This is a genomic window from Haloferax sp. Atlit-109R (genome assembly GCF_003665865.1).
In the GTDB taxonomy this organism is placed as follows: domain Archaea; phylum Halobacteriota; class Halobacteria; order Halobacteriales; family Haloferacaceae; genus Haloferax; species Haloferax volcanii.
The window spans coordinates 1-54,322 of sequence record NZ_QPLO01000005.1; the positions used below are offsets into that span (position 1 = coordinate 1).

Sequence of the window (54,322 nt, forward strand, 5' to 3'; positions counted from 1 at the left end):
CAACTAGCGCCTCAGTAATCTGAGCAGTCACTCCACAATGAGAGAGAATACCCTAAGCACTTCGAACGATTCAGAGCTCGATAGAACGAGTCGGCGTAAACTGCTAGGGGCAGCTGCAGTGGCAGGAGGGGGCTTCCTTGCGGGATGTATACACCAGAGCGGGTCCGAGACGGAAGAGCAGAATACCCCCTCCCAAACTGCGGATGAGGACAGCGTACTGATCGTGTTTTTCTCTCGTACGGAAAACACCCAAGCTGTCGCTGAAATCATTCAACAAGAAGTGGGTGGAGAGCTGTTCGAAGTGTTGCCGGCAGACCCGTACCCCGTCGATTACGACACGCTCGTCTCACAGGTAGACCAAGAAAACGAAGAGGGCTACACCCCGTCTCTCCAATGTAACGTGGAGAATATTGAGGCGTATGACACCGTATTTTTCGGTGCCCCGACGTGGGATATGCAGTTGCCACCGCCGATGAAGACCTTTCTGAGTGAACACGATTTGGGCGGGAAGACTGTGGTCCCGTTCAATACGAATGGTGGGTATGGCGTCGGGAGTAGCTTTCAAACGATAGAAGACCGCTGTCCAGATGCCGACGTACGGGAGGGCTTCTCCACGAGGGGTGGGTTGGAGAGAGATGGTGTGTACCTGGCGATCAAGGATGATCGGAGAGCGGAGGTCAGGGCCGAAGTGACTGACTGGTTGCAGAGAATTCAGATGTAAGCTCAGTCTTGCCAGTGTTGCGGCCGCACCCTCTCAGGGATTCACCAAACAGGATGGCGTAGCGTTCGGCAACGTATTTGGCAGTTGCAACGTACTGTCCACATAATTGAGGATGGCTGTACTGGACGATCTCTCGGGGTTCGAGTTCGAGGACGTGATGGAGGACGTGTTCCGCAACCTCGGCTACGAGAACGTCCGCCAGGCCGACCGCACGGCTGACGAGGGTCGCGACGTCATTATGGAGGAGGTCGTCGACGGCACGCGGCGCGCGATCATCGTCGAGTGCAAGCACACGGGGACGGTCGGGCGGCCGGTCGTCCAGAAGCTCCACTCCGCCATCGCGACATTCGACTTCGACGGCCCGAAACGCGGAATGGTCGTCACGACCGGCCGGTTTACGAACCCTGCTCAGGAGTACGCAAACCGCCTCCAGCAGAACGACGACCCACACCCAATCGAGCTGCTCGATGGCGAGGACCTCCGGGAGATCGCCGACGAGATCGGCCTCGACCTCTACAACGGTCGCATCGAGATTCTCTGCGACGAGACGCTCCGCCCGTACGATCCGGCCGCCGACATCGACGCGCCAGTCACGGAGGCGTTCCGCGACATCGAGAACATCGAGGCCGCCGACCTCCCAGACCCACACTCATCGGTGACGTTCCGCCCGGTGGTCGCGGTCACCGCGGACACGAACGCTGTCTTCGAGACGTCGGTGGGCGTCGTCCACCGGATCAACGACCGGACCCGATTCGTCGCCCACGCCGAGCGGGGGCAGCCGCAGGTCGTCGACGAGGACGTCGCGACGCTGGTCACCGAGAACCTTCACGCGACGGTCGACCTCGATACCGAGCAGTTCGCGGAGGTGTTCGATGACGTCGAGGAGCGCCGGTTCGGGCAGACCCAAACCGAGTACAAGGAGTGGGCCGTCGAGCGGCTCCAGCAGCACCACACGACGACGGTGACCTACACCGGTGACAACAACGTCACGTACAACAAGACCTGCGAGCCGAACCGCTCGGACATCTCCGTCCAGTCGATCGAACCAGTGTACCTCCCGGAAGTTCGGCACACTACCGACATCCAGGAGTACACCTACCCCTACGAGTACTACGCGGCAGGCCCGTCGAGAGTGACCGCCGAGGACGGCATCCATCAGTGCGTCCACTGTGACACGAGTGGCGTAACCGAGACGTACACCTACTGTCCGAACTGCGGGGCCATCGCCTGCTCCAGCCACACCAAAACGGAGCGGCTGGAAGGCGAGCCGATCTGTACGGGGTGTGCGGTGACGGAACGGTTCGCGCTGAAGACGAAGTACTTCTACGACGAACAGAATCTCGAGGCGTTCCGCGAGGAGTACGCCGCGATGCCGCTTCACGAGAAGGCGATGGAGAACAAGTGGCTGGCTGGGGGGAGCGTGGTCGCGACGCTGCTGCTCGTCGTCGGACTACTCGTCATCGGCGGCATCATCTGAGCGGGCTAAGCGTTCACGCCGGCTCAGCGACCACCTCTTCGAGCGCGTGCTCAAGCGGGCCGTGGAACTGCCAGCTGGCCCGCTCGAAGGCTCCCTCGGTCGGACCATCCCAGCGCGGGAAGGCGGAGTGACCACTCACCTTGACGGTCCACTCGGACGGCTCCTCGAACGGGTTCCGGGTCGGGAGCTCGACGACGTAGAGGTACTCCTCGTCGCCGTGAATGCCGTCGGCTGGGTTCTCGACGCCGTGTCCGAGCAGGAACATCGGCTGGTCGAGGTGCTCCATATTGTCCGGCTCGAGGAGATCCGCTGGCTGTGTTGCGTCGATTGTTCGATCTGGGTCACCATCCAGATACAGGTCGATCGTCGAGAGCTTGTCGAGGAACACGAACGACGCTGCCGTGTAACCCGGTCCTCGCTCGGCACGGGTCGCGTCGAGAAGTTCCTTCAACTGCGCAAGATCGCGAAGCACGCTCTCCGGGTAGCCATCCGAATGTCGGTACACTTGCGCGACGCGGTCGTTATCGGTTGGTTCGCCGTCCTGGTCCACTCGTTCGACGAATCTGAGTTGACTCCGTGTCGACATCGATCATCGCCGGCACGTGTGCGCCGGCACCCCTCACCGGCGCAAAAACAACTCGCTCCGTTCATTCGGGCGGTGGAAGAGGTTGAATCGGGAGCTGTTCGAGTTGTCTGTGACAGCCCGCACAGACTGTCAGTAAGTTCTGCCGCACGTCGGCATCCTCGAGTCCTTGATCGGAAGCTCCGACAAACTCTGACCGCGGGATTCGATGATGGACGTGAAGATCCATCCCGTATTCGTCCTGATGCCGTTCGCGAGCCATTCCACACCAAACGCACTGTTCATTGTCCCGGCGGATGACCTCTTCGCGCTTGATGTGCCAATTCTCGCCGAACCGCTGCGTGGGTCGGAGGGTCTTTCGCAGCAGGTACTCCTCCAGTATTTGTTGATCACTTGCCCGGAGTGCCGCTTCCCACGATGAGAAGATTCGCCGGATTGGAACAGGCGAACAGGACCCATATTTTCGAACGTCTGTTGTCGTCGGTGGGCGACCCAACCGCTTGTAGAGGGTCCGTAGCTCCTTACAGGCTTCCTCCTCGGTGAAGGGATCCGGTTGGTTTAGCGAGGCTCCAACCGATTGAAGCGCAGCATTCCACGACCCAAATCTCCGCCTGTAGGGTTCGGGGCTGTATTCCCCATGCTCGATCATATCCCGCTTGCGAGGGGTTCGATCCAACTCATCAATCAGGCGTTCGAGTTCCGTCTGAAGTTCGGCTCGGGACAGCGCATCCGGCTGGTTTGAGCCATATCCCGCGGCCTCCAGCGCCTCGTTCCAGCTACCGAACTCCGATAGGTACACCCAGCTACTGAACGTCCCTTCCTCATCCATTTCGGCAGCGGTCGGCGACGAACCAAGTCGGCTTCCGAGACGCCGTAACTCGGCAAGGAGTTCGTCACAGTTCACTTTCCACTGTTTTGTAGGCTGATGACCCGCTTTTCGCAGAGCATCGTTCCAGCTGCCGAATCGATTCTGATACGTCGTTACGCTGTACCTCCCTTGCTGCTTCATATCCTGCTGGCGCGGTGTCCTATCTAGTTTTTCAGTTAGTCGATCAAGTTCCTCCAGTAGCTCTCGGTCTTCGATATTCGCTGTGCTACTGTGCATCGGTTCCAGCCCTGCTTCCTCTACTGCGTCGTTCCAGCTCCCGAACCGGTCTTGATATGTTGATCTCGAATAGGAGCTCAATTCGTCTATTTCACGGAGTGAGGGCGGCCGACCGAGTTGATCCGCAATGGATTGGAGTTCCTCTATGAGTTTCTCAGCGGGAATACGACTCGGACTCATGTTCTCACCGGTGGCGTCACCAATCGCGGACGGATTCACCCATCTTGGTATATGAATATTCAGGACCCGCACTGGCTCGCCGGCACCCCTCACCGGCGCAGAAACGACATCACGAGTTGTCGATATTCGAACTTCGCTATGCGAGATGCGCCACCTCGTTTGGTTCCTCGACGTCATCGAACTCGCCGCGCTTGACAGGGTCCCAGTCCTCACCCGGCTCTGGACTCCACCAGTCGACCTTGTAGGCGCCCGGTGCGCCGAAGATTTTCACGCGGGCCGACCCATCAGGCAGGTCGCGCCGCAGTTTCTCGTCGACGTGGAGGTTCCAGGTCGTGGTTGAATCGAAGCAGGCGAGCACGGCCTCCTCGTAGCCGCGCGTCTCTCGGGATTCCTGGAGTTCGACCTGGGTGTTGCAGTTCTTGCAGAACACCCCCTCGAACGGGATGTGGGTGAAGACCTCCTGCCCGCAGACGGGACACCAGAGGAACTCGAACAGTGCCTCGCTGTGTCGGTCAAGTACTTCGAGACTCATTGGTTGACTCACCCGGTCGTACCGGGCCACCACCTCGTGCCCGGCCGAAAAACAGCGCCCACCGCTCACTCACTCACCGTTCGGCGCCGTAGACGATGCGTGAGGGGGCTTCGTACCCACAGTCGGGGCAGTCGTACCATCGCTGGATTTTCGCCCCGTCTGCTGCCTTCTCGCCGACGCGAACGTCGTTGTTCGGACACTCCGGGCAGCTGAGGTCCGGGGCCGGCCGCTCCCGGAGTTCGTCACGGAACGACGTCGCGTCCTTCGTCTCGTACCCCCGCGACCACACCGGGTAGCCGTCGACGAGAATCACCCCGCGCCACTTGTACCGGTAGGAATCCGGGGCTCGATGCAGGACGGCTCGCGCACCGGTCTCGGTGTTCCGATACGCAAGCGTCGGCGAGCGGCTCTCGCGTCGCCAGTTGGTGATCCTGGGCATTATTCAGAAGTGGACGTCAGCGGGTACGATCCAGAGCTCCTCACTCTCCTCGAGGAGTCGATCCAGCTGTCCACGGTGACGAATGCCGGTTCCGTGTTCGGTGTACAGGAAGATCGTCGGGCCGTCGTACGCACCGACCTGGTGGAAGGCGTGCCGGGCGAGGTCCTCGTCGCGCATGATCTCCTCGTCGGAGAGCTCGTCGATGGCCTCTTTCACCCGGTCGAGATTACGCTCGAATTCCTCCTTCGTCGCCTCCCAGCCACGCTCGAGCAGGTCCTCGCCGTCATCAGAGTCGACGGGGGCTGCCGTCGGCAACTCCCCCCATCGTGCCTTCCCCGCAACGGACGTGTCCTCTTCGTCGAAGGTCACAAAATAGTCGAATCTTGCGCAAGAATGCGGCTCAGAGCCGACTAACCGATCGAACACCGCTTTGCCTGTTGCCAATGCTTCGTTTTCTGTCGATGCCTCTACGAGCGCATAGATGACCATATGCATCTGAACCACTCCAACGCCCGTCGGTACAGTCACCGACGCGCGCCACTCTCCCGCTGGCGCGAATAGACAGCTACCAGAGGAGACGATGAGTCAGGGGACCGTACGAAACAGGCCTCACTCAGTAGATAGATTCGTTCAGTACAGGGTGTTCAGTGACCAGTTGTTTCTGACTGAAATATACCTGAAAAAGAGGATTTCATCAGAGCCGGTCATGGTGAATTGCCGCTGGTCTGAGCAAACTTTATTAATTTCTTGAGGCTAAATAGTTTCATTCCAACATCAAGACGATTGACGTTGAGCAGGCGATGGATCGCTTTGACAGTGGCACTATTCAGTGTCGTTCTCTTAGCAGGTTGTCTGTCAGGGCCGATTCTCGGAGATCAAAATCAAGAAGGGCCGGTTTCGGTCAATCTCACGAACGCGGCGGGTCAACCGTATGACTTTCGCGTTGTTGTCGCAGAAAGAACACTAAACAATAACGAAGTAATTGTCCGGGAGGAAACCGGTGAGGCCAGTTCAATCTCACCGGGCCAAGGGTCATCGACATATGGATTTTCCCGTCCGGGTGAAAACAGTTCGACTGTGTCCGCAGTAGAGGTGCCATCGAATATTTCGTTTATCCATTCCGAGGAGACACTTCAGCCCGGGGAATCAGTCCGCAGTAACATTGGCGAGTTCGAGACTGGCTGGACGGTTCTCGTCATCGTTTCCCGGCAAGACCGAGTCCTGTGGATGTATACCATCTCTTGTGGGAACGGAGACCTCGTCGGACTCGAAGTGACAATGACGCCGAACGGCACCTCGTCGGGGCGGTACTGTCGGTGAGTCCCCATCTTGCTCTCTCTCGAAGTGTATTGACGAAATGTCATTATGGCAGGCAATATCTGCGAGTAGAATCCCGACGAAAGCGGTCCTTGCTAATCGGCAGTTTCGGTAATCGCGCAAGTACACTGAGTAGCTATCTCAGTATCTGACATTCGAAAATAAATCTCCGTAACCCCTCAGTCCAATAGAGCCGATATTCCTGAATTGGGTCACTTCTCTTCGTCAAACGTAACGTATTGACGTCCACCTCGAATCGAGGATCCCCCACGCTGGAAGCAGAGTTCCACGGGAGTGACTTACGGGTTTGTGCGCTGTTCGTTGGGATTTGTCTCGAACTCAGGGGCGTCTGTGGTCGAACGCCACTCGTGATTGTCCCACTGGAACCGCACGGGCCGCGCCATCGGCCTGACTTGCTGCTCGGTGTTCCGCCGGAGGAATGTCTCTGCTGCGGTGAGATCGGCGTGTCCCTCGAACCCGCAGGGACAGGTCAGCGTCTCTCGATGCCGAACCGTCTCGTCCTGCTCTCCGCACTCCAGACACGTCTGGATCGTCCATGCCTCACTCTTCTCCACTCCCTCGATCCCATACTCCTCACAGACGGACCGCAGTTGATCGACGAACTGCTTGAACGCCCAAAAGTTCTCCAGCATCTCGTTGATTTCAGGGGATGGTTGGATTTCGATGACGCCGGTGAGCTCGCCGATGTACACCGTTGCGATCCCCTCGTCGTGCAACCGTTCGACGAGGTCACGGATGAGGGCGTTCTGGGCATGGGTCCGCCGGCGAGAGCGTTTGCGGTAGAGCCGGCGGATTCGCTGGCTCGTGTCCCGCTCTGGCGGCAGCTTGGATGACAGGCGTGCGATCTCTTCGGTTGTCGTCCGGAACTGCTCGAACAGCTCCTCACCGTCGTAGAGGTACTGTTCCCCTGTCGTGGTCGTACAGGCAACGAGATTGTTGACACCGATATCGAGGGCGGCTTCTTCCGAAGCCAGTGGTGAATCCAGTTCCGAGTCGTCGACTGAGACTGGTTGATATGCCCGATAGGTGTCTTCGACCTCGTCGTATTGAATCTCCAATTCCCCCTGTTCGCCGGACCACTTCGGATCGCCACGTACCTCCAGCCGGAGCCGTTCGTAGTACCCCAGTCCATACTTCTCTTTGAGTTCCTGGCCGACCGGAATTTCGATCCGGGAGTAGTCGCCCCACTCGATCTCGTACGAATCGTTCCGAACGAACAGCCGGAGATCTCGCCCGTCCTCTTGATTCCCCCAGTAGCCCGGTGGGGACGCGTCTTCACCACTTTCCAACAGCGCGAAAAACGACTTCCAGGCGGCGTTGTTCTTTCGTGTCACCGTCTGGACGCCGGCAGCGCCGAGTTGGCCTTTGTACTGTCCGCGAAACTCATTGGTCTCCCAGATGTTCTCGTCATCGAAGAACCGCTGGCGGCGGGCATAGGTCAGCTCGTTCCAGAAGCTCGCCGTCGCGTCCATGACCTCTTGCAGGAGGGCTTCGTCTGATTCCGAGAGGGGACGTACCTCGAAGGTATTGGTCCGCTTCATCGCTGTTGCAGATCCTGCTGGTCAGGGTGTTCCCACTGTCGTGGAATGTAGCCGAGGCGCTCGATCTCGACGGCCTGCTCACGGAGGAGACCGAGGAGAACTTGTTCGGGAACGCCTACACGGGCCTGTTGGGCCAGCAGACTCTGGAGCGCCTCACGGGCATTCTCGATGGCTACGGGATCGTTATCGCCCATCGGTGCGCTCCCGGGTATCCCCGGTTTCGTATTTGAATGTTGGCGGCGCCGTCCGGCTCTGAGAGTTACAGTAAGCTCGACCGAAGACGGCGCCGGCGTGTGGGTCCGCGCCGACCAGGCGGTCGAACACCGTCTTTCCGGTGGCCAGCGCGTCGTCGTGCGTCGATGCCTCTACCAGTGCGTATATCACCATATGCATCTCGAACACCTCGAAACGCCGACGCACCGGGGGTCGTTGCTCGCTCCAGCTGCGCCGGCACCCATCGCCGGCGCTCGAAAAACCTGCTCGTGACAGCGGATTCTCAGGCCTCGTCCGCTCGTTCGACAGTGATGGTCAGGTCGCCCGACGCGTAGTCAGCCTCGAAGTCGACGACGAACGCGTCCGCTTCGTAAGCGGCGTGGTAGGCGCGGTGGCGTTCGAGCGAGCCTGTCGCCTTGAAGTGGAAGAACGCGGCCGCCGTGTAGGGCTTGCTCTGCGTCTCGATTTGCGTCTCAACTGACGCTGGAAGTGCGATCTGGGGCGTCTCCGTGTCGATACTCGCAGCGAACTCCTTCGCTTCCTCGACGGTTGCTTGCGAATGTACCGGTGTCTCGTCGGTGAGCACGTTCACCGGTGTTTCCGTCTCGTCGGTGAACAGGGCGTCTTCGAAGGTGTGTGTCCCGAGGATCGCCTCGGGATCCAACTCGCAGTCGTGAAACGGATCGTCGTCTGGATTCTCGGGCATCAAATCACGAGCCAACGGTGGGGCTCAGTCCTTTCTGCCCCAGACAAACCACAACTTGTCTCGATGTAGCGGAGGTAAGTCCCGAAAGAAGAGCGTCCTGCCCGCACTTCCCGCCGCAGAATCAGGCGTCGATGATTCGATCGGGCTCGATTCGTGACAACCGCATCGCGTTCCCGGTGACGCCGAGGCTCATCCCCATATCTCCGACAACGACTGCCAGCGCAACGCTGACCAGGCCCAGCGGCACGCCTAACGCGAGCATGAGCTTCACGCCGAGGCTCGCCCAGATGTTCTGCCGGATCACGCCGTTAGCCGTATGCGACAGGTCGTACAGGTACGGGAGTTTCCCGATGTCGTCGCCCATCAACGCAATATCAGCCGTTTCGAGGGCGGTGTCGGTGCCCGCCGCGCCCATCGCGATGCCGACCTCCGCAGTGGCGAGCGCGGGGGCGTCATTGATGCCGTCGCCGACCATCGCAACCTCCCCGTACTCCGCCTGTAACTCTTCGACTGCGTCGACCTTCTCGTCGGGCAGGAGTTCGGCGCGATACTCATCGACACCGACCTGCTCGGCGATGGCGCGGGCGGTGCCCTCGTTGTCGCCGGTCAGCATCACCACGCGCTCGACGCCCAGCTCGTGCAGGCGTTCGACAGCCCGCTTCGAGGCCGGGCGCACCTCGTCGGCGATGGCGATTGCACCCAGCAGTTCCGACTCCGTCCCGACGATAACGACCGTCTTGCCCTCCCGCTCCAGTGAGGTGAGCGCGTCCTCGGCGAATGCCCCGTCGTCGTACTTGGCCGCCTCTTCCGCCGCGACGCCGCCGTCCGTCTCGCGGCGTGCCCGAGCGAGGTCGAAGCCCAGCTCCTCGAAGAGCGCGGGCTTGCCCGCATAGTACGTCTCGCCGTCGATCTCCCCGCGGATGCCCTTTCCGGTGAGGCTCTCGAAGCCACTCGGGTCGGGCAGGTCGCCCACGCCCGCCTCCTCAGCACGGGCGAGAATCGCCGCAGCGATGGGGTGCTCACTGCGCCGCTCCAGCCCGGCGGCGCGACGGAGCAGATCATCCTCAGTAGTGTCGCCGACCGGGACGACATCGGTGACGGCGAGTTCGCCCTTCGTGAGCGTCCCCGTCTTGTCGAGCGCGACGGCATCGACTTCGCCCATCGCTTCGAGGTAGTTGCCGCCCTTGATCAGGACGCCGTTCTTCGCGGCGCTGGTGATGCCCGACACCACCGAGACGGGTGTGGAGATGACGAACGCACAGGGGCAGGCGATTACCAGCAGGGTGAGCCCGCGGATGAACCAGGTCTGCCAGTCGCCGGCGAAAGTGAACCCGTACCCGGCCACGTCCACCGAGATGGGGTCGGCGATAACCAGCGGCGGGATAGCGGCGGTCAGGATTGCCAGCACGACGACGAGGGGTGTGTAGTAGCCGGAGAAGCGGTCGACGAACTGCTCAGACTCGGTCTTCTTCGCCTGTGCGCCCTGTACCATCTCGATGATGCGCGAGAGCGTCGAATCGCCAGCGGTCGAGGTGACCTCTACCTCGAGGTACCCCTCTTCGTTGATCGCGCCGGCGTAGACCTCGTCGCCGGCAGTCTTGTCGACGGGGACGCTCTCGCCCGTGATCGGCGACTGGTCGACTGCACTCTCGCCGTCGATGACCGTTCCGTCGAGCGGAATCTTGTCGCCGGGGCGGACGACGACGGTCTCGCCAACGTCGACCTCCTCGGCGGGAACGGTCACTTCCTCACCATCGCGAAGGACGGTCGCCTCGTCGGGCGAGAGTTCCATCAGCTCGCGCAGGGAGTCCCGTGCCCTGTCCATCGCGTAGTCCTCGAGCAGCTCGGCGATGCTGAATAGGACGGCCAGCGTGGCGGCCTCGACGAAGTAGCCGATACCGGTCGCCGCGATGATCGCCGTTCCCATCAGCAGGTCGATGTCGAGGCTTCGGTTCTTCGCGGAGTAGTACCCGCTACGGACGACGGGGATGCCGCTGGCGGCGACGGCGCCGAGGAACAGGACATCTGCGATGTGGAGCGGGTACTCGAGGACGCTCGCCACCGTGACGTTCTGTCCGGTGAGGAGGAATTCGAAGAGGAGGCCGAGCGTGACGAACGCCGCGCCGAGCCACGTCTTCTTCGCGCGAGGACTCGTCCAGACCTCCGATGGTGGCGCGATGTCGACGCCGTCGGTCGCCTGGTTGTCCTCATCATCGCCCTCAGCGTCCGAGCCCCCGACGACCTCGTAGCCGGCGCCTTCAATCGCCTTGATTACGTCGGCTTCGCTAGTCCGATCAGGGTCGTACGTGACGTTGGCCGTGCCGGTGGTCGGCTGGAGCGTGGCGTCAGTAATGCCGTCGACACGCTGGAGGCTCTTATCCACCTTTTGGGCGCAAGAGGGACAGTCCATCTCGGGAACGGCGAGGCGGGCGGTCAGCTCACGTCGCTGTCCGCCGCCGCTCGTTCCTCCTGCTGCGTCCGGATTCTCTGTCATCACGTCACGGTAGGAGCGGGAGTTCGATATGTCTTTGTTGGAATATTCCAACTTCACCCCTCAGTGGGATGCCAGCCGTTCTTCCGCTACCCGCTCGCCGGCGACATGTTGCTTCGCCAAATGTTCTTCCGCCCGACGGAGTCGGTAGGTGAGTGTTGACCGTGGCACGTCGAGATGCTCTGCGAGTTCTCCAACATCGACCTCGCGGGGTGATTCGTAGTAGCCGTGTTCGACGGCGGCCTGGAGAGCAGCCTCTTGGGCTGGAGGCAATCCACTCGGTGTTCCGTCGCTTCCCCTAGCTGATGTTGTGTCCGCTGTGCGGAGCATCTCCATCTGGGCGCACTCCCCGACGGCGACTTTGAGAGCGTCGAAGAACGCGGACACGTCGCCCTCTCCGGAGTGGATGAGTCGCCACGTGTAGTGGTGGCCCTCGTGACGAGTCTCAAACAGCACGCCGTCGCCGAGGTGGTCGCGAGCGATGTGGGGGACTGAGGCGCAGGTCGGAGTGCGCTCCCAATCTGAGTAGAGGATGAGCGCGTCGTCCGTGCGGTCGAGGACGCGGGTGGTCTGTGTGGCGTTGCAGTCCTCGGTGGCGAGACAGTCAGCGTAGTAGTCGCCGTTGAGAAAGGCGTCCTCGATAGCGTCGAGCGCCCCAGGTGTTCCGGTAGCATGGTCGACCCGCCAGAGACGTTCGGCAGTGGCGTGCAGCGAGAGCGAGCGGACGCGGGCGTCGGAGTGGTCGGCGAGAGCGTCAGCCACCCGGTTACAGCCCGGCTCGTATTCGAGTGCGAAGATGAGTTCGCGCATATCTTGTGTACGGCCTCCTACGACATAACCCATGGTCCGGGGTGTTGTCTACTGGCGGGTATCAGATCACGTCGTCCGGGTCGTGGACCTCCTGCATTCGCTGCGCTTCGGCCGCGTATTGTTCCTGGAGGTCTGGCTCATCGACCATGCCAAGATTGTCGAGTTCAGCATCGACTGCTGCCGTCGTATCTCGGACATCGGTAAATGAGGTTAGCGCCCGCTCCTTCCGATAGTACTGTTCTCCATCGGGTGTTGCGTAGGTGAGGATGATCAGGTTCTGTTCGTCATCGGAGTACGTCCGTTCGACAAGCCAAACACGAACGTCATCTTCAGACTGATTTGACATACTTAGACATCCCCCGATATCCACTAAGAGATTGGTGTTACGGCTTGCCGAGACTCGCTGTCTCGAAGGGTGATTCTCCGGTCGGAATGAGGAGCTCCTGTCGGTCTCCGACTCGCGCGGCCAGCTTCCGTTTCAGGTACTGTCTCGCCGTCGACGGCGTGAAGACGCCTTTGTCGAGCATGTCGCCGACGACGTCTTTGAGGGCCGCGAACTGTCCCTGGAGGTGGCCGTCGCCGACCGGCTCGCCGTCGTACCAACGCACCGTCGCAAGCGCGCCGTTCCCGACTGTTTCTCCCTGTTCGACCGTCTCTGAGTCGTACTGGAGGCCGAACCACAGCGTCCGATAGGCGGTCACCTCGAACGTCGTCGACACCACGAAGAACGCCTCGTGGTGGAGGTAGTCGAGATGGTCAGCGACGATCTCGTCGAGGGTGAGCCCGGTGGCGCGGGGCTTCGGCTCGACGACCGTCGACGGTCGATCCTCGTCGGCGAGGTAGCCGTCGACCGCATCTGCCTCGAGGCCATCGGCCAGTTCCGCCAGCAACTGTTTCGCCCACTTGGAGTCGGTGTCGTCGCCACCGAACGGCGACTCAGCCGAGATTCGGTGCTTGAGCTTCAGGTTCGCTGCGCCCCAATGGCTGTAGTGGAGCGTGTACTGTCCGTCTGTCCGTTCGTACGCAACGAGTGCGCGGTGTCCCATTGAACAATCACCTCGCAGGACGACCCACGACTGGATCGCCCCGCACCCCTCCCGGGGGACGAACAACGCTACTCGTCGATCGGTTCGGGGGAACTGAGGTCCGCGTGGAGGACTTCGCCGTCGCGAACGACGTATCGCTTGGCCAGGACTGGGAAGCGGCATTTGGTGAACCCCGCCGTCTGGATATCGAACTCTTCGTTGGCTTCGAGGTGGTTGGCGAGTTCTCGCAGGAATTCGTGGGTCACGATGCCGCCTTCGTAGTCTGGGAGGCCGTTCTCGCGCGCCTCGTACACTTCAAAGTCATCGTACCCCCAGATGGTGAGCTCTCCGTCTTCGGTCACCTCCCAGTTGAGCGTCCCGAAGCAGTAGCTCTCACAGAGCTCGCGGACTGCCTGTGGATCCGATACGATCGCGCCGGTCGACGTCGTCGCAGCTTGCAGTGTCGCCATGTCTGGAGTTCACGGGGTCGCCCCCGCACCCCTGTCGGGGGCGATAAACCAACGTGAGAGCTGCCTCCCTGGGCGTGGCCGGGGACTCCAGTTAGGAATCTGCGTGGGCGTCCGCCCCGGCTCCGTCGCTCGGCCGTGTGAGAAGGCTCACCTCTTCCAGGAGGTCTCTCGCGGTCTCGACTCGCTCTCGATCCGCGTCGTCCAATCGGTCGACGTCGAGTCGGTTGAGATTGCTGAGTATACGATGCATCCGGTAGCCCTGTTTGAACTCTTGCTCCATCGGAAGCGCCTCACCACTCGCCGGCGCGGAAAGACTCAACGTTGCGTCTATTAACAGCAATAATAGCTCGCTTTCTCAGTTCGTGTAGGACCCCAAGGTTCCTGTCGGTTCTAGTCCGGCCACTAACTTCGACTAGTCGAAGCGAATTCAACACTTCGGACTTGACAGTATAATTACTTCGAGTATAGATGTATAGGAGCATGTCTAATCAAGACTGCAATTGCGCCGACCCTTCGGTTGGCGAGAGTGACGCACAGACCCCCTCAACGGACAACTGGATCGAAGCACGACCGGTGAAGACCGCAGAATTCCCGACCCGCGTCGCAGACAACATGAGCCGGTTCTTCGGCGCCTCTATCGACACGTTCGACGACATGGTCGCGGCGATTCGCACAGTGGTCGAGGGGGACGGGATTGCTATCGACGAACTCTGTCACGTCGACGGCGAGACCCCGCACTACGCGAAGACGGCGAGCGAGACCTACTACTTCCGGTGTTTCTACGACGGGATCGCGCTCGCGAATCTCGTTGATGAACCCGTCGAAATCCGGACTGAAACTCCCACGGAGGAGCCGATCGAGATCCAGATGTCACCCGCGGACGGTGTCGACGTCACGCCGCCAGACGCGGTCATGTCCTTCGGCGTGACTACTGAGAGCGACGTACCCGCTGACGAGACGCCTTCCGCGCCGGATGTCTACGGCGCTGTCTGCCCGTACGTGAAGGCGTTCTACACTCGCGAGGACTACGAGCGCTGGGCAGCGGACGTGGCGGCCACCACGGTCGGTATTCCCCTCGACGCCGGCGTCCCTATTGCCGCCGCACTGACGGCACCCGCACAGTCGGAGGGTGCCCAATGAGCCTGGGGACCATCGCGCTCGCCGGTTCCCAAGCTCTGCTCGGACTCGTGGGCGTGGCTGTCGGCGGTGCGAAGGTCACCCATCAGGAGGACCAGGTCGAAGACTTCCAGCGATTCGGATATCCACAGTGGTTCCGAATCCTCACCGGTCTTATCGAGATTGGCGCTGGTCTCGCGTTGCTCGCGGGCCTGGTGTGGCTCTCCGAGTTTACCGTGGCGGGTGGAATTCTCCTAAGTAGCGTGATGGTGGGCGCAGTGGCCACGCACATCCGTACTGGCGATCCACTCTCGAAAACTACCGTGCCAGCGGTCCTCTTCGCCTTCACAGCGGGGCTGCTCATAATCCGTGACGTGACGATCCCGCTCTAACGGTACCGCTCCTTACTCCTGGCCAGTAGCGAGTTCCGTCTCGTCGATTTCTTCGGCCCACCTGAGCAGTGGTTCGAGGTGTTGGCCCAGTTCTTCACCGGTCTCTGTGAGTTCGTATTCGACCCGTGGCGGGATTTCGTCGTATTGCTCACGGGAGAGGATGCCGGCATCGACGAGTTCCTCGAGTCGCGTCGAGAGCGTCGAGCTGCTCACCTCCTCGAACGTCGCTTCGATGTCGCCGTAGCGGGCCGGGCCGATCGCGTCGACCACGCAGACGAGCTGCATCGCGTACCGGCGGCTGAGGAGGTCCATCACACCACCCAATGGACAGAGGTAGTCGTGGCCGAGAGGCGACGAGTCGACAGTATCAGACGCTGAATCGGGGGTTTCTGCCATAGCTTTCGTTCACCAGACCTTGTCCAATACTTCGGAGTTAACAGCATAAATAGTTCCGCATTCAAAGTAAGAACGCATTATGAGTCAAAACGACTCCAAGCGCGAGGTCGCGTGCACGCTCACTGAAGAACAAGAAGCAGAACGACGGGAGGACGTTCGGGCCCGCCTTGTCGAGCACTACCTCGGGTACGAGGAACACGAGAACGGCGTCATCGTCCGCTTCGACGGGACGGACGGGTCACTCGAAGCTCTCGCCGAGTTCACGTCGAACGAGTTGCAGTGCTGTTCATTCGCCGAATACGAGATCGCCGTCTCGCCCCCGTACGAGGAGACTGTTCTGACCGTCACTGGACCCGACGGGACGACGGAGATGTTCCGGGACGGGTTCGTCGACCGACTGGACGTCGAATCAGCCTGACTCACTCTGTCCGGTCGAACCACTTCGCGAGTTCGGCACTCTTGATTATACGAGACAGTACAAACATATATGAGAGTAGGACGCGAACACTGTCCCAAGAGGTGCCAACCATGACCGAATCCCCGCGAGATGTGGTCCAATCGTGGACTGAGTCGATGAGCGCCCGCGACCGCATTCGGGCGGTCGCCGAGTCACTTCGCGAACCCCGCTCAGTTAACTGGATCAGCGAGCAGGCCGACGCTGCCTGGAGCACGACCAACGAGGAACTGCAGGATCTCGTCGACCAGGGCCAGCTGCGTCGCGTCGAGGCCGGCGAGACGACGCGCTACCAGCCGGACTACACGCGACTGCTCTTCGAGGAGATCCGCACGCTCATTGAGGAAAACACCCGCGAGGAGTTGCGGAGTGAATTGGCCGCGATCACCGAGGAGATCGAGGAGTGGCAGGCGACCTACGACGTCGAGACGTGGGAAGAACTCGAACAGTCGCTCGCCGACGGCGACCTCGCAAGTGCGGAGCTCCGGGACCGCCGCGACGTCATCGCGTTCTGGCGCGAGAACGAGGAGGATCGCCGCCTCATCAAGCACGCACTGGAACTCTACTCCGATGTCGAAGCCGCCCGCGAGCAGATGACCGACGTGGCTGACCGCGCCACGAGCTAATCCTCCTCTCTCACAGAATGATCTTTCTTGCCGGTCGCGACCGCTATACACAGCGGACCCTCCTCCGCGACGTTCACGACCGATTGACGAACCAGCCAGGGTGTGAAGAGGTCCGCTATCGCCCGTCTCGACGCCGACCCCGGTACGTCATCGCGGATGTCGATCCGACGACGTTCCTGAGTGACTCTTACGACGCGGCGACAGCACGACTGGAGATTCGCTTCTGGTACCCCGCCGGCGTCGACCACGAATACTACCGCATCAACTGGGTCGAACCGGACCGAAATCTGATGCTCGGCTTCCACCAAGACGCCGACCATCTGGACCTTGGGCCCTGTCATATCCAACTCAATCACGAAGACACGCCGGTTGATCGGCACAAGGCGACGTTTCTCGATGCGCATCCACTCGCCGTCCTCGATGACCGACTACAGCAGTTCCCGGCCGCGCTAGATGCGATTCACTGGAAGAATGGAGCGCCCTCGCTCCCTACCTGGCCCGTCTAGACGCGAGTTCATCGAGCGTCTGGTGATGCGTCCGTGCCGTGGTCGGCGTGACGTTTCCGGACTCGGCGATGTCACGGTGCGTTACCCACTACCCCTGTTCCCGCCCCGATTGGTGGAGGCAAGCCGCTGCGAACTCTGCCTGATGAACGCCCGCCGTGACTGCCGTCGGACTTGAGGGTACTCACCGTATTAACCAACAGAAGCTATCTCTATCGGAGACTGTTGGTTAATCGGTGAGGTTCCTCTGCCCTATTCGGGAGCAGGCCCGTAGCGACCTGTGCCACACACCTGGCACTCCCAGATTGGGTGGCCTGTCCAGGTCTCGTCAGGGAGCGACTCGCGTGTCCTGAACCGATGTTCTGTTTCTCTCGTACAGTGCTGGCACTCGAGGGCTGTCACGGTCGGAATTTCGGCTCCGGTACTGGTGGATTCCGTTTCACGAGGAACTGTTTCAACAGCGACTGCTGGGACGATCCACAGCTGGTCGCCGTCGTCGAGAGCGTGCTCGAGGGATGACTCATCACGAATTCCCTGGCCACGCTCGTCATAGACGCGTGGGATATCCGTCTGAGAACCATCGCTCCTCTCGTCCCACGCTGTCCGCTCACGGGCCGCTGATAGCAACGCCTCACCGGTCGCTGAGGTCACCTCGGCGGCCGCGGGGAGCGTAGGCCAGCGTTCGGTTAACTGGGGTGCGGGCTCGTCGTCGAGATCGTAGATGAGCGTACAGTCGTCGATCGGCTCGTCGCGACCTGACGTAAGAAGTGTCGCTGCAGCTGCACCTTTCGCGACAGCACCATAGAACGTCCCCGATTCGACGAGTAAGTGGATCACACCACGGAGTGTTTGCTCGGAACTCGCAGCATCCGACGCTGACGCGGCGTCGAGTTCGTGTTCGAGACAGAACCGGCATTTTCGTTGCGACGCCGGAATTGATGCGCCACAGGAGACACAGGCTCGGTCTGTGTCGGTTGTTCCATCCGGATACCCACCCGAATGCGCGGCTTCACGCTGGCGGCTTGGCTGGCCGTCTGCTGGCTGATCCAGTGCTGGGTCCGGCACCAGAGCGCCTTCCCCGACGGGTTGGAACGCCTCTCGGTCTGAGTTGTGGTCAGTCATCGATTCGCTCCGCGTTTCCCCCGGTTTGGTATTTAAACTCAAGGGTGAGAAAACGCGGGGACAGATTCGGCGATGACGGGATAAATCCGGGCCGAGACGGGGTCAGTCACGGAGCTCAGCGACCGCTCGACCGACCTCACGAACGTGCTCACTCCGCTCGATATCGAGTTCTGTCGACAGATACTCGACAGTCTCTTCGAGGTCCATACTCCTTGGTAGGTTCTCTGCCTGTATGTAGGTACTCCTCTACTGGAGGCGTCTCAGATCGCTTGGAGTTCGTCCCGCCGGCTTCGGAGCGTCACGACTGACACCTCCGCTGCCGACGCGACGGTGGATTGGGTAATCAACGCGCCCTGCTCTTGGGCAGCCAGATAGACGCAGGCAGCCGCGACGCCCGATGGTTGACAGCCGTTCGTGAGGGCTGTCCCTTCGGCGTGTTCTGCGAGTTCGTTCGCGCGTCGGCGAATGTCTTGGTCTAATCCCAGCTCCGAGATCAGCCGCGGAACGAACGACGTCGGGCGCATTGGTGGTGTCGGCAGTTCCAATTCGCGATTCAGTGTTCGGTAGGCGTTGGTCACACGAGTGGACTCGACTCGGGCGGCGTCGACGACATCCTCGAGGAGAAGCGGGTGTTGGTTACATCGGCCGGTACCGTAGATGCTCGCTGCACCGATGGCTTCGATGGATCTGCCGCGAAGCAGATCCTCACTCTGAGCGCTTCGGAAGAGCTGGCACGCCTGGTCACGAATCGACTCGGAGAGCTCGAGCGCACTCGACAGCCGGCGCACCTCGCCCAACCCGTGTGCGAGATTCCGTTCCGCTTTGGACCGCCAGCGACCGCGGGTCTGCTCACGTCGCATCCGGGCCAGCCGTCGGCGTTTCTGGCCTGAGAGTTCGTTCCCGTGCGCATCGGTTTCGTGGCCGATCTCGGTCGAGAGGCCTCGATCGTGACGGGCTGCAGTGAGTGGTGCGCCTGTTCGCTCGCGCTCGTCTGCATCGTACGCCCGCCACTCCGGCCCGCGATCGATACGTTGCTCTTCAATAACGAGCCCACAGTTCTCGCAGACTGTTTCCTTCACGTTGGTAATGACGTGTCCATCGCACTCGGGACACTGGTTTGCGCTCGACTCCGTTTGGACGTCTTCGTCGAAGCCAGTATCGTAGATGTCTCTGGTTGCCATCGTTCTCACCGTGTTCAGGAAATCGCCAGTACGGCGAATCCCTCACCCATCGAGGGGATAACAGAAACCAATCCTCACATCGGCCGTGGGAAAATCTGAAACGAAGTCAGATCTATTTCCGATATTCTCCACGGAAGAACATTGAAGTGGAATGTAGTCGAATTCATCGCTATGCTTGACATATATGGATTACTGAAGTGGTCATACGGTTTCGAGCGACGTCACCACATTCTTGTGGGTGCTGCAGGCATCGGTGGGATTGATCTTTACCTGGCGAACCTCAACGGAAGCGTCCATCCGCTACTCGCCTTCCTCGCCATTCTCTCACCGTTCGTCGCACTAATCGCACTCGCTAAGTCGTCCGTTGATGAGATAAAAACGCTGTCAGCTTGGGCGTTCCTCGCATTATTTGGGGGTGGAGCAATCAAGCTGTTCGTCCATCCCTATATTGCACCTGGTATGACGCTTGACCAGTTTACCGCAACGAGCCCAGTGGGAATGGGGATTACAGTAGTAACCGCCGTTGCCATGGTGACCCTGATTGAAGCAGTGATGGTGTTCTTTGGTAAGAAAATATACTACCGCAAGACGGGTGGCTCCGGTGGTTCCTCAGGCACGCCCGAAGAACGAGTGCTCACCGAGGAAGAGTATGAGGACTTTGAACCAATTGAGGCCACCAAGAGGATAATCAACCGAATTTCGTCTATCTCTCTCAGCGGATTGTAACCTGTCGAATCTTGACCTCGATTCAGTAATTGTACTCCGACGCGGCGAAATACAGCATCAGTCAGGTGACTTTCTTTTTAATTGATTGAGGGGGAACGGCCTCAGTCATCGGTCAAAATCTCGCGTAGACCAGGAGTCATGATGGTAGCTGCGATACCCGAAAGGGTCAAATCCTGGGTGAAGTAGTAGGACAAACCGACCATGAGACTCCCAATTACGGACTGTTGTGCTCCTCTGGGCAGCCCGTTGAACCAAGCACGAACCGGTCCAGTCCCCAGGATTGACTGAACCAACATCGCAGGAATCTCGAACGCCAGTTCGGTTGAGAACGCATCGGCATTCGGCGTCGCGGCTTCCATCGTCGCATCAGCAGGCCCTGTCGACGGAACCGTCGATCCCGATGCCTCCAATGACTCCGCCTCAACTGTGGTCGTAGAAGCCTCAGCAAAACGTGATCTTCCAGTGACCGGAGAACTTTCTACTCTTCCGGCGACAGCAGCGGCATTGATTGCTGGCTGAATTGAAGCAAGATCAGCGAGAATAGGCTCTGGAACCTGAATGCCAGTCATCGCATCCGACAAAGCTCCTGAGATCGCCGAGTTCACGATGGACTGCTGCAACTGGAGATGCTTCGTCATATCCGGAAGACTGGCAGCTACTAGTGACGAAACCATACGCTCTTGGCGAGCGATCATCGGCTCCGCGATACTCGCGATCATACTCGCTTGCTGAGCAGCGATGGGTTCCGTGATATTGGCGAGAATACTCGCCTGACTCGCGGCGAACGGTTCCAAGATATTCTTCTGAAACTCCCCGATCCTACTGGCAGCTAATATCGACTCTGTAGGAAACGTGAAGCTATCTGCTATCTCCTCACCGATCTCCGCAAAGTCCACCGCTGGTGGTGGTGTTGATCCCTCTGGAGGTTCTCCCACTGGCTCTTCGTCCACGTTATGCTCTAGGTAGACCGCACCAACGTACTCCCGTAGCAGGTCTTCGATGGGTTCCTCCTCATCGTCATCCAGTTCTTCAGTAACTTCCTGCTCAAGCGAGAAGAACGCTCGACCAGGTGTCGACGCTTTCACTGCGACTTCCTCCGGGGGCTTCTCAAAAATCAACCGGTAGACTGTAACAGCCTCTCTGATGCGTTCCTCAGGGCGATTCAGCTCATCAGACACAGCGTCAATATCCTCTGATTCCCGATAGAGTTCGCCGGCCTCACGGATGGATTTGACCCACTCGAAGGAAACCTGCTCCCGGCGCTCCCTTCGCCGTTCCTCAATTGCTTCCATGAACTCGTCAAAATCAAGTTTCTCAGCCTCTTCCCCTGCCATTCTTAGAAAGCAATTAGAAATACGGGACTATCAAGGCCCCGCTGAAACCCCGGTAATCGAGGTTGTGGCTGCGCGCGCAGCGACCGCAGGGAGCGAGCACGGAGCGGTGGGTGGGGCGGCGGGGCTTGGGCCGGTCCGGCACACATCAAAAAAGAGGGTGCTCAGCCCTCCTATTCTTCCCACCAGCGGCGGTCGCGCTCTGGGAAGACGATCATACTGTCGTAGGTCACGGCGAGTGAGCACCGTCCCTCGTACCAGTTCTTCTTGACCGCTCGCATCCGGACGGTATCACCTTCCTGGACGAAGGCGGGCTCGCTGGCCTTCCACGACGTGAACTTGATTTTCCCGGTATCGTCCGCGACCAAGCCCACTTGAGCGATCTTCGGGCTGGAAGCATCCCAGAGCTGGACGACTTCTCCTTCGATGCTCACCTCGTCGGTCTGCACGTCCGGGACGTCCTCGATCGGGCAGATGGCGCCGGGGGCCGACTTGAGCGCGTCCATCGTGTCGAATACTGCTTCGGTGATGTCCTGTCCCTGGGCGACCCGCTTTGCGAGTGCCCGCGAGACGGCCGCCCGACTGTGACCGGTGCGAAGCCGCTGTGCCATCCGGTCTGCTTCCTGGTTCACCTTCGCCAGCTCCATCCGGGAGAGGCGTTCGCGCGGATCCGTCCGTTCGGGGGTGCGTTCCTCCCGCTTGCGCCGGCGCCGTTCGGTGACGACCTCGCGAGTCCGCTTCGCCCGACCCTCTTGGGTGCCCAGTTCCGCCTGGGCGCTGATGTGCTCTAGTTCGGCCTCCCGGGCACGAATCTTCTCTTCCTGCGCGAGGGGCAGGTGTGAGAAGTCCTGGACGATGCCGTCTGGGTGGTTGGAATCAACCTTCGCCTGCGTTTCCTGCTGGACCGTCGCCCGGAACTCCGGCTTGTCGTCGACGACCTCGAAGCCGTCCTCGTCGACGCCGGCCTCTTCGGTTCGTTCGAATGCCTGTTCATCCACCGTAACGACCTTGCGACTCGAGTTGTTACTAGACATTGGGTACTCACCGTACCTGTGAAGGCGCTCGCGCGCCGCCACCGCGATGTCCCAGCATCGCGGTTTTCCGACGACGTCGACGTCCAATAGCACCGACTGCGCGCTCTCGCTCGCGCCTTCGCGAGCGCCCTACCGGGCGCGAGCGAGAGCGCGCCCAAGTGCGGCGACCCCAACCAGCACCGCGCGCCGACCCGCCCGGAGCGAGCGGCCAGCGCATTCCCCGTTTCGCCCGCGACGCAACCACGTCCGTCGCGGGTCGGAGAGTCCCGGAAGCCTCCGGAAGTCCGGGACCGAAACGGGAGAAGCGCTGGCGCCGAGGGCACATACACTTTAGCCCGGCAGCCCGCCCGCTACTGCAGGCAGGCAGCCCGGAATGGTCGGTCGCGAGCGACGCGGAGGGCGGCAGCGGCGAGCGGGGCGGGCCGTGACGTACACACCTGTCCAGCCGGCTGCGACACTCGGCGATCCAGCTACCGTCCTGGCGGACTCAGAAAGGGCGAGGCCGTCTCGGGCGTCCCCCGACCCCGCAAGCACCGCAGGGACGAGGAGCGCAGCGGTGGTCGCGGGATGCCGAGCGGCCGAGGGCTTTCAGGGAACGTCGCTGTCGCCGAATTCGATCGCGCTATTGGTCCGGTCCCCAGCTGGCTCGTCGAGAAGGACATCGACGCCGTCCTGGCTGACGGCGAGATGGATCCCCTCTACAGTGAACCGGACCTCGACATCGCCGGCTGAGGAGGCGAGAAGCTGTTCGAGTGCCTCGACGTCGACGGCGTCGTGGAGCTGATACGACTCACTCGCCAACCCGTGGGCTTTCAACGTCTCGACGATTTCAACGAGTAGATCAGGGGATGTATCTGAGTCTCGGGGGGTGGAGGGAGCCATTGTGGCCTCGGCGGGTACATAGGACGAATAGGAGTTAAAAATGGGGACTCGACGGACCGTCACTACGGGCTTTCAACCGGTCCCTCAGCCGTCGTCCTGTGCGTTTAGCTCCTGGAGGAACCAACTGGCGGCGGTCCCGATCCGAACGCCGTCGACGTTGCGCATCTCAAGGCCGTTCGTGGCGGTCCGAAACGGCTCGTCGTCGACGAGGATGCGGTGGATGACTGTCCGGACTGACTCCGGTCCGTACCTGTCGACGAGCGCCGCGACCGCCGTATCGAAATGCGCATCCTCGTGCTCGGCTCGCGGGTTCTGCGCCCGGTGGATCACGAGGTCGACCACATCGTCGACCGATGCGTGGTCGGGGTTCCCGGTTTGCTCACGAACGTCATAGTTGGACTCTGTATCAGGCATTGCGAGTTACTCCGTGGCGTCGTCCGTATCGGTCCTCGCCGGGTCGGTTGCTCGTTGCTGGCGGATTGCAGCCAGCGTCTCCTCAAGCGTACCCACACTCTCGATCGACGCGAGCTCGTCGGTAATCTCGTCGATGAGTGTGGCTCGCTCGACGGCAGTCTCGTCGCCGGCGGTCGTGTCGATCGATGTGACGCGAAGCGCCCGCGTTTCGTGCCAGCCACAGTCCCAACAGTCTCGCGCCACCTCGATCTGCTCGTCCTCGTCCGCTGCGAGGACGGCGTCGGACAGCGACGTCGAAAGCGGCCGGTCCGGTCCGACCTCGAGGGTGACAGGGGACCCGCACGCGGGGCAGTCCATAGTCATCCCGAGGAGCGCCCGTCTGTTGAAGATAGCGGAGCGACGGGACAGCGACACAACCAGCGCTGCTGAGGCCGTGGAGTGGGACAGATACGGGCAACTGTGGACCCCCCCTGGTCGCCGTTCAACTCGTGTCGACGGCCGCTCGGCGGATCACTCAGGGATGATGTGCGCGTCGAGGTCGCGCGTCCAGTACGTTGCTGGCCCGCCTGGACTACACCGCGCACAGACTTGTATCGGGCCTTCGAGATGGCCGAGTTCGATCCGAAACCGTGTGAGCGCTGCGAGCGCGTCGACGACGAGGCCACAGCTGTCACAGGCGTAGTGATCACGCTCGTCGGGATCCGGCGTCTCCTGAACCGCACAGTCGACGCAAATCGGGTGACTGACTCGCTCTTCTTTCCCCCACGTGTAGGCGATCCCGGTCTCTGTCCCGGGTGGCGCCTCGCAGAAGGCACAGCCGGCCAGCGTCTGCTGCATCATTCGTCCCCCTCACTGGCGTCGCGGGCGGCCGTCCAGCCCGTGTGGAAGACGGCGAGCTGCTGCATCGATTCGAACGCTGTGTAGCTGGGTTCGTGAACGAGAAGCCGCTGGTCGACGACTGGTGTGACCGTCCCGGCATCGAGTAGCTCTCGAACCAGCTGGCGGGCTGTCTCGTCGTCGAGATCCGCCGTCGATGGTGACCGCGCATCCCGATCCTGAGCGAGCAATTCCGCTTCGAACCGTTCGTGATCGTCTGCCGTATCGTCGTATCTATCCGGACCAGACATACGAATCAGGGGCAGCGCACGAACCGCCCCGCACCCCATTCTGGGGCAGAAAAAACAGTTCCCACAGCCAGCAACTCCCTGTCACTACGTCGACCTGCTCCCTCACCCTCCACGCCCCACGCCATCGTCCGGGTGGCAGCCTACTCTCGCTTGGCCTGCGGCCTGGCACCTTGGCCCCGTTGGCCGCGAACTCAACTTTGGGCGGCCACCCCCACCACATATCGGTTGATTTTCCTGCTGTCTAGTGGCCGAATTCGCCTCCAAATCGCAAGACAGCGATACCTGACACCAGATTTCGTGGGCTGTCCGGGAACTCCCTCGTTAGTGAGTCTGGTGTCTAGTGTTGTCGTCCTGCGATATATGGACTCAGCACGAGTCCTGCCATACCGGGTGTCTAGGACAGCCCGGGGCTGGTGTCAGGCTACCCAGTCGGTCGATAGGAGTGAACTGACTCGTTGATCTGTTCTAAAAATCCAGAATTAGCGTGGCGCATACAGAGGATTCATCTTGTACAGAGGCTTCGGGAGGATCCGGTTGTTCGGATTAGTCATGCGGCTGACTCCAGTCCCACAATACTTCCCGACGAAGATCTCGGCTATAGGTCACAGCCACTCAACTCAAACCATCCGACAGCAGCCCCTATCAAGAATCCCGACGTGTGACCTCCGTTGATCCATCGAGGCTCGAAATACGGCCCGGTGAACGGATCTACAAGCACTGAGACTAAGGCTACGAATCCGATGAAAATGGCGAACATCTCTACCAAGTCTAAGCCGTCATGCTTCCGAGGAAGGTGGGTGAGTGAGTAGCCAGCGAGAGCGTAGATGATCCCGCTGGTTCCGTAGAAGGCCAACTGCTGATCCGAGAATGTACCAAGCACCGCCGCACCAGCCAGTATCGTAGCATACCCGGTCAGTACGAGAAAGACTGTGTAACGTTTCCGAGTCCAGTGTCTCTCAATAGGCAGCCCTACGACTGTCAGGCCAACAAGGCTGGCAGCAAAATGTAGAATCCCCTTGTGTAGTACAGGGGAGAGAGGCCATGCGATCCACGGGTATACACCGAAGACACCTGTAGCGAAAATCTGGACAGTTCCGAGGCCTCGGAAAGCTGTGACAACGATCTCGATTAGGAAGACTGCCGCCAGCAAGATCATCAACAGGTAAGTGATCGTTGAGTCCGACTCCTTGTACTGCTGGAAACAGGTTTTCAACGCGGAGATGCCAACGCTCTCATCACTTTCTTCCGAGGAAAGGCCCAGTATTGAGGTAATACGTTGAAACACGGAAGGCTGCTCATCTTCCTCTCGCAGCATCACCCGGTCGATATCTTCCTCCAAGAACAACATTGACTCTCCACCCGCCCACTCGTAGTCTTCCTCCTCTAAACTGTATCTGTAAGGTTGCTCGATCCTGACTTCCTTGGGCTTGCCTGCGCGACTCCATTCGACCACGTCCCCGGTATATAGTTCATCATCGCTCGTTTTGATACGGATTGACCGAGCACCCTTCATGAAGTTCTCCCACGGCTGGCGAGGATTGTACTTGATATGCGCCGTTGACTGGATACTGCGTCGAAGTCGACCAGGAAGGTCTGCCAAAATCCCTACAGCGTAGACGACTCCAACCACGACGGATAGCCCGAGAATTATGAGAATCAAGTCGGCACGGAAGAACGGTGTGAAGAAGAGGGAGCGTAGCGCCTCAAATGACTCTATCGGGCCTTCGAGACTCTGGTATGCTTCGAGGAAGAGCGAGTCGATGACGACGCTGGATACTAGACTCCAAATCAAAAGAACGGACTGAGAGATGTCATTTTCAATGGCTGCCAAACTTACAGCAGTCATCACAGCCACGAACCCGGGCGCAATCAGAACGACGTAGAATATGATATCGCTAGGAAGTAGAGCCATAATGTCGGTTTATTATTCAGAGCTGTCAGAGCCGGAATCGCCGTCAGAACCGTTTGAACCATCGGAGCTGCCCGATTGACGAACGCTGCGAGGGATACTTTCTCCCTCCGCACTAGGTGCTGAGTCGCCTGATGGCTCCTTACTACCACTCTTCTCTACCTTTTGAGAACTATTGCTATCCTTTTGGGCAGCGTTCGCTCGTGGATTCTTTTCTCCTGATAGTTCTGCGGAGTCCTTGCTGCTGGAGTCACTGCTTGAACTGTCTCCCGAATTCGAATCGTCTCCCATACGGCACAGTTACCAACTAAACCGCTAAAATAATTCCCTTCGCTATACGATGGTTATCCAATAGGTCTCGGTTCAGGGAGAACAAACCGGAGATCAACATCGCTGTTTTCCGCCAGCTCTCGCAGATTTCTCTCTGCATCGCTGTCCGAGTTACGTCGGAGTAGATCGTAGTTGGAGAAGACCACACAGCGTCGGTCGACGCCGTCGGGTAGTTGTCCCAGTCGGACGATATCGTCGGCAATATCTCTGTACTTACTCTTGTCGTCGTCTGGTCTGTACCGTAGGTAGTTGGTGTTCTTGACGTACTTGAACTCGACAGCAGCAACTAGATCTGATGGGTCAAATTCCTGTGTCCCGTTGTCGACTGTGATTGTGAGACCGTCAGAGAACACTCCAAGGTCAAGTCGCTCAGTGGCACCGAATGGAAAAGCTGGGCCTCCAATCTCACATTGGGCACGGTCAATCTCTTCGGTAGCGCTGTACCGACTTGTGTAGGCCTCATGGTCAGGAATCGACCCTTGGGCCTTCGAAGATTCTTCGACCGAGACCGCTTCCACGGAAGCCGGCGACAGTTCAGAACACATTCTGGACCGGACGTCTTCCGCCAAACTTCGTTCGTCGCTGTAGTTCGCCGGTTGCTCTAGGAAACACTCTGCTGTCGTATCGATCGCGGTATCAAGCACCCTGCGAACCCGACTCATTGCTGCTTAACTCTGCTAACACAACTACTTATAAAAGATATTTCAAACTGAATGGATTCTATTCACCGGACGAAATGAACCGCTTTGCCCTGTCCAGAGGGGACTGGTCCTTATCCTGATCTTCTTGCTTCGGCTCTTGCTCAAACTCACGTCCTTCGAGAGCAGTTTCCAGACGATCGCGTTCAGAGCGAACGGTGGCAAGTTCTGATCGAAGTTGGTTGACCTCCGTTTCAAGTTCCTTGATTCGCTCCGATTTCTCCTCCAGTTCGGACTCGAGACGCTTGACCTTCGCTGTCAACAGCCGGTTCTTTTCGCGGAGGTGTGCCCGGTCCAAGTCACCAAGTTGCTCGTCGTCCGGGAGGGCATCAGGGGCCGACTCTGATTCGTCGTCAACTGCGTCCTCCTCGGGCGTGACTCGTTCTCGCCCGTGGTTCAGGCCCGCGTCTTCGATGGCTTCCAGCGTCTCGTTGTAGGTTTCGTACCCGGGGAACCCCTCGTAGGTTCCATCCTCACCCTCCCGATCGACGAACGCGTCTTCGGGACAGATCTCGAGCGCGACAGCTGCTTTCCGAACGGCCCAGAACGGCATCTGGTCGTAGGTCCCGCCGTCGACGCGGTCCGATCCGGCCTCTGGAACCCACACCGGAATGTCGTAGCCGGCGCTCCGCAGTTCGTCGACGGCAGCCCAGTAGTCCTCCCCATCGAGGTCCGCATCGGCGGCGGAGATAATCCCCGTCGCGAGCGCCATCAGCTTCGCCGGCCCGCCCCCGGCGTTAACCTTCGAATCGCCGAAGGTATTGGCCTGCTCGTCGACGAAACAGGATTGCCCGCTCTCACTGTGGCGCCAGCACGGGTCGAACTGCGGCCGCGGCTGGTTCGGATCCGTATCGTAGGCATCGCTCGCGTAGTGACGGGCAATCTCGGTGATGTCGATATCCTCGACAGCCTCGTAGACGTCCTCTTTGAACGGCGTAACGGGACGGCCTTCGAGGGTACCGTCGAGTTCTGCCATTCGCTCTTCGCGTCGCTGGAGCGCTGCCTCACGCTGTCGCTGGCGCTCCCGTTCCCGCTCACGCTCCGCTTCCACCCATTCCTCCAGCGTGGCCTGCCAGCCCCCGTGGTCCTCGTACAGGTCCGACCAGAGCGTCGCGACAAGCGAGTCGACGCAGTCCGTGTGCTCGACTCGCGTGAGGTCATCGGCCCAACTGACCGCCTGCTCGAGGAGTGCGTCGTCGACACCCTCGAACGGACGGAGTTCGTAGCGGACGTTGTCGGTCGCGATGGGCGTGACGACGGCATCGTGGTCGGCGTGGATCGAGAGTGGCGGCTTGTACTGGCGGTTCTTGTTGTTCACCCAATCGGGCTGAATGACGTCGCCGGCGCCGTCGACGCGCTCGTTCACGCGGGCCTCTGCCTTCTGGAGCCATGCGTTCGAGCGGTCGAGGAACTCGTTGAACACCCGTTCGAGCGCATCCGGATCGTCATTGAAGTGGTCCGCAATTGGTAGTGTGGCCTCCGGGGCCCCAAAGACGTACGCGCCCCCGACGGAGTCCAGCGCATACACCGCCTTCCGCGTGCCGTAGAGCGTTGCATACTCGTCGATGTAGGCGTCGAGGGTACGCTCGACGAGGGCACGCGTCTCGCCATCCAGGTCGCCTCGCTGCGGCTTGATGTCGTCGGCGAGGTCAATATCGCCCCAGGTGGGAACTGCCCGGAGGTCGGCATACCCGGGGGTTGGGGGCTCATCCTGCCAAACGGTCGTCCCCTCAGACTCGTCGTAGCGACAGGGTTCCCACTGTTGGAAGGCGGTCGGTGTCTTGTAGGTGGTGACGGCATAGAGGGTCCGGTCGAGGCGGTCGTGAATCTCGTCGTAGTCACGATCGAGGCGGGCAACCCGTCCGCGCTGCGGATACCCGGCCTTAATCGCCTCGACGTCGTCGTGGTCGCGTTTGATGTACCATCCGACGAAGTCGTTCAACCCGATGGTTGGATAGTTCTTGACGGTCGCCAGCGCCTCGTAGATGGGTTTAGCACGACGGTAGTGCTCGCGGATGGCTGCCTCGGAGAGCGTCATTTCGTGTGCTCCTGCACCTCCTGAGCGGGAGCGAAACGACTACGCACTGGCATCATTCGGTTCCTCCTGGTCGCCGGCGTCGTCCAGCTCGATTCCGACGTAACAGCGTCGCGTCTGACCGTCCAACCACTTCTTGTCACGCTCGAACGCAACGTGGTCGCGAAGCGTACGTGTGAACCGGTTTTTTGGCTTCACCTCGTACTCCTCGGCCGTCGCATATTGCTCGTACGCATCGTAGACCTCAGCGACCGCGACGACCCCGTCGCTGGATTCAACGATGCTATCGCGGACGAATGCTTGGATGCCGAACGGATCGTTCTCGTGGTCTTCCTGCTTCATAGATTGCTTATCGGCAGGTTCGTCTGGCTCCACACCTGCCAGATGGAGTTCATTGTTTTCGATCGCCTCAATGAGCCCAGCAAGGTCTTTGGTCGCGTCAGAGTCTCGAGTGTAGAGCTCGAGATTCTGCTCATCCTCGATGACACCTATCGCATACGAATCATCCGTGTACTCCGGAACGGGTAGGTCGGTACTGGGCACGAACGGGCGCTTGACAGGTACCCAATCCGCTTCGAACGCCTCACGTGACTCGTAGGACTCGGGCAGTTCTCCCGGCCTAAAGACGGTGTATGACTCGCTCTCGGCGTCGTAGCTGTACGTCGCCGGGAACTGATCTTTCGACACAGCGTCGAAGGAGTCGATCCGGGCGTGCTGGTCTCCGGCACTATCCTCGAGGACGAACGCACCGTCCCGCTCGAACCAGCGGGTGTGGCGACTACCACCAGTGGCCGGTCGGACGGCCGTCACTCCATCCGCGGCTCGCGCACCACCGTTGAATGTGACGTTGTGGTTCATCGTATACAGCCGTGTTTCCCCGGAGGAGAGCTGATTTCGCGGCTCGCTGAGGATTTTCGCAAGCCGGTCGGCAATCTCGTCAGCCGGCTGATCGTCGTGGTCTGCGACGACGAACAGCGGGATTCGCTCCTGTTCCTGGGCCTTCCGGAGGTTCGTGAGGACCTTCGCCGGCCGGACGTGGGTGGTGGTTTCGACCTCCACCTGGAGCTCCCGGTCGAGATCCGGATGCGTCGCGATGGCATCGGGGCGGGACTCCCCGTTCTGATCGAGGACCTCCACGGAGAACCCCGCAGTTGCGAGGGATTGCTCGACCGTTTCAAGGACTGCATCGTGGTGCTCGCCCCCGCCGGTCGGTGACGTCGACGTGTCGGGCGCGGCTGCTTGCTCACCCTCGTCTGTGAGCCGACACTGCACCGACGAACCACCGTCCGGGAGATCGACCTCGATGAGCGAGGACGCCTCCCTCACTTCTGGTAGTGTCTCGTAGCCCTGCGCCTCGATGGTGTCTTCCTCGATACGCGAGAGCAGTTCCTCATCGACGTCCTCGACGGAGACCCAGCCGTTCGTCTCACGTACGTCGTTCGACAGCTGGACGGCGCGAATCGCACGGACCATCGCGACTTCCAGCGGCAGATCGTCGGCGTTTTCCAGAGCGACGTCAGTCGCAGCGTCACGGCTCTCCACGGTCGTCCCGCCGGCGACTCCGTACTCCTCGCGGGTATGCTCGTGGACGGCGTCCAAGGCGTCTTGGAATCGCTCTTCTTGCGTCCCGGTCAGTGGCTGCTCGCTATCGGGATGACCGGGTGGAATCGGAAGGGGTTCGATACTGAACGGGTCGGGGCCGGTTTCGCCGAACTCTGGGCTCGGGAGCTGTGCGATCCACTCGCCACGCGGGAGGGAACTGATCCGATTCTTGAACTCGACGGGATCCATTGCCTCGTGTGAGAGTGCCTCGGCGATGTCGGCGTCGACGGCGATCTTCCCGACGAGCGGACTGCCGATGTTGTTCAGGACGTTCAGGTAGACCTCGCGGTTGCCGGCCTCCTTCATCTGCTCAGGGAACTGCGTCACGAGTTCGATGGATAGCCGGAACTCCCGCCCCTTTTCGAGCAGCGTCGTCAGCGTATCAGAGACGACGACCGACGACGCTTCGTCGATGAGCAGGTTCGCCACGTAGTCGTCTGGCTTGCGGGCCAGCTCGTCGCCGTCGCGACGCTTGACAGCATCGTAGAGCTGCGTCAGAATGACGCCGGTCATCACACGGGCGGCCTCGTCGCGGAGATCGCCGAGGTCGAAGATGACTACTTTGTCCTCGTCGAGGAGGTCGCGGAAGTCGAACTGTGACTCGGTATTGTTGAAGATCCGCCGGAGATGGGCGTCCTGCGTGATGTAGTCCATCCGGTTGCTGATGCCGCTCACGACGTTCGAGAACGTCGCCGGGTTCGAGCGCAGGTGTCGCTCCAGTTTCTCGGCGACCTGCGGGTCGCTGGCTCGCGGTGCATCTTCGGGTGTCGAATCTGGTGGCCCGGCGGCGTGGAACTGGGTCACCGCCTGCTCAAACTGGTCGTGGGTGAAGTAGTTTGTATCTTGCCGGAAGTGTCCGTTTTCGAGACCGTACTCCTCGTCGTACATCGCCTTGATGAGGTACTTGATGAGCGTCGGCGAGGCGATGGCGTCCTCGTACCGCTCCGGCCCCATCACGAGCTTGATGAGCTCCTCGTAGTGGTCGGCCTTGTCCTGAATCGCGTCGACGCGTCGGACGCCGTCCTCCAATGCCGGCGTGATGTCGAAGAACGCGAAGCCAGGCAGGATGTCGGGCACCGAGAAGTGGAGGACGTTCTCCTCGAGGTCGTCGGTGCCGAAGCGCTTCGCGTGAGCCCGCATATAGTTCTCGGGGAAATTCCCGCCCTTGGAGTCGATGATGAACACTGGCCCGTTCGTCTGGTCGTACAGCGAGAGGGCGTCGTTTTCAAGCGCGACCGATTTGCCGGCGCCGCTCTTCGCGAACCGGCCGACGTGGAACGGAAGTAGATGCGGGGGAATCCGCATCGGCTCCGACGTGGGCGTACCGTCTTCCCCAAGACCGCGGCCGATCGCCATCCCGGCGTCCGTGAACGCATCCATGTGGTCCTGCGCCGGGAGTGGCAGGGGCGTCCGGCTCTCGGGTTCGGCGTCGGACCCCCGCCCGCCCTCGGTCGTGAGGTCAGTTGCCGGCGGAACGACCACGAAGTTCGCCAACTCAGCCGGCCCGAGGACGAGATCGGGGCGGGTCTTCCGCCAGTCGCTCTTGGTAGCCAACGTAGCGTTGAGTACCCGGTCGGCGTGCTTCTTGGCTCGCCGCCCCTTTCGAAGCCCACGGCGGATGCGCTTCGGTCGGAGCCGATAGTGCGGCCCGTTCAGGTGATCGAATACCGACCCGATATCATCGAGACGATGGTCAACCCGCTCTCGTTGTCGGTCGGAGGTCACGAGCGAAAGTGCCCGCATATTCACCGTGAACGTGTGCTGTGGCTCCTTCTCGTCGATAGCCTCGACCCGCTCTCGCCCACCGATGTCGAGATACCGACGCTGTCGCCCGGTGTTCGACGGACTCTGTGGTTCGTTCTCTGTGTTTCCGAGGAGTTCTCCGAAGAACCAGTCGACGACCCGGTCTTCGCCTTCACGGAGCTTCCGCTGGCGCTCTCGTGCCTCGTGCGTCCAGTCCGATTTCCGCTGAAAGAGTACCTGGAACGCGATCGGGTGTTCGGCCCGGGTCAGCTGATCGATGAGTGACGCGAGCGGGGCCCGAGCGTGATCGTCATCGTCGTCTTCCGTATTCGTGAATTGGGGTAGTGTCGTCATCCAGTCTTCCCGCCGGGTAGCCTGCCCGTGCCAACTGATTCCGAGTGGGGTCGTCTCATCGACGGTCGGTTGCGTATGAGCCGGCTGGTGATCGGCATCGAGTTCGGAGTCGGACGGACCAGCCGCTGTGGACTCGTCACTCGAATCGGCCTCGAACAAGACTTCGTCCTCGTCCTGCGACATAGTGCTCTCCGACAGCACACTTCCGCCATCACCGACCGGTTCCTGCCCCGTCGAATCGAAGAGAGTCACGGGCTCTGAATCCGAATTCGGGTCTCCGGAGAATTCCTCAGCTGTCCTGGGGTTCATTCCGTGGCTATCGTCACCTCCGGCACTGTGGTCCTGAGACGGGTCTGCTGTCGATGGGAGTAGCTTCGTTTCCAAGTCAAGGGTGACCCGCTCGAACGTGACGGTCGGAGGATACAGCGTCCGGAGGCGTTCTTCGAAGGCATCTAACCGACGGTCGGCCCCGTAATAGAACTCGACCGGCTCGTCTGCCCCCTCACTCACTGCGAGGAACTCGAACACCGGTGGCGGATCGCCGAAGGGACCGATACTTGCGAGAAGTCCGTCGTTGCCAGCGTCAAGGCCGTGGAGGCCGGCCAGTTGACGGACTACGGTCTCCGGCGCGAGATCGCTCCGGGAGGGAGTGATCCGGATGTACTCGTCGCCGTTAGCCACTGACGGGATTTCTGACGGGGTCTGTTCAGTCATCCTCCTGAGTGGTAGTGCTAGTTGGTTCACCGCCGTCGGCACGCGTTCCGGCGGGTCGGCTATCTGGATTCGTCACGTTCGTGGCCAGTTCGGGTTCAAGCTCGGCCACGTCCGCAGCGCCGCCGTCGATGACGTGGGCCTCGTAGTCGCTCGCCCGAATTCGGAGTGGGAACCAGCCCTCCTGGTCGATGCCGACGAGCGCCTCAGAGTAGCCGTCCTCGTCCTCTCCGGCCTTCGCGGAGGTGACCCAGTTCACCTGCCGCTGGCTGAGGTCGAACCACTTGGCGATCTTCTCTTTCTCCTCGTTGACGCGGTGCAGGACAGTCAGCGAACAGAGGTTCGCGATGGTGCGTGCCTCCGGCGTCAGCGCGAATTCACCCCCCGTTTGCGTGATGAATTCGAGGCTCAGATCGAAATGACGGCTGTGCCGGACGGCCGTCTCCAGGAAGTCCAACGAGACGGCGTCATTCATCAGGTAGTGCGCCTCGTCGATACAGAAGACGACGCGCTTGTCGGTCTGCTTGACCCGCTCGTAGACACTGTTGAACAGCACCTGCATCATCAGGCTGGTCTCCGCCCGGCCACGGGTGCCCTCCTCCTGGTGTAGATCGAGGTAGATGACCTTCGAATCGAGGTCGAACTCGGAGGGGCGAGCGAGGTTCTCGAGTTCACCACCCTCGCGGAACGACGGGCGGAGATCCTTGAGTAGCGACTGGGCATCAGACTGGACGGCTTCCTGCTCCCCATCCGTGACGTACCCGTACTCCTCGGGGTCTTCGACCATCTCTTCGAGGACCGTGATGACGTCGTGGATGGTGGGCGAGTCCCGGGTATGCGTCTCCGGGTCGCGGGTGATTCCGCGCTTCTCGTAGGCTTCCTGGACGGCCCGCCGGAGCGTCTGGTTGCGCTCGCCGAGTGGATGGTCTGCGACGTGTTCGAAGAACGTCGCGAAGAAGGTCATCACCCAGTTGATCTGTTCGCCCCACGGGTCGATGTCGTCGACCTCCTGCAGGACGTGGTCGGGCGTCGGTTTGATTTCCAGCGGGTTCAGCCCCCGCCGGCCACCGACCGTGATGCGCTCGCCATCGAGTGCCTCGTTGACGCCGGCGAATCCCCGCATCGGGTCGAGCATAATGACGACCGTATCCTCGTCGAACATCGCCCGCCGCACCAACCGGAGCTTGGTCGCGAACGATTTGCCCGCGCCGAGTCGGCCGATAACCATCATACAGTAGCCGGTTTGCCGCTTGAAGCGGTCGAGGATGAGTGGACTCGAATTCAGCGCGTACGTCCCGTATTCGATGCCGGGTTCCGCAAACGCACCGGAAACGAAGGGGAACATCGCGCCGACTGCCCCGCCGAGCATCGGCGTCTTGCTGTCGAGCGTCTCGTTGAACTGATCCAGGGCGATCGGGCTCGCTGAGGTGAACGTCTTCAGCTGTGACCACCGGGGCGTCACCGGCGTCAGATTCGCAGGCGCTTGTCGGGCTGTCGTCGACACCGACTCGGCGTCGATGTTCTCGCGATCGTTGCCCCTGACCGTGAGATACATCGAGACGTCGAACGCCTGCATCGTCGTGTTCCGAAGGACGTCGTACATCTCCTGGTGGTCCTCGAGGTCTTTCTCGACGCCCCGGGCGCTCGCACGATGCTTCTCGGTCAGGTACTCGTAGTCGGCTTCGAGGTCCTCGATCTTGTTCTCCAGCGAATCCAACGTCTCTCGCGTATCACGAGGATCGATGTGGATGCTGACATCCGTCTGCTGGGTCTCGGCGGCCGCGTACAGTTTTTCGAGGAAGCCATCCATCGGCGCATCGGGATATTCACCGACCCACAGACTCTGCGCCCACTGGGTGTCAGTCCGGAGGGCGCTTGGCGTTCGCTCGATACTCGACGGCGAGACGACGGTCTGATGGATCTCGGGGATGCCGTCGACTGCCTCACCGTCGGCCTCGTAGTCCACGGTAAACTGTGATTCAGCATCTTCCCCCTCTTCGTCGGGGGCCTCGTCTGCCGTGGCCTCGTCGTCGGTTTCCGAACTATCCGAGCTGGTGAACGGAAGCAGGTTTCCAATCATGACTTGTTGATGACGGGGGACGTTCGAAGCACCTGTTCGGGGTCGCCGTACTCGATTTCCGTGCCGGTCCAGTATTCCGCGATGAGGCGGGTGAGTTCGGCCGCATCAACGGGGCGCGTGTCACACCCCTCGATGCCGCGGAGGCCGCGCTCGACCCGCCGGCGCCGCTCGTCCAGTTCCTCGAGCATCGCGGCTCGCTCTTCCTCCTCCGGCGGCGCCGTGACAATCTGGATGAGGATGCCCAGTACAGGAATCCCAGCGAGCTTTTCGAGGAGGCTGGCCCGTTCGTATCGGACCTCCTCAGGTCGCACTGGAATCAGGACGTAGTGGTCGCGAATGGTCATCTGACGCTGCGCCAGCTCCCGGTCGTACCAGTCGACGTAGTGCTCGATGAGCGCCTGGAGTTTCTCGTTCGATTTGACGTCCGGGTCGCTCAACCGGTCTTCGTACCGCCCGACGTACTCGTCGGCGGGGAACGCCTGCGTCGTCGAGTAAATCTGGATCGGGAACTCGACGGTCGTATTGACGAAGTCCTGGAAGGCCTCCGCCTTCTGGGCCCACTCCTCGTCGGTCGCGAGCGCCATTGTCGGTGGCGACACCTGAACGGCTCCGACAAGGGCCCGATCCGTCCGCTCGATGGCGTTGTGTCGCGGGTAGACGCGCTCGACGTGGGTGTACTCCTTCGCTTCCTCGTGGGCGATCTCTGTCTCGCTGCGATGGAAGCTCACGAACAGGCCGAGCCAGTCGAGACTGTTGGTGTAGCCTGGCGTGAGGTAGACGAACAGCCCACCGAAGGCGATCGCAATCGCTGCGAGTGGGATCGTGAGGGCGGACACCGGAATGCCGCGAACGGTGAGTGACGGTGGGATAACGACCTGCGTCACCAAGACTACCAGTACGCCGGGAAGCCCCGCGACGGCGAGGTCCGTCAGCGAGTACTTTCCGAGGAACTGAGTGTCGGTACCGAGCGACTTCGGAATTCGTTTTGCGGGGTCAGTTGCGGAGCTCATAGGTTGTTAGTGGATGTAGCGTGGCGGGTCATCTGCTGAATCTCGATTCCGGTCCCGAGTCTGGGGGTCCCGGAACGCATCGTCTCGATCGAACTCCTCGCTTCCATCGTTCCCACTACTATCCTCGCTGGTGGTGGAGCCGGCCGTAGAACCATCACTTCCGCCGTCGAGGTCTCCGCCTCCGCTGTTTCCTCCCCCTCCACCACTGCCGTCGGTGAGCGCTTCACGGAGGCGAGAGCCAGTCGTATTGAGTCGTTGGCCGGTAGAGTGAGCTCTCGAATCACCAGAGTTCAAGACGTATTGGCCACCGCTCTTGACTGCGGGCTCATCGCGCACTCCTCGAACGAAGTTTCTCCCACCCTGTTTGGCCGATTGGACTTGTTCACGCCCTCTAGACAACCGACTACGGGCCTTCTCAGCAGACATATGTCTGGCCGCCCTGTCGGCGATAAAGAACAACGCCCCGGCCTGCCAGAACAAAACAAACGGAGAGGCAACGGCGAGAAGCGGGATAACGAGTGCCGTCAACCAAGCCCCGAACTCACCAGCTGAGGGGCCGAAACTCGTTCCCAAGATGTCCCCGAGACGGAACAGGAGAGCAACTGGGACCGTCATAAACAGGAAGGGGACATAGAACCCGGCCAACTTCTTCATGAATTTTGAGACTAGAGCGAACGGCCCGACGCCAGGGATCCAGAATACAATGAGTAGTGGCATCAGGAACACGAATAGGTAGAGTGCCAACTGTCTCGCGAGGTAAATCAGGCCGATCAACACGAATAGGAGCAAATTCGTTGAGAGAGCCACGACCGTGCCGAGCACGCCCATCCCAGTGAACGACAGCGTCTGGAATAGCGAGATCTCTGACACCGAGGGGACGAGGAACCCAGCTAATGCATCCATCAACCGCAACGATAGCGCTGCGATCCACCACCACGATAGAATACCGAGAAGTCCGGCGAAGGCGCGTTTCTTGAGCTTCGAACGGTGGTATCCGTTGAACAAGTGACTCGTCGATTCAAGGAATATGACAATGCCGATTGAGAGGCCGTACAGCGATAGCGAAAGCGGGATGATCATCTCCCAATAGTAGTCGTAAATTCCGGGCCACGCTGCGTTCGTCGGCTGATTGAACACCGAATCTGGATGGGGAGTACCCACCACTGTCCGCAAGACTGCATCACCGTGATTCTCGATGACGGTCTCTATGGGACTGAAGAGTATCTCAAGGAGTTCTTGGATAGCGTTGATGATAATGTCTCCAAGAGCACCGCCATCGCTGCCCCCGTCACTTTGAGCTAAAACCGGAGCAGTGCCCGTACTCAGTAGCCCGAAGAAGACGACGATAGAGCGAATTAGGAATCGAACGGGACTACGCATTGTCTCCACCCCCGTCCAGTAGTTCAATCTGGACGTCTTTACACGGGTGTTGGATCGCGCCTTGGTCGTCGATATGGTATCCACCGGACAGCTCTGCCCGAATCGGTTGCTCAATATCTCCGTGTGGGGTCTGAACAACGACGGTTAATTCTGTAGTATCACTCTGACATGAGACATCGTCGTTGTCATCGATGACGAGAACACCCCGTTGTTTCAGGAATTCCCGTTCAGTACCGGGGCTGAGGAATTCTTCGCTCGCCTCCGGACGCTCGAACGTTGTATCAGCAACGCCGTCTCCTTCGATGACCTCAGGTGCGTTCCGATACGGCGCATTCCGGAAGCCAATATTATACACCCAAGAGGGACCAGTACCGACGTTCTCGACCGTCACAAAGAGCCGACCGCTACTGTAGCCATCATCTTCATCGAACTCCGGTTCGACATCGACAATCTGGATATCGGGCCGGATCTCCAGCGACATCGACTCAGATGTCTCGCCCGAAACGGCGACTAACTCGTATTCGCCGGCAGAGTACGTCCCACCAGTCTTGAAGACGATCTGTATTTCGACTCTTGTAGCTCCCTGTGCTACGGTTGACTGTTCGAACGTAGTACCATCTGGACCAATCAGATTGAGTTGGTCGACGTCGTGATCATCAGCCAGCGTCACCACGAGGTTGGGTCCCGCGAAGCTGATTTCCTCAAATACCGAATCTGTAGACGGCGACGTTGAGGACGAATCTGTTGGGGATTCAGTCTGGTTGCCGGGACCATCGGTTCCGGAACACCCTGCTACTCCTGCAAGCAGGGCTGTTCCAGACGAAGCCAAAAGACGGCGTCGACTAATCCACCGTTCCGAATTCCGGTCATGGGATTCTGAATGTTCTCTGATCATTATAGTGACCTCCACGGGGGCCAGATACGCCACCCTGTAATCCGATCGATGAAGAACACTGCAAGGAGGAACAGCGAGACGGGAACGCCGATCCGGAACAGCGTCGACACCAGCTGGAGCACCGAGCCTTGCAGCAGGACGGTATCCGAGTCGCCGGTATAGCCGGGAGGATTGAGCCACCAGTGGCCGGGTTCGTATCGGGCCGACACACCGCCAGGGGAACGTTCAATCATCATCGTGACGGTTCCGTTCCCAGTCGTGTTCACCCGCTGCCCGTTGACGACAACGTAGCCGTCCCGTTCGGCGGTGTTGATTGGTGCGTCGGTATTCGCGTTCAGGAGCGTAACCCGGACGGTGACGGTGTCTTCCGTCTGGTTCATCACCTCCAAGGTGAGGTTGCTCTCGTAGATCTGGATTCGAGCGAACTCATCGGCGGGTCGCTCTGCCTCGACACCTCTGACCAGGCCCCACGCACGGACAGTCTCGGGCTGTACGTCGGTCGTGGCCCGCGTCGCGATGCCGTAACTGGCCGTGTACGGCTCCGTGAGAACGTCCAAGTGGATGCTCGATGGGAGCGTCGGCGGCGACGTCGACGTGCCGTATACATCCAGTATTGTCACGTTCTGGCGGGGCGACGGTGTCGGCCCCGTCTCGATGGGGTACGCGTTCACCTGGAGTGGATGGAGCGGTGAGTGGGCGGTCCGCTGTCCGTCGTCCGAGCTGTAGACCAGCGTATCCCAGTCCTTGTCTCGGGCTGAGTAGAACCGCCAGACACCTCGGACGTCACCGTTGGGCAACTGGTAGCCGAGCCACGGCTGGTTCTTGTAAACGACGAGGCCGAGATCACCGTTCGGATACTCCGCGATGAACCCTGATACCGCGAGGTCGTACTTCCTGACCTCGATGGAATCGGTTACCGTGACGTTCTCAGTCGGGTATGAAACGGAACTCTCCCAGTTGGTACAATCGCCTTCGTCGTTGTGAGCGGTACAAACTTCGACCTCCTTCCGAAGTCGGACCGAGATGTTCGCCTGGAGCGTGAGCTGGTGGTCCTCGCCGGCGTATCCATCCAAGGAGTACGACAGTGCCGGCGTGTGGGAACCACCAGCCGTCGTCTCTTCGTCGCCGTCGACGAGGAGTCTCGTCTCCTCAACCTGGTGGCTCTCCAGACTCCAATAGACGCGTCGATCGCCGGAGGTGTCGTCAGGCGGCACTGCCACCCGGTAATCGACGGTCCCGCGGAGCGTCCCGTCTGGAGCGACGTAAAGCGGCTGTCTGGACGACGAGAGGCGCGCTCGGGTGGACGGCTGAACGGCGAACACCTCAGTATAGGCTTCCTTGATGAACTGGTCGCTGGTGAGGTCCGCATCTGGTGGATGGATCGACACGGAGCTGTTGGTCGCCGGGAACTCCTGGTGGTCGCCCCGGTTCCATTGCTCGACTGCCCGCGGGGGCGAATCGAACGGGACATCGGTCCCCTCGCCAAGCTGCTCGACCGCCGACCCGTTACTCAGATTCGCACCGTCGGTCGCACCGTCTTGATCCCCCGACCACAGTTTGTGAAAGGTCTCCTCCGGGACGCCGTGGTCAGTACTATTCGGGGGATGGGCGCCCACTGGAACGGCGGCTGTCGATGCGACGAGGACGGCGGACATGACGAGTGCGAATCCTGTTGCGTAGTTAGAACCCACAACTCGTGCCACCGACCACGATGTTATTCAGGATGAACTGGACGATCTCCGTCCCGAGGGGGGCGACGATCACGCCCCAGAGCAGGCCCTGATTCCGGACAGATTTCATCTCCTTCTTCCAGTCCGAGCGACGGGTAAACGGGATCGCCACCGTCGCGCCGAGCGCGAGGACGCCGCCGACGAGCGGCCCACCGAACTGGATGATGGTGAAGATGTTCTGGATGGTGTCGGCCATGTTCGAGTCGCAGAATGCGCTCCCTGGATCCGACTGTGCGGCCGCCGTCCCCACGAACAGGATCAGCGGGAGGAGCGCCAGCAGAATCGGGCCGATGGACCTGTGGATGATCCGAATAACGGACGTCGATTCCTCAGTACTGGCCGGCGTCTCGCCGGAGGGGACCTTAGCACACATCGTTTGTGGGAAAGGATAGCACGACCAAAAGAGGTCAGAAAATTTGAATGAATTTGGAGATCTTCAAAGTTCTCCAAGTTCTCTAGAGAAGTTCTCATTCTACTGGGATATATGCGACCGCATAGCTTGGGTCGAACTAATGTCAGACGCAGACACAGCGACCAGCGCCAGTAACTCCAGCTCGGATGTTAGCGACGATGTGGCCCGAATCAATATGCGAATCCCGCAGGACAAATACGAGTGGTTACAGGAGGAACTCGACTCATTCACGAGTGACACAGGTCGATTCCAGTACCTCATCCAGTTCTATTCCGACCACAAAGAAGACGACGCCGACTGCTGATCTGCGACCCACAGGGCGACTTAGACCTGCAGCGGAGCAACGATGAGAAGCGGGCAATCCTCGCCCTCGAAATAGTACTGCTTTACCGTCGTCGCGTCCTCGAACTCGTCCGCATCCTCGGGAAGGGTGATCGTGCGGGCGCTGCTGTGTTCGTGGATCGAGTAGATGCCGAGTTCGGAGAGGTCCTCGCACTCGGCGGGATCCAGTTCTCTACTGACCGCCTCCAACCACGCTTCAACTGACACGGAGGACCGCTCGTCCGTATCAGTTTCACGGGGGGTACTGCGGGGACTGGCTTGTGCCATGATACATTTGCACATACTTGCGTCTTATCTACTAAATACTGACGGCCAATGACTTTCTTAAAATCTGACTATGTAACTAATGAAGTGTTTGTCTGACGCGGACCGAATACACGTTAAGAAACGCTATTATGAGGCGTTGAGACACGCTTGGATATCAGCATCAGTCGGAAAAGTCAAAATCACGAGGGGAACAGCGACAAGCGACCACCCGACTGGATCCAACTGTGGAACCGGATTCGACGAGAGATAGGCTACGATTCCAAATACGACAATGGGGGTATAGAGGAGGGTCGGTGCGATCGAACCGAGTCGGATAGCGACCGTCGGAGCAGACGGGGCGTAAACGGCGTCGACGTAAGGGCCACGTCGATTGACACCGAACGAGACTGATTCCGCATAGAGCCTGTGGACGGCGTAGTGTGCGGACTCGTGGAGGATCCACGCTACACCACACGCGAGTAGGTAGACGCCGAATATCAGAACCGTCTCATGGAACATTGGAATTCTCGCCGAACGGTTCGAGATGGGAGCACATCGCAGTTAAGCCTGAAGGGTAGCCGTGGTCAGCGAGCTTAACCAACAACCTTTGTGATCAACGGAGTCTGTTGGTTAACAGAGTGAGACAGTCGATACCGTTGCCGTTCCTCATTCGATCTCGATGACCTCCCCCTGGCCTTCGTGGAGTCGCTCGCGGATTTCAGTCAACACCTCCTGCCCTTCCTCGTACAGCTCACTCCCTTCATCAAGTGAAACCCCATCCGCGTCGAGTTGATCGATAATCTCTTCGATGCGGTTCATCCGACTCCTGATATCCGAGTCTTTCGCCATCGCTTAGATCACCCCCAGCCAAAGTGCGGTGATGAGCAGCAACAGCACCAGCAGCACGGCGATTGCAACTTTGTAGTAAACCGGCGACAGACCCTCAGGCGCGGTCGCCTCTTCGACTGCCTCGGCCAATTCCTGTTCGTGTTCGTGCTCCTGTTCAAAGGTCTCGTACGCGGCCTCAAGCTGTTGCTCAAGCGGGTCAATATCGCTAGCAAGGAATTCATTCCGAGACTTCGCGATGTATTCGCCGGCCGCTGTCGGTGTGATCGCGGCCATATCCGCTACCCGATCCGCGATTAGCCGGTCGTCAGTATGGCCAATTGCCGTGACGATCGGGGTGTTCGCGGTGAAGATCGCTTCCGCGACCCGCTCGGTGTTGAACGCCTGAAGGTTCGAATCGCTCCCACCGCCGCGGCCGACGATAATTGAATCGACGTCCTCGGAGCGGTCCAGATGGTGAATCCCGTTCGCGATAGACGTCGGCGCGTTCGACCCCTGGACGGTTGCGTCCTTCACCAGGATGTCGACGGTGGGGTCCTGTCCGTGGATCGCGTTCTGGATGTCGTACCGGGCGTCTCCTCGAAGGGACGTGACGACGCCGACCCGCTCCGGGAAGGCCGGCGGCTGTTGTTTCTGCTCGTCGTCGAACCAGCCACGCTCTTCGAGTTCGCTTCGCAGTCGCTCGACGGCAGCCGCCTGGTCGCCCTCGCCGACGACGATCACCTCACACGGTTTGAGGTCGATTTTCCCACCCTCAGTCCAGTAGTCGATATCGCCTTCGAGGATGACCTCAGTTCCGTCCTCGAGGTCAGCATCCATCTTCCGATAGCGATTAGCCCAGATCATACAGGGAAGTTCGGCGTCGCCGTCAGTGAGGGTGAAATAGAGTGCAGTACTGTTCTGATGGAGATCCGTGACCTCGCCGATACAGCGGACACCGTCGAGGGCAGGCGCATCCTCCACGACCGTCGCAATCCGGTCGTTCAGCTGTGACACACTGAGAACTTCTCCCGCCACAGGTTCGACCGCCTGCCGTTCTGTATTCGGTGCGTCCGCCATACACGTCTACTAAATTCAGAACAGAGTCCTCAAAAAGGTATCTTCGATTGACGAGTTCACTCGCGAAAGCCGACTATTACAGGTCGCGAGGCTGGACCGTCTTCCGGTCGTTCGATTCGGCACGCTCTGCGGCATCGTCGAGCAGTTCGGCGACCTCCGTGTTGAGGGCGTCGTAGAAATCCGCCGAGACGTTGTGGTCCGAGAGCGCGTCCTTCACGGCTGCTTTGACGATTAGGTCAGACATTCCATCGCGAATTTCTCGTGATTATAATATAAAGGTTCCAACTCTGGGTTTGTCATTCTGAGTGTCGGTGAGTAACACAACAGGAAGATACGGAAAATCAATGCGCCAGTGTTGACCGTGGCGATAACCGGACCCATCTCAGATTTACGTCCACAGCTGTCGACAAGACGAATCATTCCGTGGCAAATTATAAACTTAGTCCCGTCTAATTTCGCTCTAATGCTGAGCGCCATCATGGAGGACTATCTCAAAGCGATCTATTACCTCCAGGGCGAAACGGATGAACGGGTGCGGACCTCGACGCTCGCTGAGCATATGGGCGTAGAACAACCGTCAGTCACCAGTATGGTGAAAAAATTGGCCGAGCGCGATTTTGTCCATTACGAACCCTACAAGGGCGTTGTACTCACAGACACTGGAGTTCCTGTCGCGCTCGAAATCATTCGGCATCATCGGCTATTAGAACGATACCTGACGGAGCGCCTCGAGTACGATTGGGCTGAGGTACACGACGAAGCAGATCGCCTCGAACACCATATCAGTAATCAATTTGCCGACAGAATTGCAGAGCAGTTAGGGAATCCGGCAGTTGACCCGCATGGCGACCCGATTCCCACAGCGGATCTGGACGTTTCACCGCCACAATCGGGTGAAACCCTCGCTGATCAGCAGGTCGGCGACAAGGTTCGAATCGAACGGGTGCCAGACAATGATCCAGATCTACTCCGGTACCTGTCTGAACACGGGATTACCCCAACAACTGTAGTCGAAATTGTTGAGACCACCTCATTTGGGATGGTGACGCTTGATCCAGATGGCACCGACGAACGAGTTGCACTCCCAGAGGAAGTGGCCCGATCCATAACCGCTCAAACGCTCACTGGAGCCTCAAACTAAACTGATGTGTCTCCAGTAGCGAGTCTATTAGTTTAGCCTCAATCTAAGTTTAGATGAGTCTAATTTATATATTGGGTGGTGCAATGGACGTGTATGGGTATGCGTAGGCTTGACCAGCGGAGGAGATCATGCCATCGATAGATTACAATAGCGCAGCAGATGTCACAGAACGCCTCGAACAGCGACTGGTCGAATCACTCACTGGTGAAACGAGTGTCAGTCGCCGCACAGTGCTCGGTGGTCTCGGTGTTGCCGGGAGTGCAGCCGTCGGACTCGGGAGCTCCCGGGCAAGTGCCGCCTCCGATCACGACGATGAAGACGAACACGGTAACTTCGGTGCGGTGGGTGAATACCGAGATTTGGATTTCGACCCGCACGAGTTCCTCACCGCGTTCAATACCGGAAACAGTGGCCAGGATAACGTTCCCCAGCAGGTCTACGAAGAGGATGGCCGGACCGTGCGGGAGTTCGAGTTCACCGCCGTCGACACCACGATAGCAATCGCGCCAGGCGTCGAGTTCCAGGCATGGGCATACAACGGCCAAGTGCCGGGTCCGACGATCCGTGCCGTCGAGGGCGACCTGATCCGCGTCAAATTCACGAACCTAGGGCGGCACGCGCACACGATTCATCCACACCTGAAGAACCTCAACCCGCGAATGGATGGGATTCCCCAGAATGGACCGGGCGTCCTCGATACGGGTGAGTCGTTCACCTACGAGTGGCTCGCCCAGCCTGCCGGTACGCACTTCTATCACTGCCACTCGCTCCCCCTGAAAGAGCACATCCACCGCGGACTCTACGGCACGATCATCGTCGATCCGGACCCCGGCCGCGTCAGGGAGAACCCACGCGATTACGTCAACTATCACGGGCCGATTACCGACGACTTCCGGGCGCAGCTCGTCGAAAAGGCGAAGAGCCGGAATCACGAGTACGCCGAAAACGACGCCGTCAACGAGATGGTGATGGTGATGAACTCGTTCGATACCAACTTCGACGGCGGTAACGAGGTCTATGCGGCGAACACGCGGGCGTTCGGATACGGAGTTGGTGACACCGACGGACAGGGCAACTGGACGGCGGGCGAGACGAAACGTCCCATCCAGATCGACAAGAACGAACGCCAGCGGGTGTATCTGTCCAACGCGACGGAGTTCGACCTCATCAACTCGTTCCACACGCATTCGCAGTTCTTCGACTACTACGACCACGGGACGACGCTGACGCCGACGAATAAGACTGTGGACACGATTATGCAATGTCAGGCGCAGCGCGGCATCATCGAGATCGATTACTCGGACCACGAGCCCGGGCTGTACATGTTCCACGCGCATCAGTCAGAGTTCGCCGAACTCGGCTGGATGAGCTTCTTCGAGGTGGTCTAACATGACTGACAAAACACAAGATCCGACGACGGACGGTGGTGTAGCGGCTGACGAAGAGATCACACAACCGCTCGGGCTTCCGCGATGGGTCAGCGCGTTACTCCCGATCGTGTTGCTCGTACTCGTCTTAGGCGTGTTTGCGTTCACGTCCCCGCTCGCCGGTGTTCAGAGCGGCACACCGCTTCCCGACGTGACGATCACGCACACGACGCTTCCGAGCGACGAAACGGTCGTCCTGCACGTGACGAACAACGGACCCGAATCTGTGACGATATCACAGGTCCTCGTCGATGAGGCCTACTGGGATTTCCGAGTCGAAGGAGCCGGTGGTGACCAAACACTCGCCCCGATGGAAAGCGCACAGATCGTGATTCCGTATCATTGGAATCCAGGGTGGGATCTCGAAGTCGCTCTCGTGCTCTCCGATGGAGCGACGTTCCACAATACGATCGTCGCTCCGAGTCAGTCGCCTGGGTTTAGCCTCAGTCTGCTCGGGACGCTTGCGGTCATTGGGCTATTCGTCGGCGTGATTCCGGTCGCCTTAGGGATGCTCTGGTTCCCTTACATCAAGACGATGAGCGATCGGTGGCTGCACGCCGTGCTCTTGTTTGCGGCCGGCGTGCTGGGTTTCTTGGCGTTTGACGCCGGGTTCGAAGCGTTCGAACTCGCCGAACGAGTTCCGGGCGCGTACGAGGGCAACCTCTTGGTCGTCTTCGGGATATTCGGCGCACTCCTCCTGGTCCAGGCGATCAGTGCGTGGCGTGAGGGCCGTGTCGCCGCTGGTGATAACCGGGCAAGCAGCGGTCTCTGGATCGCGTATCTGGTCGCGGTCGGGATCGGCCTGCACAACCTCGCCGAGGGGCTTGCGATCGGGAGTTCGTTCGCACTCGGACGGGTGTCGCTCGGTGCGTTCCTCGTGATCGGGTTCATGCTCCACAACGTGACGGAGGGTCCGGCTGTCGTTGCGCCGGTCGCTCGCGGGGAACGTCCGGCGCTCAAGCACTTCGCAGCGCTCGGCATCATCGCCGGCGCACCCGTCATCCTCGGTGGCTGGATCGGCAGTCTCGCGTACTCGCCGACGATTGGTGCCTTCTTCCTTGCGATCGGGGTTGGTGCGATCCTCCAGGTCGACTGGGAGATCGCGCGAATGGTTCGTGATGCCGGCGGTCGCGTGGCGAGTGCGACGAACCTACTCGCATTCCTGCTCGGCCTCGCCATTATGTACGTGACTGACCTCTTCGTAGTGCTCTAATCGGCACCACCCATCTCTGTATCAATGTCACCCGAATTCTACGATCGGCGAACGGTGTTGCGACTCAGCACTGCCACCTTAGCGATGCTTAGCACTGCTGGGTGTCTCGGCGGACAGTCCTCGTCGGCCCAGACCGTCACGATGCCCGGCGACCTCAGTTTTGAGCCGAAGACCGCGACGATCGAACCTGGTGAGACGGTTACGTGGACGAACGAGAGTGACATCGATCACACGGTCACAGCGTATGAAGACGAGATTCCGGACGATGCCGCGTACTTCGCAAGTGGTGGCTTCGAGTCAGAACGTAGTGCGAGGAATCGGGTCACCGAGGGGCTCATCGCTCCGAGTGAGAATTACGAGCACACGTTCGAGGAACCAGGCACATACGAGTACTTTTGTATCCCACACGAGGGGTCCGGAATGGTCGGAACAGTACGGGTAAAGTAATCGAACAATCAAGTTCTCGTTCCGACGAAACACAATTGATTACCACCTGCTGACAACGGGCCGATCACAGCTACGGAGCCACAACGGAATGCCTCTTGTAGTAGCTAGAAAGGACCTCAGTCAGCGGGCTGTGTCTCCGTAACTGGTGTCCCACTCGGAAGCTCGGGAATGGACAGATCCACGCGGCGGAGCAGCTGAGCGTTGATCGCGACGATTACTGTACTCAACGACATCAGGAGCGCACCCACAGCCGGGGAGAGCAGAATCCCGATCGGTGCCAAGACTCCTGCTGCGAGCGGAATCGCGAACACGTTGTACCCGGCCGCCCAGACGATGTTCTCCTGCATCTTCCGGTAGCTCGCCTTGCTCAGCTTGACCAGTCGAACGACGTCCATCGGGTTGTTCTGGACGAGGATGACGTCAGCCGACTGGACGGCGACGTCGGTGCCGCTCCCGATCGCGATACCGACGTCGGCCCGCGTCAGCGCCGGCGCGTCGTTCACACCGTCACCGACCATCCCCACGAGCTTCCCCTGGTCCTGGAGTTCCTGGACTTTCTCGTCCTTGTCCTCGGGGAGGACCTCCGCGAACACCGTGTCGATACCCAGTTCGTCGGCGACAGCATTGGCGACGTCCTGGGAGTCCCCAGTCAGCATCGCTACCTCAATGCCCAAGTCGTGGAGGGCATCGACGACGCGGAAACTCTCCTCACGGATCACGTCGGCCATCGCGAACGCGGCGATCAACTCTCCGTCACGAACGAGATACACCACCGTCTGTGCGTTCTCTCCCGCATCGTCAGCGAACCGCTGGAGGTGGCCCGGAACCTCGCTATCGAGCTGTGAGAGCAGATTCGGACCGCCGACGTACACCTCGCTTCCATCGATGTTCGCGCGAACCCCTCGTCCTTTGATCGCCTCGAAGTCGGTCGCATCAGGGGCTCTGAGATCGCGCTCGTCGGCGGCCTCGCGGATGGCTCGCGCGATCATGTGCTCGGAGTCGGTCTCGACAGCTGCCGCCAGTGCGAGCGCGTCGTCCTTGTCGACGCCGTCGACGGTCGCCATATCGACGACGCCGTGCTCGCCTTCGGTGAGCGTCCCCGTCTTGTCGAAAATGATGGCATCCAGCTTCCGTGCGTCCTCCATCGCGATGCGGTCGCGCACGAGCATCCCGTTGCGCGCCGCCAGGGAGGTGTTGATTGCGACGACGAGGGGGATGGCGAGTCCAAGGGCGTGTGGGCAGGCGATGACGAGCACCGTGACGACGCGCTCGATGACGGTCGCATCGAACGACACCGCTACCGTCCACGCGATTGCGGTCACGACTGCCGCCCCGAGCGCGACGTAGAACAGCCAGCCCGCCGCGCGGTCGGCCAGCACCTGCGTCTTGGACTTGCTCTGCTGAGCTTCCTCGACGAGCCGCATGATGCCAGCAAGCGTCGTCTCCTCGCCCGTCGCACCGACACGGACACGGAGACTGCCGTCACCGTTGATCGTCCCACCGATGACCTCGTCGCCGGGTTCCTTCGAGACGGGCTTGGACTCACCCGTGATCATCGACTCGTTGACGTCCGAATCGCCCTCCTCGACGACGCCGTCGGCGGGCACGCTCGCGCCCGGCCGGACGAGCACGAGGTCGCCCTCGGAGAGTTCACTGACAGGGACCTCTTCGGTCTCGCCGTCATCGGTGAGTCGTTCCGCCGTGTCCGGCATCAGTTTCGCCAACTCGTCGACGGCGCTCGAAGCCCGCCGCACCGACCGCATCTCGATCCAGTGCCCCAGCAGCATGATGTCGATCAGCGTGACGAGCTCCCAGAAGAACGCCGACTGCGTGGGGAAGACCACGCTCGCGAGACTGTAGATGAACGCGACCGAGATGGCCATCGAGATGAGCGTCATCATCCCCGGTGCCCGGTCTTTCAGTTCCGGGACCGCCATCTGGAGGAACGGAATCCCACCGTAGGCGAAGACAATGACCGCGAAGATGGGGTTGATCCACTCGCTCCCCGGGAACGTGGGGACGGAGAACCCGAGCCACTCTTGGAGCATTTCGCTGTACAGGAGGACGGGAATCGACAGGAGTGTCGAAACGAAGAAGCGCCGCCGGAACATTTGCTCGTGGCCTTCGTGCATCCCGCCATGTCCCTCACCGTGTCCCTCGTGGGAACTGTGGCCGTGTCCTTCGCCTTCGTGGCCGGCGTGTTCGTGCTGGTGACTGCTGGTGTCCTGCTGGTCTTCTCCTCCCGGGGAATTCTCAGTTGTATCTTTGTGGTCGTCCATAGGTCATATGCTCTTTAGAGGTGGATTCGCTGGCTTCCTGAATCTTCGCCCCCTGAAACCGTACAGCAGGACCATCGTAGGCAAACTCCAAAGACAACTATAGACCGTCGTCTCGAAGCGGTCCGTGCTATCCGCTAATTCCTATACTCAGGCGTGAGCGGTGTACCCTGCGCCTTCGACAGCCTCCACAAGGGCCGTGACCTCTGCCTCACCCTCGACACTTGCCTGTTCGCTTTCCCTGTCGACGGTCACGGAAGTCACGCCAGAGACTTCTTCAAGGGCCTCTTCGATCGTCTCCTCACAGTGACCGCACGACATTCCTTCCACGGTGATGGTCGTCGTCATACAGGGATATATACGGTCCCCTCTCTTTAGCGGATTCCCCCTTCGATCATACTGGTCTCTTGGGGGTCAAACTTTAGAATCCAAGTAACACCTGCGGGCGCAACGAACCAAATCACAGATTCACCAGCTGTCGATGGCGGGAAGATTCAGGTCTCGTTGTGGCGCTCCCTGTACGTCTTCGCTGCTAAAAAGACATATAGTGCGCCGATAGCCCGAATACCCGAGCGGAATCGCTCATTCCATTCTATCGACTCCGGACGCTCGTACAGGAACGCGGTGGCAAATCTCCGATACAGATCGGGAAACAGGAGGACGATCGCGCCGAACAGGCCGGTAAGATTCATCAGCCACGCGTATGCTCGCCCGTTACGGAGGGAAATCGCAGCTATCAGAACGCCCTCCGACCGGATAGCTGGACGGACCCACTCTCTCACAGTTCCCTCACTTGGGTTCGCAATCGCGAGTTTCTCGAAGAGCCCGACGATCTTGTCCGGGAACAGTGCTGAGATAGCGCCGAGGACACCCACGAGTGTTCGAATCATACGGTATGGTACGATCGATACGGATATAATTCTCGCTGTGGTCCGACACTATCGAGAACGAGGGAAGTCCGAACAGTACCAGCTTCGAACCGAGAACGAGATGCAGAAAGGAGTAACTGCGTGTGTACCTTAGCGGACGGTCACTCTGATTGTTCGAGTTTGTTTCGGCGGGATTCGAACTCTTCGTCCGTGAGATCGCCACGGGCGTACGCCAGACGTAATTCTTCCATCGCGGGGTTGTCAGAGGTTTGTGTTTTGCTTACCCGTCTGAAGAGGAGATAGCCCCCGCCAAGAAGCGCAACGAGGAAGACGAGTGGAACAAGCATTCCGATAACGGGCCACCAGCCGCCGGTACTACCGTACTGGCCCATCATTCCCCCGTATCCCATCATCCCGCCGAAGCCCATCCCCATCATGAGCAACGGAAGGAGGATGAACGCTCCGAGGATCAGTAGCAGTATCGTCGTTGTGTCCAGTTGATTCGATGAAGCCATCGACGATCAGGCCTCCGACGCGGGGTCGAACTCGTCTCTAACAGCTGCCAGTACACGATCAAATCGCTCGGTGACCTCGGTTGCGATGGAATCAAGCGCGTCGTTATCAGCAATCCCGACCAACTGCTCCGGATCGACCGCACTCACCACGATGTCGCCGTCATCAGTCTCATAGACGATGACGTTACAGGGCAAGAGCGCACCAAGCTCGATTTCCTCGGTTAACCCTTCGTATGCTAGCGGAGGGTTACACGCACCGAGGATGCGATACTGACGGAACTCTTCGCCAAGCTTCTCCTTGAGTGTCGCCTGAATGTCGATATCACAGAGGACACCGAATCCCTCGTCCGTGAGTGCAGCGTTCGTTGCATCAACGACGTCGTCGAATTCGCCAGTGACTGTGGTCTGTATTGTGTATTCCATGGAATATCATACCCCGTCCGCGGGGTTAACCGTTGGGTGCCCAACAGCAATCGTTGGGGAGGGCAGTGTTTCGGCTGGAACAGCAGCCGTTCCGATCATCCGGTACGTTCGAGCTGTTTTCGCCGCCGTTCGAATTCATCGTCGTCGATCTCGCCACGGGCGTACCGCTCGCGGAGAACCGACAACGACTGCTCATCGTTCCCACCGGATCCTCGGTTGAGGAGCGCATAGACGAGGTAGAGCGGAACGGCGATGAGGAGTCCCATCCAGAGGAGTCCCCAGAGCCCCATCGCTCCGCCGAAGAGGCCCCAGCCGCTTCCGCCCATCATCCCGCCGCCATAGCTCCCGCCGCCGTGGGCGGCAGCCGTTCCAGTCGCCGCGACCAGCAGCGGGATGGCGAGGATCGCGAGGCGGCGAGCAGTGCGTCCGAGATGAGTGGTAAGTTGCGTCATTATCCTGAGTTGGTGAACCGTGGTTGTCGTTTGAAGCAATCGAAACGGTCAGAGGCCGTCAGCAGTGGCCCTGCCCGTACATCCCGCCGTTGTAGTCGTTGTCAGCCATGTCTTGGCCCATCTCGTCGACGGTCACACCCATGTGCGTCTCCATCCACTCGACGCTACCAGGGCCCATGTGCTCGGTCATCTGTGCCTCCATCCAAGCAGCCCAGTCATCAGCGGTAGCGTTGTCCGTGGGCGCGTCGTCAGCTGTCGTGTCGGTACCGTGTGCGCTGACCACGGGGGAGGCGAACACGAGTCCGACGAGCGCGAGCGCCACGATCAGCCACCGACCGAGTTTGAAGTTGGTCATTGTCTTTCTCCTCGGTTACTCGTAGGACCGCTCAAGGGTTATGACAATGGACGTGAACTCACGCAGGAGAACGTTCGAGAACGTGTATACAGCGTTTTAATCGTGTTTCAGGAACAAGAGCGTTCATCCGGCTCGAATTCGCAAGGATGGCACTCAACGCTTCGTCCGGGACAGGACCAAGACCATTCGCACGACAGATTGATCAACCAGAAATCGAGTCTCAACCCACTCATTCGACGTATTCCACAACACGCGCCATCCCCGCATCGAGGTGGTACAGATTGTGACAGTGGAACAACCACCGACCGGGGTTATCCGCGTGGAAGTCCAGCGTCACCTGTCCTCGATGTCCCGGGACGATAACCGTATCTTTGATCGCGTTGCCGACCTGGAAGAAGTGGCCGTGAAGGTGCATCGGATGGACGACCGGGCTCTGATTGGTCATCCGAATTCGGACGTGTTCCCCAGGCCGAATCTGAAGCGGGTCGGCATCCGGATAGGCTTGTCCGTCTATCGTCCACGTGTAGGACTGGTTTCTACCGCGTGAGAGCGTCAGGTCGAACGTCCGGTCTGGATCTCCACTCACACCTTCGAGCGAGGAGCGTGCTCGCAGGTCACCGTATTGCAATCTGTTACTCGAAGATGATGGAGGCTGTGGAGTGATCGAACCGTCTGTGGATTCGTACTCGACGACGGCTCTGGCCGGTGGTTCGTTCCCGTCGAGCGCGTTCGCCTGAACGAACCATCGCCCCGGATTCGTCGCTTCCACGACGACATCGTACCGTTCACCAGCACCAAAGACGAACGAGTCGGCCCCGACTGGTTCGACGGGCTGGCCATCGGCGTGGGTCACCGACATTTCGTGTCCAGCGATTCGCACACCAAAG

The 54,322-nt window shown here is 59.9% G+C and carries 62 protein-coding genes (1 of these 62 cut by a window edge); 14 read left to right on the forward strand and 48 right to left on the reverse strand.

The features are described 5' to 3' along the window. Positions 1-37 precede the first annotated feature (37 nt). Positions 38-721, forward strand: a complete 684-nt coding sequence (locus DVK03_RS18800; protein WP_199717509.1) for a flavodoxin — start codon at positions 38-40, stop codon at positions 719-721. Between the two features lie 112 nt (positions 722-833). Beyond that, positions 834-2,198 carry a restriction endonuclease gene (locus DVK03_RS18805; RefSeq protein WP_115803958.1) on the forward strand — a complete coding sequence of 455 codons (1,365 nt, stop codon included), beginning with the start codon at positions 834-836 and terminating at the stop codon, positions 2,196-2,198. A gap of 13 nt (positions 2,199-2,211) precedes the next feature. Here DVK03_RS18805 and DVK03_RS18810 read toward each other — a convergent pair whose 3' ends face one another. From DVK03_RS18810 to DVK03_RS18880, 15 genes are all read right to left on the reverse strand, one after another. Further along, complete coding sequence (locus DVK03_RS18810) at positions 2,212-2,784, reverse strand: hypothetical protein (RefSeq protein ID WP_044957538.1); 573 nt, start codon at positions 2,782-2,784, stop codon at positions 2,212-2,214. 61 nt (positions 2,785-2,845) lie between these two features. Beyond that, the gene (locus DVK03_RS18815; RefSeq protein ID WP_158599093.1) at positions 2,846-4,066 is read right to left on the reverse strand and encodes a homing endonuclease associated repeat-containing protein; all 1,221 of its coding nucleotides are present in this window, start codon (positions 4,064-4,066) and stop codon (positions 2,846-2,848) included. A 136-nt stretch (positions 4,067-4,202) separates the two neighbouring features. Further along, a complete protein-coding gene (locus DVK03_RS18820) occupies positions 4,203-4,598 on the reverse strand; it encodes a hypothetical protein (protein ID WP_021780411.1) in 396 nt (131 codons plus the stop codon). A gap of 73 nt (positions 4,599-4,671) precedes the next feature. Then, positions 4,672-5,037, reverse strand: coding sequence for a hypothetical protein (locus tag DVK03_RS18825; protein ID WP_115803957.1), 366 nt, complete (start codon positions 5,035-5,037; stop codon positions 4,672-4,674). A gap of 3 nt (positions 5,038-5,040) precedes the next feature. Beyond that, positions 5,041-5,532: a hypothetical protein gene (locus DVK03_RS18830; RefSeq protein WP_115803956.1), complete on the reverse strand. Its 492-nt coding sequence runs from the start codon at positions 5,530-5,532 to the stop codon at positions 5,041-5,043. A 1,121-nt stretch (positions 5,533-6,653) separates the two neighbouring features. Further along, complete coding sequence (locus DVK03_RS18835) at positions 6,654-7,916, reverse strand: RNA-guided endonuclease TnpB family protein (RefSeq protein ID WP_115803955.1); 1,263 nt, start codon at positions 7,914-7,916, stop codon at positions 6,654-6,656. Further along, complete coding sequence (locus tag DVK03_RS18840; RefSeq protein WP_115803954.1) at positions 7,913-8,110, reverse strand: hypothetical protein; 198 nt, start codon at positions 8,108-8,110, stop codon at positions 7,913-7,915. Before DVK03_RS18840 ends, DVK03_RS18835 begins: the two co-directional genes overlap by 4 nt. Continuing rightward, positions 8,100-8,303, reverse strand: a complete 204-nt coding sequence (locus DVK03_RS18845) for a hypothetical protein (protein WP_199717513.1) — start codon at positions 8,301-8,303, stop codon at positions 8,100-8,102. Before DVK03_RS18845 ends, DVK03_RS18840 begins: the two co-directional genes overlap by 11 nt. Positions 8,304-8,412: 109 nt before the next feature. Further along, positions 8,413-8,835, reverse strand: coding sequence for a hypothetical protein (locus DVK03_RS18850; RefSeq protein WP_115803952.1), 423 nt, complete (start codon positions 8,833-8,835; stop codon positions 8,413-8,415). Positions 8,836-8,956: 121 nt separating this feature from the next. Beyond that, complete coding sequence (locus DVK03_RS18855; RefSeq protein WP_199506024.1) at positions 8,957-11,329, reverse strand: cation-translocating P-type ATPase; 2,373 nt, start codon at positions 11,327-11,329, stop codon at positions 8,957-8,959. A gap of 60 nt (positions 11,330-11,389) precedes the next feature. Continuing rightward, complete coding sequence (locus DVK03_RS18860; protein ID WP_115803950.1) at positions 11,390-12,136, reverse strand: helix-turn-helix domain-containing protein; 747 nt, start codon at positions 12,134-12,136, stop codon at positions 11,390-11,392. Positions 12,137-12,197: 61 nt separating this feature from the next. Beyond that, a complete protein-coding gene (locus tag DVK03_RS18865) occupies positions 12,198-12,482 on the reverse strand; it encodes a hypothetical protein (RefSeq protein WP_115803949.1) in 285 nt (94 codons plus the stop codon). A 37-nt stretch (positions 12,483-12,519) separates the two neighbouring features. Next, positions 12,520-13,182, reverse strand: coding sequence for a DUF6735 family protein (locus DVK03_RS18870; RefSeq protein ID WP_115803948.1), 663 nt, complete (start codon positions 13,180-13,182; stop codon positions 12,520-12,522). A 68-nt stretch (positions 13,183-13,250) separates the two neighbouring features. Beyond that, on the reverse strand, positions 13,251-13,631 hold the full coding sequence (locus DVK03_RS18875; RefSeq protein WP_115803947.1) for a hypothetical protein: 381 nt from the start codon (positions 13,629-13,631) through the stop codon (positions 13,251-13,253). A 91-nt stretch (positions 13,632-13,722) separates the two neighbouring features. Continuing rightward, positions 13,723-13,911, reverse strand: a complete 189-nt coding sequence (locus DVK03_RS18880; RefSeq protein ID WP_006183366.1) for a hypothetical protein — start codon at positions 13,909-13,911, stop codon at positions 13,723-13,725. Positions 13,912-14,204: 293 nt separating this feature from the next. Here DVK03_RS18880 and merB point away from each other — a divergent pair, with 293 nt between their 5' ends. Next, positions 14,205-14,771 carry an organomercurial lyase gene (merB, locus tag DVK03_RS18885; protein ID WP_158545166.1) on the forward strand — a complete coding sequence of 189 codons (567 nt, stop codon included), beginning with the start codon at positions 14,205-14,207 and terminating at the stop codon, positions 14,769-14,771. Beyond that, the gene (locus tag DVK03_RS18890) at positions 14,768-15,139 is read left to right on the forward strand and encodes a DoxX family protein (protein WP_115803945.1); all 372 of its coding nucleotides are present in this window, start codon (positions 14,768-14,770) and stop codon (positions 15,137-15,139) included. The genes merB and DVK03_RS18890 overlap by 4 nt, the downstream gene beginning before the upstream one ends. 12 nt (positions 15,140-15,151) lie before the next feature. Here DVK03_RS18890 and DVK03_RS18895 read toward each other — a convergent pair whose 3' ends face one another. Beyond that, positions 15,152-15,451, reverse strand: coding sequence for a helix-turn-helix domain-containing protein (locus DVK03_RS18895; RefSeq protein ID WP_115803944.1), 300 nt, complete (start codon positions 15,449-15,451; stop codon positions 15,152-15,154). A gap of 163 nt (positions 15,452-15,614) precedes the next feature. Between DVK03_RS18895 and DVK03_RS18900 the strand changes: the two genes are divergently transcribed. From DVK03_RS18900 to DVK03_RS20575, 3 genes are all read left to right on the forward strand, one after another. Next, positions 15,615-15,953, forward strand: a complete 339-nt coding sequence (locus DVK03_RS18900) for a Zn-dependent oxidoreductase (protein WP_115803943.1) — start codon at positions 15,615-15,617, stop codon at positions 15,951-15,953. A 110-nt stretch (positions 15,954-16,063) separates the two neighbouring features. Next, on the forward strand, positions 16,064-16,615 hold the full coding sequence (locus DVK03_RS18905; RefSeq protein ID WP_115803942.1) for a hypothetical protein: 552 nt from the start codon (positions 16,064-16,066) through the stop codon (positions 16,613-16,615). Positions 16,616-16,632: 17 nt separating this feature from the next. After that, positions 16,633-17,121, forward strand: a complete 489-nt coding sequence (locus DVK03_RS20575) for a hypothetical protein (protein ID WP_115803941.1) — start codon at positions 16,633-16,635, stop codon at positions 17,119-17,121. A gap of 249 nt (positions 17,122-17,370) precedes the next feature. On the opposite strand, the gene DVK03_RS18920 is transcribed toward DVK03_RS20575, so the two are convergent. Together DVK03_RS18920 and DVK03_RS18925 are read right to left on the reverse strand one after the other, a co-directional pair. Continuing rightward, entirely contained in the window at positions 17,371-18,240 is an 870-nt protein-coding gene (locus tag DVK03_RS18920; protein WP_115803940.1) for a hypothetical protein, read from the reverse strand. 260 nt (positions 18,241-18,500) lie between these two features. Further along, positions 18,501-19,421 (reverse strand): transcription initiation factor IIB family protein, encoded by a 921-nt coding sequence (locus tag DVK03_RS18925; RefSeq protein ID WP_115803939.1) that lies wholly within the window; start codon positions 19,419-19,421, stop codon positions 18,501-18,503. A gap of 171 nt (positions 19,422-19,592) precedes the next feature. On the opposite strand from DVK03_RS18925, the gene DVK03_RS18930 reads away from it, so the two are divergent. After that, entirely contained in the window at positions 19,593-20,147 is a 555-nt protein-coding gene (locus DVK03_RS18930; protein WP_121593842.1) for a hypothetical protein, read from the forward strand. Positions 20,148-20,248: 101 nt separating this feature from the next. Here the strand turns inward: DVK03_RS18930 and DVK03_RS18935 are convergent, their stop codons facing one another. The 17 genes from DVK03_RS18935 to DVK03_RS19020 all read right to left on the reverse strand — a co-directional run bounded on the left by DVK03_RS18935 (position 20,249) and on the right by DVK03_RS19020 (position 41,785). Continuing rightward, positions 20,249-21,481, reverse strand: a complete 1,233-nt coding sequence (locus tag DVK03_RS18935; protein WP_115803937.1) for a hypothetical protein — start codon at positions 21,479-21,481, stop codon at positions 20,249-20,251. A gap of 170 nt (positions 21,482-21,651) precedes the next feature. Next, entirely contained in the window at positions 21,652-22,512 is an 861-nt protein-coding gene (locus tag DVK03_RS18940; protein WP_115803983.1) for a DNA-binding protein, read from the reverse strand. 588 nt (positions 22,513-23,100) lie between these two features. After that, positions 23,101-23,394, reverse strand: coding sequence for a HalOD1 output domain-containing protein (locus DVK03_RS18950; RefSeq protein ID WP_115803936.1), 294 nt, complete (start codon positions 23,392-23,394; stop codon positions 23,101-23,103). Between the two features lie 84 nt (positions 23,395-23,478). Further along, a complete protein-coding gene (locus DVK03_RS18955; protein WP_115803935.1) occupies positions 23,479-23,808 on the reverse strand; it encodes a hypothetical protein in 330 nt (109 codons plus the stop codon). 6 nt (positions 23,809-23,814) lie between these two features. Further along, positions 23,815-24,165, reverse strand: coding sequence for a hypothetical protein (locus DVK03_RS18960; protein WP_115803982.1), 351 nt, complete (start codon positions 24,163-24,165; stop codon positions 23,815-23,817). Positions 24,166-24,318: 153 nt separating this feature from the next. Then, positions 24,319-24,645, reverse strand: a complete 327-nt coding sequence (locus DVK03_RS18965) for a hypothetical protein (RefSeq protein WP_115803934.1) — start codon at positions 24,643-24,645, stop codon at positions 24,319-24,321. Continuing rightward, entirely contained in the window at positions 24,645-24,935 is a 291-nt protein-coding gene (locus DVK03_RS18970) for a hypothetical protein (protein ID WP_115803981.1), read from the reverse strand. Before DVK03_RS18970 ends, DVK03_RS18965 begins: the two co-directional genes overlap by 1 nt. A 595-nt stretch (positions 24,936-25,530) precedes the next feature. Beyond that, the gene (locus DVK03_RS18975) at positions 25,531-26,847 is read right to left on the reverse strand and encodes a rhomboid family intramembrane serine protease (protein ID WP_121593843.1); all 1,317 of its coding nucleotides are present in this window, start codon (positions 26,845-26,847) and stop codon (positions 25,531-25,533) included. A 341-nt stretch (positions 26,848-27,188) separates the two neighbouring features. After that, the gene (locus DVK03_RS18980; RefSeq protein WP_199717510.1) at positions 27,189-27,836 is read right to left on the reverse strand and encodes a hypothetical protein; all 648 of its coding nucleotides are present in this window, start codon (positions 27,834-27,836) and stop codon (positions 27,189-27,191) included. A gap of 58 nt (positions 27,837-27,894) precedes the next feature. Beyond that, positions 27,895-29,910, reverse strand: a complete 2,016-nt coding sequence (locus DVK03_RS18985) for a hypothetical protein (RefSeq protein WP_115803933.1) — start codon at positions 29,908-29,910, stop codon at positions 27,895-27,897. A 39-nt stretch (positions 29,911-29,949) separates the two neighbouring features. Further along, positions 29,950-34,320, reverse strand: a complete 4,371-nt coding sequence (locus tag DVK03_RS18990) for a type IV secretory system conjugative DNA transfer family protein (protein WP_115803932.1) — start codon at positions 34,318-34,320, stop codon at positions 29,950-29,952. Then, on the reverse strand, positions 34,313-36,397 hold the full coding sequence (locus tag DVK03_RS18995) for a VirB4 family type IV secretion system protein (protein WP_115803931.1): 2,085 nt from the start codon (positions 36,395-36,397) through the stop codon (positions 34,313-34,315). The genes DVK03_RS18990 and DVK03_RS18995 overlap by 8 nt, the downstream gene beginning before the upstream one ends. Continuing rightward, positions 36,394-37,407: a hypothetical protein gene (locus tag DVK03_RS19000; RefSeq protein WP_115803930.1), complete on the reverse strand. Its 1,014-nt coding sequence runs from the start codon at positions 37,405-37,407 to the stop codon at positions 36,394-36,396. Before DVK03_RS19000 ends, DVK03_RS18995 begins: the two co-directional genes overlap by 4 nt. A gap of 6 nt (positions 37,408-37,413) precedes the next feature. Beyond that, a complete protein-coding gene (locus tag DVK03_RS19005) occupies positions 37,414-38,787 on the reverse strand; it encodes a hypothetical protein (protein WP_115803929.1) in 1,374 nt (457 codons plus the stop codon). Further along, complete coding sequence (locus DVK03_RS19010) at positions 38,780-39,682, reverse strand: hypothetical protein (RefSeq protein ID WP_199506021.1); 903 nt, start codon at positions 39,680-39,682, stop codon at positions 38,780-38,782. Before DVK03_RS19010 ends, DVK03_RS19005 begins: the two co-directional genes overlap by 8 nt. Continuing rightward, a complete protein-coding gene (locus tag DVK03_RS19015; RefSeq protein WP_115803927.1) occupies positions 39,682-41,337 on the reverse strand; it encodes a hypothetical protein in 1,656 nt (551 codons plus the stop codon). Before DVK03_RS19015 ends, DVK03_RS19010 begins: the two co-directional genes overlap by 1 nt. Positions 41,338-41,362: 25 nt before the next feature. After that, positions 41,363-41,785, reverse strand: a complete 423-nt coding sequence (locus tag DVK03_RS19020) for a hypothetical protein (protein ID WP_115803926.1) — start codon at positions 41,783-41,785, stop codon at positions 41,363-41,365. 139 nt (positions 41,786-41,924) lie between these two features. Here DVK03_RS19020 and DVK03_RS19025 point away from each other — a divergent pair, with 139 nt between their 5' ends. After that, positions 41,925-42,128, forward strand: coding sequence for a hypothetical protein (locus tag DVK03_RS19025; protein WP_115803925.1), 204 nt, complete (start codon positions 41,925-41,927; stop codon positions 42,126-42,128). A gap of 20 nt (positions 42,129-42,148) precedes the next feature. Here DVK03_RS19025 and DVK03_RS19030 read toward each other — a convergent pair whose 3' ends face one another. From DVK03_RS19030 to DVK03_RS19050, 5 genes are all read right to left on the reverse strand, one after another. Next, positions 42,149-42,433 (reverse strand): hypothetical protein, encoded by a 285-nt coding sequence (locus DVK03_RS19030; RefSeq protein WP_049909612.1) that lies wholly within the window; start codon positions 42,431-42,433, stop codon positions 42,149-42,151. Between the two features lie 126 nt (positions 42,434-42,559). After that, positions 42,560-42,931: a hypothetical protein gene (locus DVK03_RS19035; protein WP_115803924.1), complete on the reverse strand. Its 372-nt coding sequence runs from the start codon at positions 42,929-42,931 to the stop codon at positions 42,560-42,562. A 147-nt stretch (positions 42,932-43,078) separates the two neighbouring features. After that, the gene (xseB, locus tag DVK03_RS19040; RefSeq protein WP_115803923.1) at positions 43,079-43,261 is read right to left on the reverse strand and encodes an exodeoxyribonuclease VII small subunit; all 183 of its coding nucleotides are present in this window, start codon (positions 43,259-43,261) and stop codon (positions 43,079-43,081) included. A 3-nt stretch (positions 43,262-43,264) separates the two neighbouring features. Beyond that, a complete protein-coding gene (xseA, locus tag DVK03_RS19045) occupies positions 43,265-44,317 on the reverse strand; it encodes an exodeoxyribonuclease VII large subunit (protein ID WP_115803922.1) in 1,053 nt (350 codons plus the stop codon). 76 nt (positions 44,318-44,393) lie between these two features. Further along, positions 44,394-44,561, reverse strand: coding sequence for a DUF1931 domain-containing protein (locus tag DVK03_RS19050; RefSeq protein ID WP_115803921.1), 168 nt, complete (start codon positions 44,559-44,561; stop codon positions 44,394-44,396). A gap of 219 nt (positions 44,562-44,780) precedes the next feature. Here DVK03_RS19050 and DVK03_RS19055 point away from each other — a divergent pair, with 219 nt between their 5' ends. The 4 genes from DVK03_RS19055 to DVK03_RS19070 all read left to right on the forward strand — a co-directional run bounded on the left by DVK03_RS19055 (position 44,781) and on the right by DVK03_RS19070 (position 48,545). Further along, the gene (locus DVK03_RS19055) at positions 44,781-45,458 is read left to right on the forward strand and encodes a metal-dependent transcriptional regulator (protein WP_115803920.1); all 678 of its coding nucleotides are present in this window, start codon (positions 44,781-44,783) and stop codon (positions 45,456-45,458) included. 128 nt (positions 45,459-45,586) lie between these two features. Continuing rightward, positions 45,587-46,846 carry a multicopper oxidase domain-containing protein gene (locus DVK03_RS19060; RefSeq protein ID WP_115803919.1) on the forward strand — a complete coding sequence of 420 codons (1,260 nt, stop codon included), beginning with the start codon at positions 45,587-45,589 and terminating at the stop codon, positions 46,844-46,846. Position 46,847: 1 nt separating this feature from the next. Next, positions 46,848-48,098, forward strand: coding sequence for a ZIP family metal transporter (locus DVK03_RS19065; RefSeq protein WP_115803918.1), 1,251 nt, complete (start codon positions 46,848-46,850; stop codon positions 48,096-48,098). A 24-nt stretch (positions 48,099-48,122) separates the two neighbouring features. After that, on the forward strand, positions 48,123-48,545 hold the full coding sequence (locus tag DVK03_RS19070; RefSeq protein ID WP_115803917.1) for a plastocyanin/azurin family copper-binding protein: 423 nt from the start codon (positions 48,123-48,125) through the stop codon (positions 48,543-48,545). A gap of 116 nt (positions 48,546-48,661) precedes the next feature. Here DVK03_RS19070 and DVK03_RS19075 read toward each other — a convergent pair whose 3' ends face one another. Next, complete coding sequence (locus tag DVK03_RS19075; RefSeq protein ID WP_233521850.1) at positions 48,662-50,677, reverse strand: heavy metal translocating P-type ATPase; 2,016 nt, start codon at positions 50,675-50,677, stop codon at positions 48,662-48,664. A gap of 6 nt (positions 50,678-50,683) precedes the next feature. On the opposite strand from DVK03_RS19075, the gene DVK03_RS20355 reads away from it, so the two are divergent. Beyond that, positions 50,684-50,842 (forward strand): hypothetical protein, encoded by a 159-nt coding sequence (locus tag DVK03_RS20355; RefSeq protein WP_176697295.1) that lies wholly within the window; start codon positions 50,684-50,686, stop codon positions 50,840-50,842. Positions 50,843-50,971: 129 nt separating this feature from the next. On the opposite strand, the gene DVK03_RS19080 is transcribed toward DVK03_RS20355, so the two are convergent. The 7 genes from DVK03_RS19080 to DVK03_RS19110 form a co-directional block, all read right to left on the reverse strand. Beyond that, positions 50,972-51,169 carry a heavy-metal-associated domain-containing protein gene (locus tag DVK03_RS19080; protein WP_092565388.1) on the reverse strand — a complete coding sequence of 66 codons (198 nt, stop codon included), beginning with the start codon at positions 51,167-51,169 and terminating at the stop codon, positions 50,972-50,974. Positions 51,170-51,315: 146 nt separating this feature from the next. Further along, positions 51,316-51,711: a hypothetical protein gene (locus DVK03_RS19085; RefSeq protein ID WP_058365393.1), complete on the reverse strand. Its 396-nt coding sequence runs from the start codon at positions 51,709-51,711 to the stop codon at positions 51,316-51,318. 140 nt (positions 51,712-51,851) lie between these two features. Continuing rightward, on the reverse strand, positions 51,852-52,205 hold the full coding sequence (locus DVK03_RS19090) for an SHOCT domain-containing protein (RefSeq protein WP_092565384.1): 354 nt from the start codon (positions 52,203-52,205) through the stop codon (positions 51,852-51,854). Positions 52,206-52,211: 6 nt separating this feature from the next. Further along, positions 52,212-52,628: a DUF302 domain-containing protein gene (locus DVK03_RS19095; protein ID WP_115803915.1), complete on the reverse strand. Its 417-nt coding sequence runs from the start codon at positions 52,626-52,628 to the stop codon at positions 52,212-52,214. A gap of 95 nt (positions 52,629-52,723) precedes the next feature. Next, complete coding sequence (locus DVK03_RS19100) at positions 52,724-53,080, reverse strand: SHOCT domain-containing protein (RefSeq protein ID WP_094529615.1); 357 nt, start codon at positions 53,078-53,080, stop codon at positions 52,724-52,726. Positions 53,081-53,138: 58 nt separating this feature from the next. Next, positions 53,139-53,435, reverse strand: a complete 297-nt coding sequence (locus tag DVK03_RS19105; protein ID WP_115803914.1) for a hypothetical protein — start codon at positions 53,433-53,435, stop codon at positions 53,139-53,141. Positions 53,436-53,664: 229 nt separating this feature from the next. After that, positions 53,665-54,322: the end of a multicopper oxidase family protein gene (locus DVK03_RS19110; RefSeq protein ID WP_115803913.1), read on the reverse strand. The gene runs 758 nt beyond the window's last position; 658 of the gene's 1,416 nt are visible here — the last part of the coding sequence; the start codon falls outside the window, past its right edge — the gene reads right to left on this strand; the stop codon is at positions 53,665-53,667.

Excerpts from the sequence above, each read along its gene's own strand:
- DVK03_RS18800 (WP_199717509.1), top strand. The coding sequence starts at position 38 with ATGAGAGAGAATACCCTAAGCACTTCGAACGATTCAGAGCTCGATAGA.
- DVK03_RS18805 (WP_115803958.1), top strand. The coding sequence starts at position 834 with ATGGCTGTACTGGACGATCTCTCGGGGTTCGAGTTCGAGGACGTGATG.
- DVK03_RS18810 (WP_044957538.1), bottom strand. The coding sequence starts at position 2,784 with ATGTCGACACGGAGTCAACTCAGATTCGTCGAACGAGTGGACCAGGAC.
- DVK03_RS18815 (WP_158599093.1), bottom strand. The coding sequence starts at position 4,066 with ATGAGTCCGAGTCGTATTCCCGCTGAGAAACTCATAGAGGAACTCCAA.
- DVK03_RS18820 (WP_021780411.1), bottom strand. The coding sequence starts at position 4,598 with ATGAGTCTCGAAGTACTTGACCGACACAGCGAGGCACTGTTCGAGTTC.
- DVK03_RS18825 (WP_115803957.1), bottom strand. The coding sequence starts at position 5,037 with ATGCCCAGGATCACCAACTGGCGACGCGAGAGCCGCTCGCCGACGCTT.
- DVK03_RS18830 (WP_115803956.1), bottom strand. The coding sequence starts at position 5,532 with ATGCATATGGTCATCTATGCGCTCGTAGAGGCATCGACAGAAAACGAA.
- DVK03_RS18835 (WP_115803955.1), bottom strand. The coding sequence starts at position 7,916 with ATGAAGCGGACCAATACCTTCGAGGTACGTCCCCTCTCGGAATCAGAC.
- DVK03_RS18840 (WP_115803954.1), bottom strand. The coding sequence starts at position 8,110 with ATGGGCGATAACGATCCCGTAGCCATCGAGAATGCCCGTGAGGCGCTC.
- DVK03_RS18845 (WP_199717513.1), bottom strand. The coding sequence starts at position 8,303 with ATGGTGATATACGCACTGGTAGAGGCATCGACGCACGACGACGCGCTG.
- DVK03_RS18850 (WP_115803952.1), bottom strand. The coding sequence starts at position 8,835 with ATGCCCGAGAATCCAGACGACGATCCGTTTCACGACTGCGAGTTGGAT.
- DVK03_RS18855 (WP_199506024.1), bottom strand. The coding sequence starts at position 11,329 with ATGACAGAGAATCCGGACGCAGCAGGAGGAACGAGCGGCGGCGGACAG.
- DVK03_RS18860 (WP_115803950.1), bottom strand. The coding sequence starts at position 12,136 with ATGCGCGAACTCATCTTCGCACTCGAATACGAGCCGGGCTGTAACCGG.
- DVK03_RS18865 (WP_115803949.1), bottom strand. The coding sequence starts at position 12,482 with ATGTCAAATCAGTCTGAAGATGACGTTCGTGTTTGGCTTGTCGAACGG.
- DVK03_RS18870 (WP_115803948.1), bottom strand. The coding sequence starts at position 13,182 with ATGGGACACCGCGCACTCGTTGCGTACGAACGGACAGACGGACAGTAC.
- DVK03_RS18875 (WP_115803947.1), bottom strand. The coding sequence starts at position 13,631 with ATGGCGACACTGCAAGCTGCGACGACGTCGACCGGCGCGATCGTATCG.
- DVK03_RS18880 (WP_006183366.1), bottom strand. The coding sequence starts at position 13,911 with ATGGAGCAAGAGTTCAAACAGGGCTACCGGATGCATCGTATACTCAGC.
- DVK03_RS18890 (WP_115803945.1), top strand. The coding sequence starts at position 14,768 with ATGAGCCTGGGGACCATCGCGCTCGCCGGTTCCCAAGCTCTGCTCGGA.
- DVK03_RS18895 (WP_115803944.1), bottom strand. The coding sequence starts at position 15,451 with ATGGACCTCCTCAGCCGCCGGTACGCGATGCAGCTCGTCTGCGTGGTC.
- DVK03_RS18900 (WP_115803943.1), top strand. The coding sequence starts at position 15,615 with ATGAGTCAAAACGACTCCAAGCGCGAGGTCGCGTGCACGCTCACTGAA.
- DVK03_RS18905 (WP_115803942.1), top strand. The coding sequence starts at position 16,064 with ATGACCGAATCCCCGCGAGATGTGGTCCAATCGTGGACTGAGTCGATG.
- DVK03_RS20575 (WP_115803941.1), top strand. The coding sequence starts at position 16,633 with ATGATCTTTCTTGCCGGTCGCGACCGCTATACACAGCGGACCCTCCTC.
- DVK03_RS18920 (WP_115803940.1), bottom strand. The coding sequence starts at position 18,240 with ATGACTGACCACAACTCAGACCGAGAGGCGTTCCAACCCGTCGGGGAA.
- DVK03_RS18925 (WP_115803939.1), bottom strand. The coding sequence starts at position 19,421 with ATGGCAACCAGAGACATCTACGATACTGGCTTCGACGAAGACGTCCAA.
- DVK03_RS18930 (WP_121593842.1), top strand. The coding sequence starts at position 19,593 with ATGCTTGACATATATGGATTACTGAAGTGGTCATACGGTTTCGAGCGA.
- DVK03_RS18935 (WP_115803937.1), bottom strand. The coding sequence starts at position 21,481 with ATGGCAGGGGAAGAGGCTGAGAAACTTGATTTTGACGAGTTCATGGAA.
- DVK03_RS18940 (WP_115803983.1), bottom strand. The coding sequence starts at position 22,512 with ATGTCTAGTAACAACTCGAGTCGCAAGGTCGTTACGGTGGATGAACAG.
- DVK03_RS18950 (WP_115803936.1), bottom strand. The coding sequence starts at position 23,394 with ATGGCTCCCTCCACCCCCCGAGACTCAGATACATCCCCTGATCTACTC.
- DVK03_RS18955 (WP_115803935.1), bottom strand. The coding sequence starts at position 23,808 with ATGCCTGATACAGAGTCCAACTATGACGTTCGTGAGCAAACCGGGAAC.
- DVK03_RS18960 (WP_115803982.1), bottom strand. The coding sequence starts at position 24,165 with ATGGACTGCCCCGCGTGCGGGTCCCCTGTCACCCTCGAGGTCGGACCG.
- DVK03_RS18965 (WP_115803934.1), bottom strand. The coding sequence starts at position 24,645 with ATGCAGCAGACGCTGGCCGGCTGTGCCTTCTGCGAGGCGCCACCCGGG.
- DVK03_RS18970 (WP_115803981.1), bottom strand. The coding sequence starts at position 24,935 with ATGTCTGGTCCGGATAGATACGACGATACGGCAGACGATCACGAACGG.
- DVK03_RS18975 (WP_121593843.1), bottom strand. The coding sequence starts at position 26,847 with ATGGCTCTACTTCCTAGCGATATCATATTCTACGTCGTTCTGATTGCG.
- DVK03_RS18980 (WP_199717510.1), bottom strand. The coding sequence starts at position 27,836 with ATGAGTCGGGTTCGCAGGGTGCTTGATACCGCGATCGATACGACAGCA.
- DVK03_RS18985 (WP_115803933.1), bottom strand. The coding sequence starts at position 29,910 with ATGACGCTCTCCGAGGCAGCCATCCGCGAGCACTACCGTCGTGCTAAA.
- DVK03_RS18990 (WP_115803932.1), bottom strand. The coding sequence starts at position 34,320 with ATGACTGAACAGACCCCGTCAGAAATCCCGTCAGTGGCTAACGGCGAC.
- DVK03_RS18995 (WP_115803931.1), bottom strand. The coding sequence starts at position 36,397 with ATGATTGGAAACCTGCTTCCGTTCACCAGCTCGGATAGTTCGGAAACC.
- DVK03_RS19000 (WP_115803930.1), bottom strand. The coding sequence starts at position 37,407 with ATGAGCTCCGCAACTGACCCCGCAAAACGAATTCCGAAGTCGCTCGGT.
- DVK03_RS19005 (WP_115803929.1), bottom strand. The coding sequence starts at position 38,787 with ATGCGTAGTCCCGTTCGATTCCTAATTCGCTCTATCGTCGTCTTCTTC.
- DVK03_RS19010 (WP_199506021.1), bottom strand. The coding sequence starts at position 39,682 with ATGATCAGAGAACATTCAGAATCCCATGACCGGAATTCGGAACGGTGG.
- DVK03_RS19015 (WP_115803927.1), bottom strand. The coding sequence starts at position 41,337 with ATGTCCGCCGTCCTCGTCGCATCGACAGCCGCCGTTCCAGTGGGCGCC.
- DVK03_RS19020 (WP_115803926.1), bottom strand. The coding sequence starts at position 41,785 with ATGTGTGCTAAGGTCCCCTCCGGCGAGACGCCGGCCAGTACTGAGGAA.
- DVK03_RS19025 (WP_115803925.1), top strand. The coding sequence starts at position 41,925 with ATGTCAGACGCAGACACAGCGACCAGCGCCAGTAACTCCAGCTCGGAT.
- DVK03_RS19030 (WP_049909612.1), bottom strand. The coding sequence starts at position 42,433 with ATGGCACAAGCCAGTCCCCGCAGTACCCCCCGTGAAACTGATACGGAC.
- DVK03_RS19035 (WP_115803924.1), bottom strand. The coding sequence starts at position 42,931 with ATGTTCCATGAGACGGTTCTGATATTCGGCGTCTACCTACTCGCGTGT.
- xseB (WP_115803923.1), bottom strand. The coding sequence starts at position 43,261 with ATGGCGAAAGACTCGGATATCAGGAGTCGGATGAACCGCATCGAAGAG.
- xseA (WP_115803922.1), bottom strand. The coding sequence starts at position 44,317 with ATGGCGGACGCACCGAATACAGAACGGCAGGCGGTCGAACCTGTGGCG.
- DVK03_RS19050 (WP_115803921.1), bottom strand. The coding sequence starts at position 44,561 with ATGTCTGACCTAATCGTCAAAGCAGCCGTGAAGGACGCGCTCTCGGAC.
- DVK03_RS19055 (WP_115803920.1), top strand. The coding sequence starts at position 44,781 with ATGCTGAGCGCCATCATGGAGGACTATCTCAAAGCGATCTATTACCTC.
- DVK03_RS19060 (WP_115803919.1), top strand. The coding sequence starts at position 45,587 with ATGCCATCGATAGATTACAATAGCGCAGCAGATGTCACAGAACGCCTC.
- DVK03_RS19065 (WP_115803918.1), top strand. The coding sequence starts at position 46,848 with ATGACTGACAAAACACAAGATCCGACGACGGACGGTGGTGTAGCGGCT.
- DVK03_RS19070 (WP_115803917.1), top strand. The coding sequence starts at position 48,123 with ATGTCACCCGAATTCTACGATCGGCGAACGGTGTTGCGACTCAGCACT.
- DVK03_RS19075 (WP_233521850.1), bottom strand. The coding sequence starts at position 50,677 with ATGCACGAAGGCCACGAGCAAATGTTCCGGCGGCGCTTCTTCGTTTCG.
- DVK03_RS20355 (WP_176697295.1), top strand. The coding sequence starts at position 50,684 with ATGTCCCTCACCGTGTCCCTCGTGGGAACTGTGGCCGTGTCCTTCGCC.
- DVK03_RS19080 (WP_092565388.1), bottom strand. The coding sequence starts at position 51,169 with ATGACGACGACCATCACCGTGGAAGGAATGTCGTGCGGTCACTGTGAG.
- DVK03_RS19085 (WP_058365393.1), bottom strand. The coding sequence starts at position 51,711 with ATGATTCGAACACTCGTGGGTGTCCTCGGCGCTATCTCAGCACTGTTC.
- DVK03_RS19090 (WP_092565384.1), bottom strand. The coding sequence starts at position 52,205 with ATGGCTTCATCGAATCAACTGGACACAACGACGATACTGCTACTGATC.
- DVK03_RS19095 (WP_115803915.1), bottom strand. The coding sequence starts at position 52,628 with ATGGAATACACAATACAGACCACAGTCACTGGCGAATTCGACGACGTC.
- DVK03_RS19100 (WP_094529615.1), bottom strand. The coding sequence starts at position 53,080 with ATGACGCAACTTACCACTCATCTCGGACGCACTGCTCGCCGCCTCGCG.
- DVK03_RS19105 (WP_115803914.1), bottom strand. The coding sequence starts at position 53,435 with ATGACCAACTTCAAACTCGGTCGGTGGCTGATCGTGGCGCTCGCGCTC.